The following is a 55852-nucleotide window of genomic DNA, read 5'->3' on the forward strand; positions in this document are numbered from 1 at the left end:
TGCCCCGCACGCCATCTTCTTGACCATCTGCTCCAAGTGCTCACGTTCTTCGGCGCTCAGGTGTACCCTGCTGGTACTGGCTTGTTTCATGGAATTATTATGCCGGAATATTGGTTACCAGACCACTAGGGTAGGTTAAGCGGCGGACAGTTGTCGAGCTGCACCGCCTGAGGGGGGGCCGGGAGCAGCACCCGGTACTCCCCCGCACTCCCGGCGGTCTCGGTGGAGGCGGTCACCGGCCCGGCGGCGGTGTATACCAGGATGCGATCGGCGGCCCCATCAATCTTGAGGCGCACCTCGTGCGTGCTGGCCCCTACCTCCAGGATGTGGGCGGGGCAGCTGGCTAGGGTGGCCGGCTGGGATGGACGCGAGGTGGTCTGTGTGGGCTTCTGGAGGACCGGGGCCGAGCTGGCTGGGGTAGCCGGGGGATGGAACCAGAGCCAGGCGAAGTAGCCGGCGATGATAGCCAGCAGGGCCAGGCGCAGGGGGTTGAGGTGACGGTCATCGAGCATTGTCTTCATGGTAGCGCTCCTAGGGCCGCACGCACGGCTGAATGACCCCAGGTCGCATTAAAGCTGATGGTTGCCGTTAGAACGCGAAAACCGGGGCTTTTACCCCGGTTTTCTTCGTCCTGGACTTGGTGGCTATGGGCGGATTTGAACCGCCGACACCACGATTATGAGTCGTGTGCTCTAACCAACTGAGCTACATAGCCAGGCTCGGCAGAGGGCTTTGAAGCCCTACCACCGCCGTAGTGTAAAAGAGTTTAGCTCAGGGTTCAAGCCCAATCCCCCCTCGAGGTGCTCCCCTAGGGCGGGCAGGAGTATAGTTGGGAACAAGTCTCAAGGCATCTGCCTCCAGGAGGAGGAATATGGCAGAAGCAGCGGTGTTCAAGGACAAACCCCTGGTGCCCCCCACCCCCCGCCTTGCCCAGCAAGCCCCACTGAGCCCCCTCGAGGCCAGCCGCCTGATCGAGTCCGCGCGGCAGGACCCGGTTGCATATTGGGAGGGGATTGCCGAGGAGCTGTGGTGGGCCTCGAGCTGGAACCGCACCCTCGAGGGCACCCTGGGCAACTTTCGTTACTTTGCAGGAGGGCTAAGCAACGTCTCGGTGAACTGTGTGGATCGGCACCTGGCCCAGCACGCCAACAAGGTGGCGGTCTTCTACGAGCGTGAAGATGGGTTCCGCGAGGTTTGGACCTATCGGCAGCTCAGCGCCGAGGTCAACCGCTTTGCAGCCGCAATGCGAGCTATGGGCATCGCCAAGGGCGACCGGGTAGCGGTCTATCTGTCCAACATCCCCGAGGCTTTCGCTGTGATCCAGGCCTGCTACCGGATTGGAGCGATTTACAGCGTGAGCTTTGCGGGGTTCTCGGCGGAAGCGGTGCGGGACCGGCTCGAGGACTCCCAACCCCGCTTGGTGGTGGTTGCAGACGGGAGCTTACGCCGAGGCAAGGTGGTACCGCTCAAGGAGACCCTGGATCAAGCCGTACACGGCATTTCCTCGGTGGAAAAGGTAGTGGTCGTGCCCCGCTTGGGCCGCGAGGTACCGATGACCCCGGGCCGCGATGTGCTCTACCCTGAGTTCATCAAGGGGTTTGGGCCAGAGTTCCCCGCGGAGCCCCTCGAGGCCAACGAGCCCGGCTTTATCATCTACACCTCCGGCACCACCTCCAAGCCCAAAGGCCTGGTTCACTCAGGAATTGGCTTTCTTACCGGGGCTTATGCCAACGTTAAGTGGGCCCTGAACCTCCAGCCTCAAGATGTGTACTGGTGTACCGCCGACGTAGGCTGGCTGACCTTCCCCATCTTCGCCTTGGTGGGCGGGCTGGCCCACGGCGCCACCCTAGTGGCCTACGAGGGGGCGCCGGATATCCCCGACCCTGGGCGGTTCTACGAGATCTTGGGGCGTTACCAGGTGAATAAGGTGTTCACCGCCCCCACCCTGCTGCGCATGCTAAGGCGGGCTGGAGACCGCTGGATTGCGCACACCGAAAACCTCGAGCTGATCTCGCTGGTGGGTGAACCGCTGGACCCCGATACCTTCTACTGGACCAAGGACAAGCTGGGAGGGGGGCATATCTTTGTCAACAACACCTACGGCCAGACCGAGACCGGCACCGCTTGGGCCTCGGCGCTGGTGGGCCTGAGCCCTACCAAACCCGGTTCCTGCGGACCGGCCCTACCGGGCTACGTGCCGGAGATCGTGGATGAACAGGGCCTCCCGGTAGGACCCGGGGAACTGGGATACCTCACGCTCAAAGAGCCCTTCCCTTCGCTGGCCCGGACCATCTGGGGCAACCCCCAGCGCTACCTCGAGACCTACTTCAGCCGCTTTCCTGGGCGCTACTTTTCCGCGGATGCCGCGGCCTTTGACCAGGATGGACAGCTCTGGGTAACCAGCCGGGTAGACGACGTGATCAATGTGGCCGGACACCGCATCGGGACCATGGAGCTAGAAGCCGCCCTGACCAACCATCCCACCGTCAGCGAGGCCGCAGTGGTGGGAATCCCCGATCCGGTCAAGGGTACGGTCCCGCTGGCCTTCGTGATCTTGCGCTCCGGTCAGGAGAAATCGAGCCAGCTCGAGGCTGAGCTAGCGGAGCAGATTGCCCGGGCCGTGGGCAGCTACGCCAAGCCCCAGCGGGTCATCATCAGCTCAACCCTTCCCCGCACCCGCAGCGGCAAGATCATGCGCCGCTTGCTGCGCGACCTGATGACCGAGGGACAGATCCAAGGCGATGTGAGCGCGCTGGAAAACCCCGAGGCCATCGAGCACCTTCGGGCTGAGCTCGAGCCCCGGTAGCCCCCGATTCGGGCCCATAACCCCCAACCCCGGCCCCTTCCGGCTACAATCGTTCTGGGCATGAAAACCACCGATTACCTCATCATCGGCGGGGGAATTGTAGGGCTCACCATCGCCCTCGAGCTAAAAAAACGCCATCCCCAGGCCAAAATCAGTGTTCTGGAAAAGGAAAAGGAGCTGGCTCAACATGGCTCAGGGCGCAACTCGGGGGTACTCCACGCCGGGTTTTACTACACCGCCGACAGCCTCAAGGCCCGCTTCACCCGCGACGGCAATGCCCGCTGGAAGGCCTTTGTGCGCGAGCGCGGGCTTCGGCTCAACGAATGCGGCAAGCTGGTCGTGGCCAAGAACGAAGCGGAGGTCAAGGGGCTCCAGGAGCTCAAGCGGCGCGGTGATCTCAATGGGGTGGAGACCCATCTGATCTCCGTGCAGGAGGCCAAGGGGATCGAACCGAGGGTCAAAACCACCGAACTCGCGCTGTGGTCGCCCCACACCGCCACCGTAGACCCCCAGGAGTGCATGGCGGCCATAGCCCAGGAGTGTAGGGAGCAGGGGATTGACCTCCTGTTGAATAGCCCCTATCAAGGCCGCCGGGGAAGGAGCATCCTCACCCCTCATGAGGTGATCGAAGCGGGGTTCGTGATCAATGCGGCTGGGCTCCATGCCGACCAGGTGGCCCACGATTTCGGGGTGGGCCAGCGCTACCGCATCCTGCCCTTCAAAGGGCTCTACCTCTACAGCTCTGAGCCAGTAGGCGCCCTGCGCACCAACATCTATCCCGTCCCGGATCTGCGCAACACCTTTCTGGGGGTACATTTCACGGTTACCGTAAATGGCCACGCCAAGATCGGTCCTACCGCGATCCCGGCCTTCTGGCGCGAGAACTACAGCGGCCTTGAGGGCTTCGATCTGGCTGAAACCCTCTCGATCCTGCGCGACGAGGCGGTCCTGTTCTTCCGCAACGACTTCGGGTTTCGCGGCTTGGCCCTCGAGGAGCTGCGCAAATACTCCCGGGCCTACTTGGTCCAACTGGCCTCGGCCCTGCTCGAGGGGGTGCATCCGGAGCAGTACACCACCTGGGGCCGCCCCGGCATCCGGGCCCAGCTCTACGACCACCAGGACAAGAAGCTGGTCATGGACTTTTTGCTCGAGGGCAATCAGGAAGGGCTGCACGTGCTCAACGCCATCTCCCCAGCCTGGACGGCCTCCATGCCCTTCGCCGAATACGTGGTGGACAAGGCCGAAGCCCTGCAAGCGGGTCAGGCGCTGGCCTAGCGCTGTACCTCTAGCTCGAGCTTCGCGTTGCCCCGTTTGGTCTGGCCCAGCACCCGCCGAACCCGCAGGGTGCCCAGCCCCTCGGCCATCAGGGTGTCCCCCTCCGTCAACTCATCCTTGACCGAGGCGGTTTTCCCGCGCAGCCGGACCTTTCCGGCCTTGACCCCCTGGGCAAAGTAGGTGCGCGAAACCCCAAACCCCTTAGCCCCCACCACATCCACCCGCAAGCTCGGCACCACCACGCTGCGGGTACGTTCACGGGACTTAGGCCGCTCTTCCGGCAGGGCCTCGCGCACCTCGAGCCCAGCTTCTTGCAAAAGCTTGAGCCCCTTTGGGGTGGTCACCAGGAGAAACCCCTCAGCCATTTCCTCAAGATCCCCCATCGCGCCGGGCTCTAAGAGCGTGCGCAGGCGATCCTCGAGGGCCTCGAGGTCACCCTCGAAGCGGATGAAGGCCACCTTGGTCGGGTCGGAGACGGCGGGGATGTTCTGGGGAAAGAGCATCGCAACCTGGCGCTCGGCCATCGGCAATCCGCCGAAGCTTTCAAAGTGCAGCCCCTCCTCCTTAGCCCTGCGGCGCAGCTCGTCCAGGGCTTCCGCATCCAAAAAGGGGGTTTGCACCACCCGTCCCCCTCGAGCCCGGTTCAGGTATTCCTGCATGGGAACTATCGTCGTATGCCATGGCCCCTACGTCAACCCGGAGGCCCTCACCCTGCATTCCATAGCTCCGCGTAGAGCCCCTGGCGGTCCATCAGCTCGGCATGGGTGCCCGACTCCACCACCCGCCCGCCCTCCAGCACCACAATCCGGTCAGCGTGGCGCACCGTGGAGAGGCGGTGGGCCACCACCACCAGGGTGCGCCCAGCCCGAACCGCCTCGAGCGCAGCGATCACCTGGGCCTCGCTGTTGCGGTCGAGGGCGCTGGTGACCTCATCGAGCAGGAGCACCCGGGCCTCGCGCAACAGGGCCGCGGCTATAGCCAAACGCTGCCGCTGCCCGGTAGAAAACCCCCCACCGTCTTCCCCTACCCAGGTGGAAAGGCCAATTTCCCCGCTCAGCCCCACCCGCGCTAAGGCCTCTTGCATCGCGGCCTCACCCGCACCTGGGGCCAGCGCCCGCAGGTTTTCGGCCACCGGTCCTTCAAACAGCAAAGGCTCCTGGGGCACCCAAGCCACCTGGGTGCGCAGCCAGTCGGGGTCATAGGCGGAGAGCGGTTCCCCGTCCAGCACAACCTCTCCCCCCTGGGGGGAGTAAAGCCCCAGGAGCAAGCGCAGCAAGGTGCTCTTGCCCGAGCCCGAAGGCCCCACCAGTGCGGTAAAGGAACCCGGATCCAGGCTCAGGCTCACCCCTTGCAGCACCTCCTGGCCCCCGTAGGCAAAGCGCACCCGGCGCAGCTCGAGCCGCCCCTCGAGGGGGTCTTTTTTGAGCTGGCCGGAGGGATGGGCGCTGGGCAAGGCCAGCAGCTCCGCAACCCGCTGGGCCGCCCCTTCGCCCTGGGCATAAAGCACCCCGGCCCGGCTCAGGGTTTGGATCGGGGTGATGGCCAGGGCCAACAGGGTCAAAAAGGCGGTGAGGTCCCCGGTGGACATCGCCCCCCGCTGCACCTGCCCCACCCCCAAAAACAGCAAAAGCCCCAGCAGGAGCGCGGTCGAAAGCTGGCCCAAAGGCAGATTGAGGGCCCCCGACAAGGCCCTCGCCCGCCCCAAGCGATACCCAGCCCGGTTGGCTTCAGCAAAACGCGCCGCCGCGAAGGCCTCCAGCCGTAAGGCGCGGATCAGCTCGAGCCGCCCAAACCCCTCGGACATCCGGGCTGCCAGGCGCTCGAGGGCCGCCTGCGTTCGGCTGCTATACCCGGTCACCACCCTACCTATCCAGCCCAGGAGCAGCACCAGAGGCGGCAGGGCCAGCAGCAGGTAGACGGTCAGCTCGGTGTAGCGCAGCAGCAACTGCCCCAGCAGCACCAGCAGGGTAACCCCCTGGAAAAGCAGGGTTCCCAGGCCGTAGAAGACAAAGCTCTCGAGCTCGCGCACATCCGAGAGTACCCGCCCCGCCAACCCCCCCGCCGAGCGGGTCAGCGCCGCCAGATCGGCCCTGAGCAAGCGGTGAAACACCCGCTCCCGCAGGGTTGCCGGAACCCGTACCGAGAGGTAGCCCATGAAAGCCTCATGGGCATACCCCCCCAGCAGCAGCAAGAGCAGCAACCCGCCCCCGTTGCGCAGGATCTCCCCCAACTGCCCATACTGCCCCGCCAGGACTCGGTCAAACAGGGGTTTGACCACCACCCCCGGCAGCCAGGCCTGGGCCAGGGCCGGCAGCAGTGAAAGTCCCAGGGCCAGCGCGATCTGGGGCCAGAAAGGGCGGAGGAGGGCCAAAAGGGTCATGAGGGCTAACCAGGAAAGCAGGCGCGGGAACCATCCGCCTGCGCTTTGCAGGGCCAAGGGTCAAGAGGAGGCATTTTCCAGCACATACCTCACCAGATTATCCGCCCCTGGCTGGGCCTCGAGCCCACTCAGCCTGGCCCTAATCGCGGCTTGTTGGTCTGCCTGAAGCAGCTCCAGCGCAGCCTGGGCCACCCGCTCTGGGCCAAAAACCCCGCGCAACTCGGGGAAAACCCTCTCCCCCAACCACTGGTTGGGCAGGGCCAGGTAGGGAATCCTGGGCTCGAGGCGGCGCACAAACCCCTGCTTGAGGTAGCGCCCCCCAGGCAGCAGGAACAGCCAGTGCCAGAAGCCCTCGAGCGGGATCAGCTCGGGCTTGTGCAGGGGCAGCAGCACCACCGAGGGCAGCTGGGCCAGGGCCAGCTCGAGGGTGTTGGTACCGGGAATGGTCAGGGCGACCCTGGCCCGGCGCATGGCCGCGTAGCGTTGGGGTTCGTCCAGCACAGCAACCTCCAGACCGTTCGCGCTGTACAGCCGAGCCCCCTCGAGCCGCCCCCCCACCCCGCCCAGCTCTCGAGCCCAACGGCCTGAGACCGCCTCCTCGAGCACCGCTGGGGGGAGCAGCCCGCTCTTGAGCCAGGCAAACCTCAGCTCAGGGCGCACCGCCGCCATCTGCTCCGCCACCGCCAGCATAAACCCCAGCAGATACCGTGCCGCGAAGGGCCGGCTGCTGGGGAGCAACAGCACCAGGTTCCCGGCCAAATCCGGGGCTCCTTCATCGGCTTCTCCAATTGCGTCCACCACCAGGTTGCCCACCACCTGCACCCGGCCCGGCTCGGCGCCCCGGGCCACCGCCTGAGCCCGGGTACGCTCGGAGTCCACCAAAAATCCCCGCAGGCCCGGATGCCAGGCCTTGGGATCAAAGCTATAGGAAAAAGCCGGATAACCGGTGGCCCGGCCCAAACCCACGGCATCCCGGGGGGCTCCCCCCAGCATCAGCACCACCCCGCGCCGGGCCGAAGGGCCTCGAGCCATCCGCGCAAGCAGCCCGGTCCGACCGGAAACCGCATCCAGGCCTAAGGATCGGGCCCGTCGGCCCTCGGTGCCCGCCGCAAACTGATCCCGAATCAAAAACAGCTCGATCCTGGCCCCAGGAAGGGCCCCGCGCAGCCGTGAAAGCACCGGCGGCACCCAGGTTGAAAGCTCTCCGGGGCCGTTGGTGAGCAGCAGGAGTTCTTCGGGTTTGGACACCTTGGGCTACCCCTCGAGCCGAGCCTCAGCGCGCACAAACCCTGAAAGCTGGCGCTTGGAGGGGGCCTGGAGGAATTCCCGCAGCAGACGCAGCTCCTCGGTCTCGGGCAGCTCTTCCAGGCTTCTGCCCTCCCGCAGGCGACGGAACGCGGCCTCGAGCACCCGGTAGCGCTCGCCGTTGATTCCTGCCCGGCGTAACCCCACGGTGTTGAGCCGGTAATGGCGGGCGGGATTGCCGTCGGCCAGGGTGAAAGGAAGCACATCGCGGCTCACCTTGCTGGCCCCGCCCACCATGGCCCAGGCCCCTACCCGCACAAACTGATGCAACCCGGCCTGCCCCCCGATGATGGCATGAGGCCCCACCTGGCAGTGGCCAGAAAGCCCGACCCCTTGGGTGAGAATCACTCCGTCCCCCACCTGGCAGTCATGCCCTACGTGAACGTAGCCCATCAGGTAAGCCCCCGCGCCAATTCGGGTGGGCTGATCCAGCCGGGTGGCCCGGTGGGCGGTGACCCCCTCGCGCAGCACTGTGCCTGGGCCTACCTCGAGCCAGGTCTCCCCGCGCAGAACGAAGGTAAGCTGGGCCTCAGCCCGCAGCTCACCTTCCACTCTGGCCTCAACCTTGACCTTGCCAATGCCCCGGCGATAGTTGAGGAGCTCCCCTTCCAGAATGAGCGTATCCCCCGGCAGCACCGGCTTCTTGAAGCGGGCGTCCTCGACCCCGACCAAAAACACCAGCCCTCCCGGCTTGGCCTCGGGTTGCTTGACCACTACTGCCACCGCGGCCTGCGCCATGGCTTCCAGGATCAACACTCCAGGCATGATCGGGTATCCAGGGAAATGCCCCTGGAAATGGGGCTCGTTAACGGTGACGTTCTTGAGGGCTCGGAAGCGCTTCTCATCGGCCTCGAGCACCCGATCTATAAGCAGGAAAGGGTAGCGGTGAGGCAGAAACTTGAGGATCTCGTAGACATCCACGGCTCTATCTTACTGGCCCCAACCGGTCTTGCAGATTACCGTTTCAACCTGGGAGCGGTTTAGACTAAGCAGCATGGAGATTGCCTTTATCGGATTGGGCCGCATGGGCGGCAATATGGCGCGGCGCTTGATGCGCTCGGGGTTCCGGGTGGTGGGCTATGACCACAACCCCACCGCAGCCCAGGCTTTAGCCGCGGAGGGATTGGTGGCCGCCGCCAGTCTGTCCGAACTGGTGGGGCAGCTCTCAGCCCCGCGCACCGTCTGGCTGATGCTTCCAGCCGGTGAGATCACCGAAGCCACGCTGAACACGCTCAGCACCCTTCTGGCCCCAGGGGATCTGCTCATTGATGGCGGGAACGCCTATTACAAGGACTCCCAGCGCCGGGCGGCAGCCCTGGCGGAGAAGGGAATCCAGTTTGCCGATGTGGGGGTTTCGGGTGGGGTATGGGGCTTAGAGAATGGCTACGGGCTGATGTATGGCAGCCCGGAAGCCGTGGAGGGGCGGCTCGAGCCCCTCATGAAAGCCCTAGCCCCGGCTCCAGACAAGGGCTGGCTGCGGGCCGGGCCCGTAGGAGCCGGGCATTTCACCAAGATGGTGCACAACGGCATCGAGTACGGCATGATGCAGGCCCTGGCCGAGGGCTTGAACCTGATTCACCATAAACGAGACCTGAACGTGGACCTGGCCGCGCTCACCGAGGCCTGGCGCTACGGTACGGTGATCCGCAGTTGGCTCTTGGACCTCACCGCGCAGTACCTGGCCAGTGACCAGAGCCTAGAGCGCATTGCCCCGGTGGTGGAGGACTCTGGCGAGGGCCGCTGGACGGTGTTGGAGGCGATCGAGCTGGGGGTGCCGATCCCGGTGATCACCCAGTCGCTGTACACCCGTTTTGAGAGCCAAGACCCTGAGGACTACGATGAGCGCCTCCTGGCCATCATGCGCAAGATGTTCGGCGGTCACGCGGTAACCAAGCTCTAAATCCCAGACTCCAGGCCGATTTCGCCTTCCCTCCTTCGGAGACTTCCATGATTGATCTGGTCATCTTTGGCGCCACCGGCGACCTGGCCGCGCGCAAGCTCTTCCCGGCCCTCTATGAGCTCGAGGCCGCCCGCTACCTCCCCAGTGAGGTACGCATCCTGGGCGTAGGGCGCAAGCCCTGGAGCAACGAGGAGTTCATCCAGCACCTACGTCAAAGCCTGCAGGAGTTCCAGGAGCCCCTGGACGGTGAGGTGGCCGAGCGGCTGCTGGGGCGGGCCGCGTACCACTCCATGGAGTACACCCCTGAGGGCTTTCGCTCCCTGGCCGAAGCCAGCGCGGACTCGAGCCTGTTTTACCTCTCCTTGCCCCCGGACGCCTTTCCCACCATTGGGGTTGGGCTAGGGCAGGCCGGTCTCTCCGAGCAAACGCGTGGGTTCCGCCGCCTGATCGTGGAAAAACCCTTCGGCGAGGACCTGCAGAGCGCGCTGAGCTTGCAGAAAACCCTCACCCAGTACTGGGATGAAAGCCAAATCCTGCGGATTGACCACTTCTTGGGTAAAGAGGCCGTGCAAAACATCTTGGTCTTCCGCTTTGCCAACAGCTGGCTCGAGCCCCTATGGAATGCCCGCTACATCGCTCAGGTGCAGATTACCGCCGCGGAGAGCATCGGCATCGAGGGGCGGGGGGCTTTCTATGACAAGGTGGGGGCGCTGCGGGACATGATGCAAAACCACATGATGCAGCTCCTGACCCTCTCGGCCCTGGAGCCCCCTCCCCGCTTTGAGGCCGATTTGCTGAGCAACGAAAAGGTCAAGGCCCTGCGCTCGGCCCGGCCTTTGAGCCCAGAGGATATCGTGCGCGGGCAGTACCAGGGCTACCGCGAGGAAGCCGGAAACCCCCAGAGCCACACCGAAACCTTTGCCGCGCTGCGGCTCTATCTGGATAACTGGCGTTGGAAAGGGGTGCCCTTTTACCTGCGCACGGGCAAGGCCCTGAGCCGCAAAAACACCACCATCGCCCTACAGTTTCGTGACCCCCCCACCCAGCTCTTCGCCGACAGCAGCATAGACCCAGGCTCGGGCTGGGTGGAGCTCGAGCTGCAGCCCAAGGAGGCCATGCACCTGGAGGTCCAGGTCAAAACCCCCGGCCTCCAGTTTGCCAGCCGCCCGGTCACCCTCACCACCCCTACCGGCAACGGCAACCGGCTCGAGCTCTCGGCGTATGCCACCCTGATGCTCGACGCCCTGAAGGGCGAGCGCAGCTTGTTCATCCGCTTCGATGAGGTGGAGTATGCCTGGCGCCTGCTCGAGCCGGTGCTGCACACCCCCTGCCCCACCGAGACCTATTCGGTGGGCTCAGAAGGCCCCGGCGGGCAGCACTATCTGATGGAACCCCACCACCGTTGGCGGCCCTTATGAACCCCACCCTCCAGACTTTCCCCACCCCTCAGGCGGCTTCTGAAGCCTTGGCCGCCCTTCTGGCGGAGCGGTTATCGGCGGGCGGGCGGGCCGTGCTCAGCGGAGGAAACACCCCCCTTGCGGCCTACAGGCTGTGGGGGCAGCGCGATATCCTCTGGAACCGCGTCCAGCTCATGGCCTCCGATGAGCGCTGCTTGCCTGCGGATCATCCCGAGCGCAACGACAACAGCATCCCCGCCGCGATCGGCCCCCGCCGGTACACCTACCACCGCTTCCCCGCCGAGCGGGGCCCAGAAGCCGCGGCCTCGGCCATGGAGCCGGTGGTGGCTGGGTTGCTGCCCTTCGACCTGGTGGTGCTGGGACTGGGGGAGGACGGGCATACCGCCAGCCTGTTCCCAGGCCAGCCGCTCGAGACCTCAGCCCTGGTCGTCCCGGTGCACAATGCCCCCAAACCGCCACCGGAGCGGGTCTCGCTCTCGGTCAGGGCCCTCTCTCAAACCCAACTGGTGGTCTACTTCGTGACCGGCGAGGGCAAGCGCGGGGCGCTGAAGCGGTTCTTGGGCGGTGAAAACCTTCCCCCCCAGCACATCCGCGCCCCCGAGGTCTGGGTGCTGTGTGATCGTGCCGCCTATCCCGCTCAATGAGCTTTGACCGGTTCAAGGCTTCAAACAATGTTGCGCTCCAGCACCGCCTGCCGCTGGAGGAAGCGCTCGTAGCGCAGGGGGCCAATCTCGAGGCTTCTGGCCCTGCCATCGGCGATTTCCTCAGCCATCAACACCCCCACCATCGCAGCCTGCTGGACCCCATGCCCGGAAAAGCCACAGGCATTGGCCCAGCCCTCAACCCCCGGCATCCACCCCAGAATGGGGTTGTGGTCAGGGGTTACCTCGTAGTAGCCCCACCACGAGGCCTTGCGGTCGAGGGCGGCCTGCTCCAACCAGGGAAAGCGGGCCAGGCCCACCTCGAGGGTAGGCTCGAGCCAGTCCCAGTCCATGCCCTCCACAAACCCCTCATCGGCGGGATTGCTTCGCCCAAAGATCAGGCGCGCTCCCTCCGAGCGGAACCAAAACCCACTGTCCAGGTCTATCGTCAACGGATAACGGTGGGGCCAGGGCAACGGCCCGGTGGCATAGACCATCCGCCGTGCCGGCTGCACCGGGATCTCCAGCCCAGCCCTCCGCCCCACCTCTCCGGCCCAAGCTCCTGCGGCGTTCAGCACGCAACCCGCCGAGAAGCCGCCCCGGCTGGTCTCGAGCCGCCAGCCTCCGCTGAGGGCCCTGGCCTGCAGAAGCTCGGTCTCGAGGTGCAGGTGGGCCCCCAGTTCCCGGGCCCGCCGCAGATATCCCAGGGTGATGCCGTGGGGGTCCACGACGCCATCGGCAGGCCCATAGGTGGCTCCGGCCAATCCGTCAGGGACAAACTCCACCACGCGCTGGGCCGCTTCTAGGGGCAAAACCTCGACCGGTACCCCCAGGTCGCGCTGCAGGGCCACGCTCTTCCGGTGAGCAGGCCATTCCGCCACCGGAACCAACAGCAGATACCCCAACTGGGTATAAGCGGCCTCGGGCATCTCCCGGTAGGCCTGAATGCTCTTCCAGGACAACAAGATATTGGTGGCCTGGCTGAACTGCACCCGTACCCCTGCTGCGCTGCGTCCGGTAGAGCCCCCTGCCGGGATGGGGGCGGCCTCGAGGATCCGCACCGACAGCCCCCGCTCGGCCAAGCGGTAGGCGCAGGAAGCCCCCACAATTCCAGCCCCAATCACAACCACATCAGCGGTAGGTTCCGACACGCTGCTAGCATACCTGGCCTGGGGGGAAATGTCGTTCCCCAGGCTCGAGGCAAACCCCAAGAAACCTTTAGGCTCACCTCAAGCGGGGTTCCAAAACCAAGGCTAGCCTAGGGACATGACCCTGCGCGCAGTGCTCCTCTTTTTGCTGCTCCTGACCTGCCCCTTAGGGCTCGCGCAAAAGGCCGGCAGCGATCCCATGGTAGAGGTGATCCTCGAGTTCGGGGGGCCGGCCCTGCCCAAAGGCCAGGCCCGCCAAGAGCTCATCCGTACCCTACAGAGCCATTTGGGCAAAATGAGGCTCAAGCTCAAGGTTCAGGCCAAAGAGGGCTTCTGGTCTAGCCAGAGCCTCCTGGTGCGGCTTCCCCAGTCTCAGGTAGGCGCATTGGTCAATCTGCCTGGGGTGGTGCGGGTTTATCCCAACCGGCCGGTCAAGCTGGTGCGTGGGGTGGCCAATGCCCTAGCAGTGCCCAGCGATCAGGGCAGCAACTGGGCTTTGGAGGCCATCGGGGCCCAAACCCTGTGGGCCGCTGGGCTGAAGGGGCAAGGCATCCGCATCGGCCATCTGGATACGGGGGTGGATGCCTCCCACCCCGCCCTTAGGGGCAAGGTGGCCGCTTTTGCCGCGATTGACGCCGATGGCACAGCCCATCCAGGCCAGCCCTACGACTCGGCCCAACACGGCACCTATACCGCCGGATTGCTGGTGGGGGACCAGGTGGGGGTGGCTCCCGAGGCCAAGGTCGTCTCGGCGCTGGTGCTTCCCGAGGGGAACGGAACCCTGGCCCAGGTGTTGGGCGGGCTGGACTGGGTATTGGAGCAAAACGTCAACATCGTTTCGATGTCGCTGGGGATGGAGGGCAACTGGAATGAGTTTGCCCCGGTGATCGAGCGGATGAAGCAGCTAGGGGTGCTGCCGGTGTTCGCCATCGGCAACAGCGGCTCCACTACCACCTCGCCGGGCAACCTCCCTGGGGTGCTGGGAATTGGGGCGGTAGATCAGACCAACCAACTCGCCCCCTTCAGCAGCCGAGGGGAGGTGCGCTGGGGCGACCCTTACAACCAGGTGGTGCAGAAGCCAGATCTGGTAGCCCCTGGGGTGAGCGTGGTGTCCACCATTCCTGGGGGGCGCTACCTGGCCATGAGCGGCACCTCGAGCAGCACCGCCTTGGTGGCAGGAAGCGCCGCGCTCTTGATGTCGGGCGGGGCCAGGGCCGATGCGGTGAAAAATGCCCTGTTGAGCACCGCGCTGCCCCTCCAGAGCGGAAGCGGCAAGGGCCTCATCCACCTGAGTCAGGCTTGGGCGGCTTTGGGGGGAACCCCGGTACAGCAAGCTCAGCCTCTCCCCAGCCCCAGCAACCTACAGGCCAAGGTTCAGGAGGGCAAGATCATCCTCAGTTGGGATCCGGTGCCTGGGGCTACCGGCTACCAGGTGCGGGAGCTGAGCTCGAGCGGGCCGCAGTGGGTTCAGGCTCCGCCCTTTGTGGATACCGACCTGAAGCGGGGGAGTCCCTACCGCTACGAGGTCAAAGCCCTCAAGGGCAACCAGAGCAGCCCCGGCAGCGAGGTGCTGGTGGTGAACTTCTCGGCCAAGGGGCAGCCCACCCCGCCCCCTCCAAGCCGCAAGTCGGCGCTCCTGGTGGTGGAGACCGACGGCTTGGACGGCGGCAAAGCGGCTCTGGAAGCCCTGGGCTGGAAGCCGGAGGTGCTGAAGATCAGGCCCTCTCAGCGGCCCGGCCTGGACACCCTCAAAAACTACCCCGTGGTGGTTTGGGTGCTGGGGAAAGACTGGGCCCAAAACTGGCCGGATCCCCTCCGGCTGATGCTGCGCGGCTGGGTGCAGTCCGGGGGCCGCCTGCTCTTGATCAGCCAGGAGGATAAGAAATCGCCCATCTCCGAGATCACCCGCTACGGCAGCGGGCAGGCGGTCTTCCTCAGCGGTGAGCTAACCCGACTTTCCCTAGAGGAACGAGCCGGCATCTACCAAAAGGTTCTCGGCGACCTATTGCCCTGAAGGCTCCCAGCGCAGCTTGGGCTTGCGGTTGGCCTGAAGCTCGTCCAAGCGGCGTACCGGGGTGGTGTAAGGGGCCCCCTCGAGCCACTCCTTACCTCGGCGCACCACCTCCCCCAAGGCCTGGGCAAAGGCCTCGAGGGTCTCCCGGGTCTCGGTCTCGGTGGGCTCCACCATCAGGGCCTCCTTGACGATGAGCGGGAAGTACACCGTGGGGGGGTGGAATCCTAGCTCCAAGAGACCTTTGGCGATGTCCACGGTTTTGAAGCCCTCAGGCGGCTGCGCCACAAACTCGTGCATGCAAAGCCGGTCATAGGGAATGCGGTACCCCTGCTCTTTGAGCAGCTCCTTGAGGTAGTTGGCGTTAAGTACAGCCAGGGCCGCGCTCCTTTGAATCCCCTCCCGGCCCAGCATCCGAATGTAGACATACGCCCGAACCAAAGCCCCAAAGTTGCCATAGAAGCTCTTGACCTGACCGATGCTCTGCGGGCGGTCATAGTCTAGGGCAAACCCCTCCCCTCGCCGAACCACCTGGGGGGAGGGCAGAAAGGGCTCGAGGTGGGCTTTAACCCCCACCGGGCCGCTGCCCGGCCCCCCTCCGCCATGGGGCACGGTAAAGGTCTTGTGCAGGTTGAGGTGCACCACGTCAAAGCCCATATCCCCAGGCCGGGCCACCCCCATGATGGCGTTGAGGTTGGCCCCGTCGTAGTACATCTGCGCCCCTACCGCGTGGGCCGCCTCGGCGATGGCGCGAATCTGATGTTCAAAGAGCCCCAGGGTGTTGGGGTTGGTGAGCATGATCGCGGCCACATGTGGGCCGAGCGCGCGTCGTAGGGCCTCCAGGTCCACCTCGCCGTCCGGGCCCGAGGGGATCTCCTGCACGGTATAGCCAGCCATGCTGGCGGTGGCTGGGTTGGAGCCGTGGGCCGAGTCCGGGACCAACACCACCCGGCGCTGGTCGTGCTCCCCGCGCGAGGCGTGGTAGGCCCGGATGGTCAGGATACCGGTGAGTTCGCCGTGGGCCCCAGCGGCGGGCTGAAGGGTGGTGGCTTCCATCCCGGTAATCTCGGAAAGATCTGCCTGCAGCTCGTACATCAGCTGTAAGGCACCCTGGGCGGTCTCCGGGGCCTGATAGGGGTGCAGATCGGCAAAAAGGGCCACCGCCGCCTCGTGCACCTTGGGATTGTATTTCATGGTGCACGATCCCAGCGGATAGAAGGTCACGTCAATTCCGATCTGGCGGCGCGAGAGGCCGGTGTAGTGGCGCACCAGGGTCAGCTCATCCACCTCAGGCAGCCGGGGGGGCTCCGGGCGCAGATTCTCGGCCCCCAGCAGGGCGGTTAGGTCGGCCTGGGGAACCGCGGGGGGCCGCACCCCCCGCCGCCCCGGAACGCTCTTCTCGAAAATTAGGGGGGACTCGAGCCGGGTTTCCTTTTTCTCGGCAATCATGCCAGCACCTCGCGTAGGGCGGCCTCGAGAGCGGCCAGATCTTCTTCGGTGTGAACCTCGGTAGCGGCGAAAAGGGCCAGGTTCTGGCCGTATTCCTCGGGAACCGGTACCGCAGCATGCAAGCCCCGCTCGGCCAGGCGCGAGCGCACCTCCACCGGAGGCTTGGGCAGCTCGAGGACGAACTCGCAAAAGTAGGGCTCAGGGGTGAGCTGCCGAACCCCCGGAATGGCCCGCAGGCGCTGGGCCAGGTCATGGGCGTTCAGGACCGAGCGGGTAGCCACCTCCCGAAAGCCCTGGGGCCCCAAGGCCCCCAAGTACACCGCGCCCATCAGGGCGGTGAGCTGGGCATTGGTGGTGATGTTGGACTTGGCCTTGCCCCGCCGAATGTACTGCTCACGGGCCTGCAGGGTCAGGATATACCCTCGTTTGCCGTCAGCATCGGTGGTCTCGGAGACCAGCCGCCCCGGAAGCTGGCGCACCAGGTTTTCCCGGACCGCCATAAAGCCAAACTGCGGCCCGCCAAAGGCCATGGCATTGCCCAAGGGCTGGCCCTCCCCTACGGCAATATCGGCCCCGTAGCTCCCAGGGGGCTTGAGCAGGGCCAGCGAGAGCGCATCCACCACTGCGACAAACAGCGCCCCCGCCGCATGAGCGGCCTCGGCCAAGGGGGCCAGGTTTTCAACCGTACCCAGGAAGTTGGGGTTCGCCCCCACCACCGCCCCCACCTCTGGGCCAATCATCGCCGGTGGGGTTTTACCCGATTGCAGCGGAAGGGTCTCGAGCTCCGCCCCAATCGCATCCAGGTAGGTCTTGAGGACCTTACGGTACTCCGGATGCACCCCCTGCGAGATGAGCACCTGGCTGCGCCCCGTCTCACGCAGGGCCAACAGCACCCCTTCGGCCACGGCGGTCGAGCCGTCGTACAACGAGGCATTGGAGACCGGCAGGCCGGTCAGCTCGGAGATCATGGTCTGGTATTCAAAGATGGCCTGGAGCAGGCCCTGGCTGGCCTCGGGCTGGTAGGGGGTATAGGCCGAGAGAAACTCCGCTCGAGTGGCCAGCGGCCCTACCGCAGCGGGAATGTAGTGCGCCCGCAGCCCACCCCCCAAGAAGCTCCCCGCGGCCGAGTGGTTTTTGGCCGCCAGTTCATGCAGCTTGCGCATCATCTCGGCTTCGGAAAGGGGGGCCGGTAGGTTGAGGGGGGGAAACAGCAGGTCTTGGGGCAGCTCGCGGAAAAGATCAGGCAGATCCTCTGCCCCAACCTTGGCCAGCATGGCCTCGAGGTCTTGGGGGGTGTGGGGGGTGTAGTCCATAGGTGCTCTCATAGTCTAGCCCTGAAGGGCCAGAGCGAACCGTAAGCAGGCCCTAAGGCCTAAGCCTCTGGCTGCGCAGGGTTACTGTGATTCGACCCATTGGCGGTATGCCGCCGCGCTCATCAACCCATCCAGCTCCCCGGTTTGGCTAGGGCGGATCTTGAACATCCACCCCTCGCCAAAGGGGGACTGGTTGAGCAGCTCGGGCTTGTCCGCCAGGGCCGCGTTGGTCTCCACAATTTCGCCGCTCACCGGGGCGTAGATGTCCGAAGCGGTCTTGACCGACTCCACCACCGCAATGGCCTCACCTGCGCTCACGGTTTTCCCCAGGCTGGGCAGCTCCACAAACACCACATCCCCGAGCTGCTCCTGGGCATAATCGGTGATCCCTACCACAACCTTATCGCCGTCCTGGCGAGCCCACTCATGCGACTGGCTATACTTGAGGGTTTCGGGATAGTCCATACCCCTCCAGTTTAGTGGACAAACGGGGTTTCTACGACCACCGCCGGTATGTTTTTACCCCGAATCTCGACCTCGAGGCCGGTCCCCGGCTCGGCCCACTCCGCGTTCACATAGGCCATCCCAATACCTACTTTGAGCACCGGGGAATGGGTCCCCGAAGTCACCTGACCCACCCTCGCCCCCTCCTTATGCACCCCGTAGCCTTCCCGGGGAATCCCCCCCTCCAAGCGCAACCCCACCAGCTTCTGCAGGCAGGGGCGGCCCATCATGGCCGCTTTGCCATAGAAGGTCTTGTAGGCCTTCACCACCCAGGCCAGCGGGGTACACAGCGGGCTGGTCTCGTCGGTAAGCTCATGGCCATACAGCGGGAACCCCGCCTCGAGCCGCAGGGTATCCCGGGCCCCCAGGCCACAGGGAACCACCCCCGCATCCAACAGCGCTTTCCACACCCCGCCCACCTCGTCGGGGGCCAAAAACACCTCATAGCCATCCTCGCCGGTATAGCCGGTTCGAGCCAACCGGGCCCACCTCCCCGCGAGTTTGGCCATGAAGGTGTCGTTCTTTTTTCGGCTGAGCAAATCCACCTCGCTGAGGGATTGCAGGATCTGTGCGGCTCGAGGCCCCTGCACCGCCAGCAGGGCAAAGGACTCTGAGGCGTTCTCGAGCCCCACCTCAAACCCAGCGGTAAGCCCATGCAGGTGAGCCCAGTCCTTCTCGATGTTGGCGGCATTGACCACCATCAGGTACTCAGCCTCACCGGTGCGGTACACATAGATGTCATCCACCAGCCCACCCTGGGCATTGGGCAGCATCGAGTACTGGGCCCGGCCCACCTTGAGCTTGGCCACATCGTTGAGGGTCACATGCTGCAGGAATTCCAACGCCTGGGGCCCCCGAATCCAGAACTCCCCCATGTGGCTGACATCGAATACCCCCGCCCCCTGCCGTACCGCCAGATGCTCGGCGGTAATCGAGGTGTACTGGATGGGCATCTCGAATCCAGCAAAGGGCACCATCTTCGCACCCAAGGCCAGGTGCTGTTCGTAAAGCGGTGTGGTTTTCATCTCAGCGTCCATATTACCGAAGGAAGGGGAGCTGCCACCCAGCCCTCCGCCCCCAGCAATAAAAACACATCCCAGAGGGATGCGTTTAGAGCAGCAAAAGCAGGTTTAGGTTGCCGCCACGACCCTCGAGAGCACCCCTCGGCTCACCGCCTTGAGGGTCTCAAACACCCCCATTCCATTGGTGGCGATCGCCTCATGCATCGCATAGCGCCCTTCGGGATCAATTACCGCCTGGATCATCTCGACCGGGAGGGCATCTTCGACATCCCGCTTGTTGGCCTGCAGCACCAGGGGAATCTCCTCCGCCTTGATGCCATACTCACTCAGGTTCTCCCGCAGGTTGCGCATGCTCTCAGCGTTGGCCCGCAGGCGGTTGGGGGCGCTATCGGCCACAAACACCACCCCGTCCACCCCGCGCAGGATCAGCTTGCGGCTGGCGTTGTAAAACACCTGCCCCGGCACGGTGTAGAGGTGAAAGCGGGTCTTGAAACCTTTGACCTCCCCCAGGTCTACCGGCAGGAAATCGAAGAATAGTGTGCGCTCATCCTCCGTCGCCAAAGAGACCATCTCCCCTTTTCGGTCTTGGGGCACCTGCTGGAAAACCCATTTGAGGTTGGTGGTCTTGCCGGACATCCCTGGGCCGTAGTAGACGATCTTGAAGTTGATTTCCCGTGCGGCGAAGTTGATCGTGCTCATCGTATTCCCTAGTTCAGTTCCCGAACAGCTCATCCAAAAGGGCGCTGGCCCCGTCGCGGTACTCGGTATCTATGCCCATCTTGGCCGGGCTTATGGCCGCGTCTTTGGTGAGGCCCTCCAGAGCGGACACCGCCCGTTTGCCGTAGAGCTTAATCCGCCCCACCGGAACCGAGCTGTCAAAAATCACCACCAACAAGGCCAGCTCCCCCACTTCCTCGGCGTACATCCCATGGGTGGAACCCTGGTGCAGCAGCTCATTGAAGCGGGGCTCGCCCAGCATTTTGGCCAGGGCCTGAGTCGCCGCGGCATTACCCGCCACCAGCGTGGCCAGGGAGTCCAACGAGGGCGGTCTCGGGGCCCATAGGGCTTCTTTGTGAGCCAGCACAAAACCTTTGCGGTCCAGCAAAAGCGCGTAGCGCGCCCCGCTCTCCCGCAGCAACTCGTCCAGGACGGCCATAGACTTCTCATAAGCCGCCCCATACAGCGCAATCGCTGGCTCAACCATAGTAGGCTAAGTCTAGCATGCAACCCTTACCCCCCCTTGTGACAAATTACGCTCGCGAAACCCTAGCCCGCTTGGTCGCCCTGCCCAGCGTCAGCGCCGAAGGCCGGGCCCTGGCCGAGACCGCCGATGCGGTGCGGGAGTTGCTCGAGGAGCTCGGCCTGCGGGTAGAGATCCACGCCACCCCTGGGGCCCCGGTGGTCTACGCCGAAGGCGGAGAGGGTGAAAAAACCCTGCTGTTCTACAACCATTACGACGTGCAGCCTGCGGATCCCCTGGAGCTATGGCACTCCGACCCCTTCACCCTAACCGAGCGCGAGGGCAGGCTATATGGGCGCGGAGCCAACGACGACAAGGGCGAGCTGGTCTCGAGGCTGGCCGCCCTAAAGTGGCTTCAAGAGGAGCACGGGCGCATCCCCTTGCGGGTGAAGTTTTGCCTCGAGGGGGAGGAGGAGATTGGAAGCCCCAACCTGGAGCATTACATTGAGGCGCATCAAGACCGGCTCAAAGCCGATGCGGTGATCTGGGAAGCCGGGGGGGTAGACGCGGCAGGCCGCCCCCAAATCTACTGCGGGCTGAAGGGGATCGTGGGCCTCGAGCTGTGGATCAAAACCGCGGCCTACGACCTGCACTCCTCCTATGGTGCGGTGGTGCAAAACCCCCTCTACCGCCTGTCCAAAGCCCTGGCCAGCCTGCGCGACGACGAGGGCAAGGTTTTGGTCAAGGGCTTCTATCAGCGAGTCCGGCCCTTGAGCCCACTCGAGGAGGAAACCCTGGCCCGCATCCCCGATGAGTCGCCCCAGCTAGCCCAGACCTTCGGAGTAGGGGGATTCTTGGCCGGGGTCAGCGGTCGGGCCTTTTACCAGAAGCTCCTGGCCGAGCCCTGCATCAACCTCAACGGGGTTCACGGGGGCTACGGCGGCCCCGGCTCCAAAACCGTGCTTCCCGCCGAGGCCTTTGCCAAGCTGGATGTCCGCCTGGTTCCTGATCAAGAGCCGCAAGAGATCATAGAGCTGATGCGGCAACACCTCGAGACCCACGGCTTCAACGATATCGAGCTGGTGGTCTCGGAGTTCGGCGAGCTCCCGGCACGCAGCGACTTGGCCGCCCCCTGGGTTCAGCAAGCCATCGCGGCCTGCCGCGAGGTCTACGGCCAAGAACCGGTGGTCTGGCCCAACTTCGCCGGATCAGGGCCGATGTACCCCTTTACCCACCTGCTCAAAGCGCCCGTGGTGGGGCTGGGGGTGGGGTATCCGGGCAGTAAAGTGCATAGCCCCGACGAGCATATCCGCCTTCAAGACTTCGAAGCGGGGATCGCTGTGGTCAAGCAGGCCATGGAGAAACTGGCCGGGTTGTGAGGTAGCCCATCCCGACTGTGCCCTCAGGCTCACCGCTCGAGCCGATCCCAGGCTAGGCTGAACCCATGCGTTGGGTATTTCTGGCCGTGCTTTGCAGCACAGCCTTTGCGCAAGCAGCACTCACCATTGACCAACTCTCCCAGCGTGCGTACGGTGCGGGCAATCTGAGCGTGGTGCAGACCATGGAGCGCACTCAAGACTTCACTCGCTACCTGGTGCGCTGGCCCTCCGACGGCGTCGTCCAGTATGGCTTTATGAACGTGCCTGTCGGGAAAGGGCCTTTCCCGGTAGTGCTGGTTCTACACGGCCATGTCAACCCGGCCACCTACCGCATCCTGACCTATACCACCCGCTACGCGGATGCCATTGCCCGTATGGGGTACGTGGTGCTCCACCCCAACTATTCCGGCCATCCCCCCTCTGGGGGCCGTCCCGAAGGGCTCTTTCGCGTCCAGTATGCCATTGATGTGCTGAACCTGGTGGCTCTGGTGCGCAAGCAGGCCGGGCAGGGGGTGCTGGCCCAGGCCGATGGAACCCGCATCGGGTTGTGGGGGCACAGCATGGGTGGAGGGATTGCTCAGCGGGTCGCGGTGGTGGATCCCAAGATCCGGGCGGTGGTGCTTTTGGGCTCGATGTCTGGGGACGAGCGGAAGAACGCCCGGCAAATCTACTATGTCTTTTCCGCCCGCACTCGAGGCCTGCGTGAATTGAGGGCCCCTCAAGCGGAGATTGACGCGGTCTCCCCGATCAACTATCTGAGCCGCACCCACGCTGCTTTTTCCATCCACCACGGCACCGCCGATGAACAAGTCCCCTATGCCTGGAGCGTGGAGCTCTGCCAGAAGCTCAAGGCCCTGGGAAAATCGGTGGAGTGCTTCAGCTATGCCGGTGGGCGGCACAACCTGCACGGGGCCTTGGATGCGGAATTCCTGTCCCGGGTGCGCGATTTTTTCCGCCGAACCCTTTGATGAGCCCTCCGCACCGAGCACCAATGGGGAGCCTCGAGGGGCTTTATGTGCACGTACCGTTTTGTCCCACCCTCTGCCCCTACTGCGACTTTCAGGTGGTGCGGCGGTTTGGGGGGATCGTCGAGGCCTATCTGAAGCGCCTCGGCGAGGAGGCCAGGGAACTCCACGCTAGCCACCCAGAGCCGCTTCAAACGCTGTACTTGGGTGGGGGAACCCCCAGCTTTTTGCGCAGCGCCGAATTGGCTCGTCTCCGCGAAGCCTTGCCGTGGGGGTTGGAGGGGGCTGAGGTCACCCTGGAGGCCAACCCCGGCACCCTGAACCGGGAGCGGCTCGAGCTGCTCCGAGCCTTGGGGGTCAATCGCCTTTCAATTGGAGTGCAGAGCTTTCAAGACCCGGTGCTCAAAACCCTGGGCCGGGCCCACGGGCGCAAAGGCGCCCTGAAGGCGGTGGAGATGAGCCTGGAGACCGGTTTCCGCACCTCGCTAGACTTGATTCTGGGCCTGCCCGGACAGGAGCTCGAGGCCGACCTGCGCGAAGCCCGCGCCCTGGGCGTGGGGCATATTTCGGCCTACACCCTGCAAATAGAGCCCGGCACGCCCTTCGAGCTGGCCAATCTGCACACCGATGAGGAGCAGGAAGCCCTGGCTTTTGAAAGGGCCGAGGAAATTCTAGGGGAGGCGGGGTTGGTCCGCTACGAGGTCTCGAATTTCGCCCGACCAGGGCAGGAAAGCCGGCATAATCGCCTCTACTGGCAGACCCGGTTTTGGGGGGCCCTGGGCCCAGGAGCCGCCGGGCACTACCGGGCCGGTCAGGGGGTGTACTCGAGGCGAACCACCAACCCCCCGCTCCCGCGCTGGCTGGGTGGGGAAGCGCCTCTGGTAGAGGAAATCGGTCCGCTCGAGCACGCCCGAGAAGCCCTGATGCTGGGCCTGCGGCTGCGGGAAGGGGTGGATGTCCAGGCGATCGAGCGCCGGACCGGGCTCGAGCTGTGGGAAGCCTTGTCCCCTCGCATGGAGAAGCTAGTGGCCCAGGGAGCGCTCCGGGCAGAGGGCCAACGACTCTCTGTGCCCAATCTGAACCTTGTCCACGGAGCGGTGCTCGAGCTGTGGGAAGGGCTCGAGGCCTCCCCCCTATAGGGCTTCCAGCTCCGCTCGCCGATCGGCCTCGGGCCAATGGGACTCCAGCAGATTCAAGCCGCGCAGAATGGGAGCCGCGTTGGCTACCAAGGCCACCACCCCCAGCGTGACCAGCCCTCCGGCCCACACCGCCCGACGCACCCCTAAAAGGCTGGCAGCCATGCCGCTTTCAAAGGCCCCGATCTCGTTGGAGGCCCCAATAAAGATCGAGCTCACGGCGGCGATGCGCCCACGCATCGCATCCGGAGAGCGCAACCGCAGGATCAAGCGGCGCACCACCATGCTCACCCCATCAAACCCCCCGGAGAGGGCCAGCATGGCCAGGGAAAGGATAAAGCTCTGCGAGAATCCAAAAACGATAATGCTCACCCCAAACCCGGCCACACTCGCCAGCAGCCAACGGCCCGCGTGCCGAAGCGGCGGATATCGGGCAGCAATCAGCATGGCCACCAGTGCACCCACGCTGGGAGCAGCCGCCATCAAACCCAAGCCCTGCGGTCCAACCTTGAGCAAGTCATTGGCAAAAGCAGGCAGCAAGGCAATGGCTCCCCCAAAAAGCACTGCGAACAAGTCCAAGGCCATCGAGGCCCACAACACCTGTTGACCAAACACATAGCGATACCCAGCCCTGATGCTCTGCCAAACCGATTCCCCCTGGGCTTGAGGCAGCGGAGGAGCTTTAGGTCGGATCATTCCCACGCTCACGGTTGCAATTGCGTAGAAAACCGCCGCAATCCCAAAGGCTCCTCTAGCCCCAAGCGTGCCGTAGAGCAGGCCCCCCAAGGCCGGGCCAAGAATTGCACAAGCTTGCCCGGCGCTCGAGAAGTACGTGGAGGCTCGGGCCAGCTGGACCCGCGGCACCACCATGGCTTCCAAAGCCCCTGAGGCCGGGTCCGCGAAGCCTCGAGCCAAGCCGGTGACAAACACCACCACATACACCGCAACCAGGGCCAGCCCCGTGCTCGAGGAGAGCCCAGCCAACCCCAGCGCGCCCAGCAAAGCGATCCCCCGCGTCGCCAGCAAAATCCCCCGCCGATCAAAGCGATCCGCAAGATGGCCGCCCAGGAGGGCGAAGGAAAGAGCCGGAATCGCCTCGACCAACCCCAGGATGCCTAGGGAGAGCGGGTTATGGGTACGTTCATATACCCGGTAGCCAATCACCACCGCCAGCATGGCCCCTGCCAGGGTACTCGCCGCACTGGACAGGAGCATCAGGCGAAACTCGGGGTTGCTCAGCACTGAAGCTGCATTGTCCCGAAGGGAAGAATCGCTGCTCAAGGTCTCTCTCGCAGGAGGTTCAGTCTATCAGGTAGAGCAGGTCGTTAACGGCCTGAGCGTACTGGGTAGGGGCCAAACCCCGCTTAGGGATGCGAAACCCCGGTGGGTACTGAGTTTTCTCAATGCCCCAACCCAGATCCCGCAGGGCTTTGGCGTCGTAGTCAAGGTTAGGGCGATCAAACGCGATCTGCAGAGCCAGCATATCCTCGGTGATGGAGATCACCCCCTTGGACTCCGCTACCAGGCGGAGTTTGCTGAGGGCCAGGAAGTTTTCCACCTCCTCGGGTGCGGGGCCGTAGCGCTCCTTGAGTTCCCTGGCGATGCGAGAAAGCTGGGCCAGGTTGCGGGTCTCGGCCAGGCGGCCATAATAGCGGCTGCGGGCGGCTGCGCTGGGGATGTACTCGGGGGTAAGGCGGGCCGAAAGCTGGAGGTCGAGGGTAACGTGGCGCTCGAGCTCCACCTTTTCTCCCTTGAGCTTCTGGATGGCCTCGGCCAGCAGCTCGGTGTAAACTTCTAAACTCACCGCCCGAATAAAGCCGTGCTGCTCTGGGCCCAGCAGATTCCCTACCCCACGGATCTCCATATCCTTCTCCGCCAACAAATGCCCCGAGCCCAGGTCGGAGAGGTCGGCAATGGCGCTCAGGCGGCGCTCGGCCCCTTCGGTCAGGCGCAGGGGGTGAAAGAGGAAAGCGTAGGCCTCCTGGTCTCGTCGTCCTACCCGGCCCCTAAGCTGATAAAGCGCAGCCAGACCCAGCTTGTCGGCCCGCTCCACAATAATGGTGTTGGCCTCGGGGATGTCCAGCCCCGACTCGATGATGGTGGTGGCCAGCAGCACATCAAACGCCCCCTCACTGAAGGCCAGCATGGTCTCCTCTACGTCGGCCTCGGCCATCTGCCCATGCACCACCCCGATGCGGGCTTCGGGGACCAGGGCCTCTAAATACCTACGCCGGGCCAGGATGGTGGATACCCGGTCATGAACATAGAAGGTCCGACCCCCACGCTCGAGCTCATCCATGATCGCCGCCCGTACCAGGGCCGGGTCGTAGGGTGAGAGTACGGTCTGGATGGGGCGACGCCCCTGTGGGGGGGTCTGGATGCTGCTGAGATCACGCAGCCCTACCAGCGCGCTGTAGAGGGTGCGAGGGATCGGGGTGGCCGAGAGGAATAGGGTATCTACGGACTCGGTCAGCTCGCGGATGCGTTCCTTCTGGGCCACGCCAAAGCGGTGCTCCTCGTCCACCACCAAAAGCCCCAGGTCTTTGAACTTAACATCCGGTGAAAGCAGCCGGTGGGTGCCGATCACCAGGTCTACCGCTCCAGACTCCAGGCCCTTCAGGGCTGCGGTAGCCTCGCGGTCAGAGGTGAAGCGCGAAAGCCCCACCACCCGCACCGGCAGCCCCTCGAGCCGGGCCCGAAAGGTCTGGGTGTGCTGCTCGGCCAACAGGGTCGTGGGCACCAACACCGCCACCTGCGCCCCGTGGCCCAACACCCGGGCCGCGGCACGAATCGCCACCTCGGTCTTGCCGAAGCCCACATCCCCCGAGATCAAGCGCTCCATGGGGCGGGGAGCCTCGAGGTCCCGCAGGGTCTCATCCAAGGCTTTTTGCTGGTCGGCGGTGAGCTCATGAGGAAAGTTGCGCTCGATCAGCGGATCCCACTCCGGCAGCGGCGCAAAGGCCCGCCCCGGTGCCGCCTCCCGCTTGGCATGCAGCACCAGCATCCGCTGGGCCAGTTCCTCGGCGTCTTTCTGGGCTTTTTCCCGGGTGCGCCGCCACTCGCCCTTGCCCAGGCTCGAGAGGGCCGGGGGGTCGTCGGTGGTCCCTGGGTGTCGCTTCAGCAAGGGCAGTTGCTCCACCGGGAGGTACATCCGGCCCTCGCCGGCGTAGCGCAGCAGCAGGTAGTCGCGTTTGGCCCCCAGCACCTCCCGGGTTTCCAGGCCCAGGTACTGCCCAATCCCGTGCTCGGGGTGAATCAGAAAATCCCCCACCCCCAAAGCCCCAGGGTCTTCGGTGGTCCCCACGATCCGCCGGGTTCGCACCGCCTCAGCGGCCCCAAAGGCATAAAGGTGGGCCTCGGTAAGATAGACGGTGCGGTTGGCCGGATCCAGAAAGCCCCCTTCAAAGGGGGCAGGAACCAGGTTGAGGGTTCCAGGCTCCAGGCTCAAAATCCCAGTGGAGCGGGTGGGAAGCCCCTCGAGCTTGGAGAGCAGGTAGCTTCGACTTTTGCTGTGGCGGTAGAAAAACGCCGCGGCATACCCCGCCTCGAGCCACCCCCGCACCTCTTCTACGAACTGGGAGACCCGGGCCCGGTAAGGCGGTAGGGAACGGTAACCCAAATCCAGAGGGGGCAGCTCCGGCCCGCCCAGACCAAACGCAACCTGCTCACGCCCTTCCAGGAGCGGCCACAGCTCGGGCGGGGCTAGAGCCGGGGTATCGAGGAAGACCGGGCCTGGGAAATGCAGCACCTTGAAGGAGTCCCAGACCTCTGCTTTGCCTTCTTTGGCCGCCAGAACATGCCGATGAACCGGTTTTGCATCCACCCACAGCCGGTCTAGCTCATCGCCAAAAAACTCCAGCCGCACCCCCTCGATCTCCAGCACCTCCCCTTGCACCCGCACCTCCTCTTCCCGCAGGTATCCCATCCGCAGCAACCGCTCCAGCAGCTCCTCGCGCAGGTAATGCCGCCCCACCTCGAGCACCAGCCGCCAGGCCTCGGGGTCCGCCGGGAAGGGGCTCAGAGCCTGGGGGTAGCTCATCACCACGGTCTGGGCCTCCCCTACCGCCTGGGGGCCGGGGTTCAGATAGGCCGACACCCCAAAGGCGGCCAGGTCGGCGTATAGGCTCAGCCGCTCCTCAGGAACCAGCAAGAGTTTCGGACCGGGGTATTCCGCGAAGACTTTGGCCCGGGCTACCTGAGGCAGTCCGGGTAGGTAGTGGGCCAGGGGAAGGGTGGGGTCGTGAACCATGCAACCTGTTCAGTTTACGCATTTCACCTACTGGTAAAGGGGGCCAGGTTCACAGGCCGAAGGCCGGCTGTAGAAGAGGGTATGATGTCGGGCAGCGGTATGGCCGAGGTTTTGATCATCTCCGCAGGCAACGCCGAGGACCTTATCGGGGCCACTTTAGCCCAACATCTGAATGCCGAGGTGCTGGCCCTTCCGCTGGTTGGCCAGGGCAGGCGCTATGAAGGGGTTGCGAAGGCCATCCTGGGGCCCAGAAACCCCATGCCTTCGGGGGGGTTTCCCTTCAACAGTCTGGATAACCTCATGGCCGATCTGCGGGCGGGGTTTATCCGGGATAGTCTCGAGCAGTGGCGCGTGTCCAGTCAAATCGGTAAGCGGGTCCAGGCCATTGCCGTAGTCGGCGACGCCTATGCTCTGGGGGTGGGGGTGCTGGCCCACCGCAGCAGTCGAGCGGCCCTATTCCACCTCCAACCCCAGATTTCCCGCTATTACTGGGGAGAGCGCAGCACCTGGGAGCGCCTCAAGCAGTTCAACCAGTTCGGTGCGGAAGACTATCTATGGTACGAGCGGTGGATGCACCGCTATGTCCAGGCGGTTTTTGTACGCGATAAACCCAGCGAGGCCCGGGCCCACCAGTTGGGGATGTCCAAGGCCCGCTTCGTAGGCAGCATGGCCATGGATACGCTGGGCCCACCCGAGCGCGACCTAAGCCCCTGGTTGGACGGTCGCCCGGTACTGGCCCTGCTCCCAGGGACCCGTGGGGATGTTCTGTTTAGTCTGCCGCTGATGCTCGAGGCGGCGTCACGGTTGCCAGAGACCCAAGCCTTAGTGGCCTGGGCCGGGGATTTCCAGAACCTCCCCCTGCCCGAGGGTTGGGGCCTCCAGGTGCAGGACGCACAAACCGCCGTAGCAGGGTCAGGGCAGCACCGGGTCTGGCTGTTGCGGGGCGCGTTCTCGGCCATTTTGCACGTGGGGCAGGTAGCCATCGGCACCGCCGGAACCGCCAATGAACAGGCCGCGGGGATGGGCCTGCCCGTGGTGAGCTTCCCGACTCGAGGGCCACAATACCTGCTGCCCAATGCCCTCCGCCAAGCCCGGCTGCTGGGACGGGCCCTCGCGCTGGTCGAGGCCCACCCTGACGTGGTTGCGGAAGCGGTACGGGCGCGGCTGCTCGAGGGCCCTTTGCGGGCCGCCGCTCAACAGGATGGCTACGAGCGCAATGGGCCGCGCGGGGCCCTACCCCAGATCGCCCGCACCCTTCACCGCGCGCTTGGGATATAGGGCTTCCAGCCTCAAAACTTTCTCCCGCGGGGCCTCTTGGCTTCGCTACAATAACCGACGATGGTCCCTTCACATGGCGCAGGCTCCAGGCCAGCAATTGCCTTCATCACCGATGCGGTCCGGGTTGCTGGGAGCGAGGTCTGGCTCTTGGAAACCCTGCCGCGGTTGCGGGCAGCCGGGCTCGAGCCGAGCGTCTACTTCCCTCCGCACCCTGGCCTGGATGCCTTCACTGCCCGTTTTTCCGAGGCGGGAATCAGGGTCGAGCGCTACGCCGATTGGGAGGAGCTGGCCCACCAAACCGCAGCACTGGATCTGCGAATCGTTCAGGCCGGAAACCCCCAGACCTACACCGCACTGCTCCCCCGGCTGACCAGACCCCGACTGGTGTTGTCGCACGATCAGATGCGGTTTTTCTACCCCCTGGGCCTCGAGGCCCTCTACCGGGCTCTCTTCGCCCTGAGCAAAGCCCGGGCCTGGCGAGCAGCCGATGGGGTCTTGACGGTCTCGAGCTGGGCGGCTGAATTCCTGCATAGCCTGGGGTTATCCCAGGCCGTAGGGCTTTTTAACGGGGTAGATCCCCAGCGGTTTCGCCCCGCCACCCCCGCCGAGCGGGTACAGCTCCGGGCAACCTTCGGGTTTAACCGCTTCACCGTGCTCTACCCAGCCCGGCTCTCGCCGGAAAAGAACCATTGGGCCCTGCTGGGAACAGCCCGGCGAACTCCAGAATACCGCTATGTGCTGGTAGGTGAGGGGGAGTTGACAGGGCTACTCCGGCGCCTCGCCCCAGGCAATGTGGAGTTTTGGGGCCGCCGCACCGACCTCCCCCAGCTCTACCGAGCCGCTGACACCCTGCTCCAACCCACCCTGGCCGAAAACCAGTCGCTGGCAACGTTGGAGGCCATGGCATCGGGGTTACCGGTGGTGACCAGTCTAATCCCGGCGCAGCTCGAGCTCATCACCCCTGAGGTCACGGGGCTGGCGCTAAGACCTGTCCCTGCCCTGCTGGCCCAGGCCCTGCGGCGCCTCGAGCAAACCCCCACCCTGGGCCAGCGGCTGGGTCAGGCCGCCCGTGAGCATGTCCTAAAGCACCATACCCTAGAAGCCTCAGCCCAGCGCCTAGCCCAGGCCTTGTGGCACTACCTCTAGCCCAGACCCCTTTAGGTCTGGAAAGGCCTAAACCCGACTGTGCTAACATAGTCCCGTGCGTTTATATCGGGTCGGGCTGTTTTCCGACGCTTATCTCCCCAGCCCTAATGGGGTGGCCACCAGCGTGTACCTGCTGATGCGCGAGCTACGCCGCATGGGACACGAGGCCTGGGTGCTGGCCCCTGAAATTCCCGAATACGACCGGCAGGAAGAGTGGGTGGTGCGGGTTCCCAGTGTTCCTTACCCCTTTTTTGAGGGACAACGGCTGGCCATGCCCAGCAACCGTTACCTTCCCACCGAGTTCGAGATTTTCCACACCCATGATCCACTGTTCATCGGCATCTGGGGGGCTCGGCTGGCCTACCGCCAACAATCCCCCCATGTCTCCACCTTTCACACCCACCTCGAGAAGTACGCTCATTACATCCCCGGCGTAGCTACGCTGGAAAAGTACACCGGGCTCATGACCCGAGTGTGCCAGGCTTTTTACAACCGGGCCGATCTGGTAATTGCCCCTACCCAGAGCTTTGCCAAGCTGGTAGAAAACTTCTACGAGGTCGAGCGCGAGATCCGGGTAATCCCTACCGGCATTGACACCGAGATTCTAGAGTCTGCCCCTGAGCCGCCCTCGCCCTGGCCGAGCGGCAAGCGCCGCCTGCTGCACGTGGGCCGGCTGGGCGAGGAAAAAAGCGTGGATGTGGTGATTCGGGCCCTAGCGGAAATTCGCCAAGAGAGCGATGCCCACCTGGCCCTGGTGGGGATTGGGCCGCAGCAAGAGGAGCTGGCCCAACTCAGCGCCGAGCTTGGCCTGAGCGAGCACGTAACCTTCGTGGGGCGGGTGCCCTATGACCGCATCGGGGGTTACTACCGCATGGCCGAGCTGTTCTTATTCGCCAGCACCACGGAAACCCAGGGCCTGGTGGTCTGGGAAGCGGAGGCCATGGGGGTGCCGGTGGTGGCGGTGCGGGCGGAGGGGGTAATGGACGGGGTAGACCCTGGGGCCAGCGGCTACTTGGTGGAGGTGGGCGACCACCGGGCCATGGCGGCCAAGGCCCTCGAGGTGCTGCGGGATGAGGGGTTGCGCCAACGCCTGAGCCTGGGGGCTCGGTCGTTCGCCGACCGTCGCAGCGCCAAGCGGGTAGCCGAGGCCATCGTGGAGGTCTACGACCAGGCCACCCAGCTTGTCGAGGTCGAGCCTCGGCGGCTCAAGATTCCTTTCCCCCGCCTCCCGCGAAATAGCCTTCAGGGTTCCCGCTGAGGTTTTTGAGCTGCTGAGCGAAGAAGCGCCCCCAGCCTGCTTGGACCCGTCTCGAGCTGGTGCGGACCAGGGCGTCCCGCACATAGCGTACCCGGCCTTTGGGCTTCAGCTTTAGCCCCAAGAGCACATCCTCCCGGGCCTCTACCGCGGGATAACCGCCCACCTCAAGGGCCACAGCCCGGTCAAAGGCCATATTGGCCGCGGCCAGGTTGGGCTGGCCCAGCAGGGCCATCAGCTTGAGGAACACCCCATACCCCACCTCGGTAAGCTCTTCTTGCCACCAGGGCAGACCGAACATCCGTAGGGGGCCGTATAGGGCCACGCTGCCGGCCATCTGGGCCTCCAGGGCCTCGAGCCAGCCCGCAACCGGCCGGCTGTCGGCATCGGTGGTGGCCACCCAGTCCCCGGTAGCAGCCTCCAGACCGGCCTGGCGGGCCAACGCCACCCCTGGGGTGGGGCAGATCACCACCCTAGCCCCGAGCGCGGCGGCGATGGTCCCCGTGCGGTCCATAGAGCCGTTGTCCACCACCACCACTTCATCGGGAGGGCGGGTCTGAGCCGCCAAAGCCCGCAAGCAGGACTGGAGGTAGGCTTCCTCGTTGCGGGCTGGAATTACCACCGAGATACGCACGGGTATACTCTAAAACGTGCGGATGCGAAATGTGCAGCGGATCTCCCCCTGGCGGTTGCGGGGGATCTCTCCGCTGCTCCGGATCATCCTGGCCTGGGGGCTCCTGGAAGGGGTACGCAGTGGGTTTTATGGGGGCTACCTCCCCATCCGCGCCGGTGACCTCGGCCTCACCCTCACCGTGACCGGAACCGCCTTCAGTCTGCACTTGCTGGCCGATACTTTTGGTCGCCCGATCGGGGGGTATCTGGTGCAGCGGCTCGGGCTAGGTCTGACCGCTGCGGGTGGGGCGGCGGTGGGCCTGCTGGCCCTCCTGATCGTACCGGTGACCCAGTCCCCGCTGCTGCTGTTTGCCCTGAGCATCCTCTGGGGGATCTCGCTCTCGGCCGTGGTTCCAGGGATGTACACCCTCAGCAGCCGCCAAGCCGTGAAGGGCCGGGAAAGCCGGGCCATTACCCTGACCCAGATGCTCACCTCGCCCTGGTCGGGGATCGGCTTTTTTGGGATTGGGTTTCTCTCCAAACTCGCCCCCACCCTGGCTCAGGATCTCCTGATCGGAGGCCAGGCGCTGGCCCTAGCGGTAGCCGCCACGCTGATCTTCCGACCCGAACGGGTACCCCCGGCCCCAAAGCAGGAGTACTATCCCTGGACCCGCCTTTTGCTCTTCATACCGGCGGCTTTTGGCCAGACCTTTGCCCCCATGCTCTTCAGCCAGCTGATCTTCCCTTATGCCCGGGCAACCGGGATTGCAGGTGGGTGGATGGTGGCCTTGGTGGCCCTTGGTGGGGTGTTGTCGTATGTTCTGGTGCCTTGGACAGCCCGTTATGCTGACAAGCACAGCCCGCGCTGGCTCTTGATCGGTGGATTAGCCCTGATGGGTCTGGCAGTTATCGGATTAGCCAGCCAGCCCGCGCTACCGCTGCTGTTGCTGATCGCGGTGGGGGCTGGGGTGGGGCTGGCCACCTTTGGGCCAGGCTGGAATGGGCTGGTGGTCAGGTTGCTCCCCGAAAACAACCGGGCCGCGGCCTGGGGCACGCTGTTGGCAGTGGAAGGATTGGGAACCGCGCTGGGCCCAGCCGCAGGACAGACCCTGGCCCAAACCGTGGGGATTACCGCCCCGTTCTTCCTTTCCGGAGCCATCTTGCTGGCCCTGAGCCTGTTCTATCTCATCGCCTTATGGAGGCCCTTCTGGAAATCGCACTCCTGATCGCCTTTATCTTGCTGCTCTACGCGCTCAGCGATCTGCTCTTCCGCTGGATGGGGTTGGGAGCCCTGGCTTGGGGCAGCCGAGCCGAGACCAAGATCGCCCTCACCTTCGATGATGGCCCCTCGGAGCAGACCGAGGCCCTGCTCGAGCTCCTCCGTCGGCATGGGGCCAAAGCCACCTTTTTCCTCACCGGTCAGCAGGCCGAGCGCTATCCCCAGCAGGTAGAACAACTGCGGCAGGAGGGGCACCAGCTCGAGGCCCACGGGTATTGGCATCGCCCCGCCTGGTGGATGGCCCCTTGGACTGAGTGGGTCCACATCGCCCGCAGTTCTGGGCGGCTATACCGCCCCCCCTGGGGTCTCCATTCCCCCTTCACTCGAGCCTTCGCAGCCTTACAGGGCAAGCAAATCGCCCTGTGGGACACCGAATCCCGGGATTGGCTCGAGGAGAGCCCGGCAGAGATCACCGCCCGTCTGATCTTCTACACCAAGCCCGGATCGGTGCTGCTCTTCCACGATGGCCCCGAGCGCACTCTGCAGGTGCTGGAGCACCTTCTCCCGCGCCTCAACGAGCTGGGCTACCAAGCCGTCAGCCTGAACCAACTGGACCTCCGGCCCCTGGGGCCGCGCGGGGGAATTCTGCGGGCCCTGCAGGGGTTTGAGGAACGCTACAACCATCAGCATGGCGCTTTCCGGGCCGGGTATCGGCCTTTTGATCTCTTCCGGCTGGAGAAAAAACCCTTTCCAGGGCCCTCGGTGGAGGGCATTCCCCCCGGCGTGCCCTGCTATGAGGTGCACCTCGAGTCGGCCCGCGTGAGCGCCTTGAGCCCCATGCAGGTCTTCCGGGCTTTCCGCGAAAGCCTGAAGGAGGTAGCCAAACAGGTCCAGACCGACCCAGAGATCCAGTTGATCTACGGCCACAGCTATCTGGCCCACGCGGCCCGGGTAGTAGGGTTTCGCAGCGCCCCCCTGCCCGCTCGAGAGGCCCTGCTGGCCACCCTGGCCAGCCACTGGTTTTTATGGCTCTACCGGGGCGAGTTGCCCAAGCGCGGGCGCAACCAGGCTGCGCTTTCCTATATGACCCGCGAGGCCTTGCTGCGCCAGTATGGTCAGGCTCTGGAGGAAGGGACTCGAGCCTGAAGCCAAAACCGTTTCCGGGCCTGGGGGAGGCTCTGGCGCAAATCCACCTTCTTCACCGCAAACCCGGCCTCCTCCAGGCCGCGCCTCAGCGCTCCAGCCACCGAGTAGGTGGCCAGGCGGGCGCCCGGCTGGGCGGCCCCAAACAGCCGCTGCAACACCCCAGGACTCCAGGGCTCGGGGTTCACCCCCGGATCGAAGGGGTCAAGGTAGATCGCGCTGGCCCAGAGGTCGGGGAAAACCGCGGTGCTTACATCCTCGAGGCGAAGCTCGAGCCGCCCCCACGGGCCTTCCAGCACCCAAGGAGAGGACCGGGCCGCAAACCCCTCCAACACCCCCTGCCAAACCGCCTCAGCCGGAGGCGTGAGCGGTAGGGGAACGGTCTCGAGCACCCGCCGTTCCACCGGGAGGTACTCGTAGGCCAGGTATTCCAGCCGCACCCCCCGGGTCATGGCATCCTGAAGCGTGACCCTGAAGTTCACCCCCAGTCCGAAACCGACCTCGAGCACCTTTGGGCAGGGATGCCGGTGGGTCTCGGTGAGCTTGAGGTACAGCTCGGTGGCCTGGGTTAGTGCACCGTGCCTTGAGCTGTAGGGAACACCGAACCGGGGATGCAGCAGGGTGGTTGAGCCATCGTCGGTCAAAATGGGCTTGAATTCGGGCTCGAGCCGCACCGCTACCCCCTCAGCGCGGGGCAGCCTCGATCGGCTCCGCCGCCTGGCGCATGAGTTGCCACAAGGCTTCGACATGGTGCCGCTCGGTGGGCTCCGCCCCGATCGAGACCCGGGCCATCCAGCGGCCCCGCAGCATTGCCGGGGTGATGAAGGCCTGGCCCGAACGGTTGACCCGGTTCACCCAGTCCAAGGTGTGCTGATCCAGGGCCTCCCCACTCAGGCCCGGGGGTTCAAAGCGCACGCACACCGTCTGCAAGGGAACCGGGGCCAGTACCTTCCAGCCGGGGGTCGCCCGCACCTGGGCCTCGAGCCACCGGGCGTTCTCGAGGTCGCGGCGCAGCCGAGCCTGCAACCCTTCCACCCCCTGATCCTTGAGCGCAAACCAGATCTTGAGGGCGCGAAAACGCCGCCCCAACGGAATCCCCCAGTCTTTGTAGTTGCGGGCCTCAACCCCGCTGGCCAGGTACGAAGGGTTGGTGGACATGGCCCGGATGAGATGCTGTGGCTCCCGCACGAAATAGGCCGAGAGGTCCATGGCCATCCCCAGCCATTTATGTGGATTCACCGAGATCGAATCGGCCCACTCCACCCCCTCCCAAAGAGAGCGGCATTCCGGCAGCAGCATGGCTGAGCCGGCCATGGCCGCATCCACATGCAGCCAGAGACCCTGCTCGCGGCACAGTTCGGCAAGGTCGCGCACCGGGTCTATGGCCGTGGTGGCGGTAGTCCCCACCGCAGCCACCACCGCACAGGGCTTACGCCCCTGGGCCCGATCCCGCTCAATGGCCCCCGCAAGCGCATCCAGCCGCATGGCAAAACGGTCATCGGTCTCGATCAGCCGCAGGTTATCCTGACCAAACCCCGCCAACAGCGCGGCCTTGGGAACCGAGCTGTGGGCCTGGTCGGAGACATAGACCGTGAGGGGCTGCTCCTCGGCTTGCAAACCGCCCCGGTTCTGGGCATACCCGCTGGCCCGCTCCCGCGCGGTCAGCAGGGCCACCAGGGCTGCAGTAGAGGCGGTGTCTTGAATCACCCCTTGAAACCCCTCCGGCAACCCCAGCATCTGGCGCAGCCAGTCCATCATGGCCTCTTCCACCTCGCTCAAGGCCGGGGAAGCCTGCCAGGTAATCCCGGTCTGGCCCAGGCCCGTAGCCACAAGATCGGCCAGCACGGAAGAAAGCGGGGCATTGGAGGGAAACCAGGCGAAGAAATTAGGGCTTTGCCAATGGGTCAGGCCGGGCAGCAGGGCCTCGAGCTCCTCCTGAATCCCCTCGAATCCCTGAGGGCGCTGAGGCGGGGCCGGGTCGAAGAGGGCTTTGATCTCCCCCGGCTGTACCTGGGCCATTACCGGGAGCTGCTCGAGCCGGGCCCGGTACTCGGCAATCCAGTCAATCAAGGCATAGCCAACGCGCTTAAACTCCTCCGGTGACATAAGAAGAGTCTAACAGCCGAGGGGCCCCGTGCGGCCTTTGACTTTCGCCCCTTAACCTTCGAGAATAGCCCTGATGGAGATTACCCCCGAGCTGATCCACCGCCTCAGCCAGCTCTCCCGACTGGCCCTCACCCCAGAAGAAGAAGCCCGGCTGGAGGGCGAACTCCGGGCCATGGTGGGTTTTTTCGAGCAACTGGGCGAGCTCGAGACCGAGGGGCTTCCCGAGATGCCCCGACCGGTCGAACTCCATAACATCCTCCGCCCAGACGAGGTCCGCCCCTCCCTGGAACCAGAAGAGGCCCTTTCGGTGGCCATTGAGCAGGAAGAGGGGATGTTCCGAGTCCCCAGGGTCATCGAGTAAACCCCTGGCCAAAACCCCGTTCCAGCCGCGTAGACTTTAACCATGCTTGACCTCAAATTCATCCGTGAAAACCCTGAAGCCGTGCGTAAGGCCATTGAGCAAAAGGGCAGCAGCCTCAACCTGGACGAACTGCTGACCCTCGACCGGCAGGTGCTGGAGCTCAAGCGCCAAACTGAAGCCCTACAAGCCGAGCGCAACGCCAACGCCAAAGCCGCCGCCAAGGCCACGCCGGAGGAACGCCCGGCCCTCATCGAGCGGGGCAAGGCCATTGGCCATCAGCTCTCCGAACTCGAGCCCCAGCTTCGCGAGCTCGAGGGCAAGCTCAAGCAGCTGCTCTACCTCACCCCCACCCTTCCCTGGGAGGGTGCGCCGGTGGGTCCAGACGACAGCTTCAACCTCGAGACCCGTACCCACGGCCGGCCGCGCACCTTCTTGTTCGAGCCCCTGGACCATGTAGCCTTGATCGAAAAAAACGACTGGGGAGACCTCGAGCGGGCCGCCAAGGTCTCCGGTTCGCGCTCGTACATCCTCAAGGGCGACCTGATGCTCTACGAGCAAGCCCTGCTGCGCTTTGCCGTGGATCGCCTGATCGCCGCCGGCTTTACCCCCATGAGCGTTCCCGCCCTGACCAAGGAAGAGGTGCTCTATGGCCACGGGCAGTTCCCCACCGCCCGCGACCAGGTGTACTCGGTGAATGGAGGCGAGGCCTTCCTGGCTGGAACCGCTGAGGTTCTGCTCAACGGGCTCTACTCCGGTGAAATTCTGAACCAGGCCGAGCTGCCCAAGCTCCTCGCTGCCCTCTCCCCCTGCTTTCGCAGCGAGGCCGGGTCGGCGGGGAAGGACGTGCGGGGGTTGATGCGGGTCCATCAGTTCAACAAAGTCGAGCAGTACGTGCTCTGTCGGGCGGACTTAGAGGAGTCCAACCGCCTGTTCGAGACCATGCTCTCCCTCTCCGAGGGAATTTTGCAGGCCCTCGAGCTGCCTTACCGGGTCCTGGAGGTCTCCACCGGGGATATGGGCCTGGGCAAGTACCGCCAGGTAGACCTCGAAACCTGGGTCCCCAGCGAGGGAAGGTACCGTGAAACCCACTCCTGCTCGGCCCTGCTCGACTGGCAGGCCCGGCGGGCCAACCTGCGCTACCGCGACGCCGAGGGCAGGGTGCGTTACGCCTACACCCTCAACAACACCGCGCTGGCCACCCCGCGCATCCTGGTGATGCTCTTGGAAAACCACCAGAACGAAGACGGAACGGTGAACGTGCCCGAGGCGGTGAGGCCGTATTTCGGGAAGGCGAAACTCGAGGCGGCAAGGTAAAACCCGGCCATTCTGATGGCGGCCTGAAGCGAGCCCAAAAATGCCACGGTAGATTTGCTCGAGCCCTATCGTCCCCTCGAGGCACGGCAGAGGTGATGTTGATGCAGATGCGGTTGTACTTGCCCGTCACCCCGGCCATCGGGTAAATCTGCCCGTGAACAAACTCGTGGCGCAGCTCTCGACGGGCTTGACCATGCCCCCAATCTAGCAGGATGCTACAGGGCGTGGATTACGACCCCATCGCCCAGTTCTATGCCCTCAACTACGCCCATTACACCGACGACCTCGAGTTCTACGCCCGCCTAGCTGAAGATTACGGCGGCCCGGTGCTGGAGCTGGGGGCCGGGACCGGGCGGGTCAGCCGAGCCATCGCCCGGCGAGGCATTGAGGTGGTGGCGCTCGAGCCCTCCCCTGCGATGCGTCGCCTGGGGGTGGAGTACACCCAGGACCTGCCGGTGCGGTGGGTCTCCGGGGATATGCGCCGGCTGGAGGCCCTACGGCCCCGGCAAGCGTATCCCCTGATCATCGCCCCGTTCAACGCTTTCATGCACCTGTACACCCTCGAGGAGCAAGACGCCACCCTGTCTGGGATCGCCCAAAGCCTGGCCCAAGGCGGCCGTTTGGCTTTTGATCTCTACAACCCCGCCCATATCGGGCCGCAGGGGGTTTTGCAACACGAAGGGGACTACCCAGGCGGGATCAGCGTGTTCATTCATCAGACCCACGAAGCCGCCGTGCAATCGCTCACTACCCACTACCTGGTGGATCAACGCTCCTCCCGGGGGACGCTCAAGCGCCAGACCTTTACCCTCACCCAGCGCTACTTCACCCGCTATGAGCTCGAGCGCTGGCTACGTGCCTTCGGTTTCCACTTCCGCCTGTTTGGGGGATTCCACCGCGAGCCCTTCAGCGCAGAGGCTCCGGTCATGGCGGTTCTGGCTTGGCTCGGCTAAGGCTCTATCGCCGATTCAACCGGTATTACCGGTTGTCCAAAGTCAGGAGAGCCTCGAGGGTCTTGTTCTTAACCCGGCCGGTGATGTATACGCTGTACACACTTCCAGCCTTGAGCGAGGTGAGCGGAACCCGCAGCAACACGGTCTTATTTCCGGTCGGGCGCACGATCAAACCATACTCCCCGCTGGGGATAGAGACATAACGGGTGGCTTGTCCAAAGCGCATATAATCCGCCACCAGGGTGGTGGTCTTAGCCTTGGCATCAACGGCATAAAGGCTCAGCTGCGGGGCATCCGGCGAGGCCAAAACCGCCCGAATCCGCACCCCACTGGGGGCTTTTAGCCCTTCTCCACTGTCCAAGAAAAGTCGGGTAACGACCTTCTGGGGAGTCCCCAGCGCGGCCAGGGTGTACTTGTATCCATTGCGGAGATCAACCGTAGCAAGGCCTAGCCGAGGGGTGGTTTTACCGGTAGGGGTAACCCAGACCCGGAGGTTTCCTTTAGGCGCGGGCACATACTGGGTGAAGTTTTTGTACCCCTCCATGGCAAAGGATTTATGCCCATCCACCCAAACATCCACCGATCCCACCCCCTCGACCAGGTGAATGAAGCGGATCTCAGGGCTCCCCTGGGCCAAGCCCAAAGCGGCCAACGCTGCGACTAGGGATACCAGCAATCGTTTCATATTGCCCCTCCACCGTATTCCCTTCCCGACCTCTCAGCCCGAAAGGGAGGGGTTCTGGTGGGAGCCCCACCCGAATCCCCTCCCCACTGTACCCGTTCTTTAAGAAGCTCTGGTTAGCCTCATCACGCCGGGCGGACCGGTCTTTTAGGCGCGAGCGGCCGGCTGTACCTTCGGGCGTCGGGGTTTGCGCACCGGCTGTGCCGGTTTATGGGTCATGTGCTGAGCCCCACCCACCAAGGCCCAATCCAGCGCCTGGTCCAGGTTCTCCGCGAAGTGGAAGCGTAGGTTATGGCGCAGGTAGGCTGGGATGTCGGAGAGATCGGGCTCGTTTTGCTTGGGCAAAATCACCTCGCGGATCCCCGCCCGGCGCGCCCCCAGCACCTTCTCCTTGACCCCACCGATCGGCAGTACGCGCCCAGTCAGGGTGATCTCCCCGGTCATGGAAACATCGTTGCGCACAGGAACCTCAGCCAGGGCGGAGACCAGCGAGGCCGTGAGGGCAATCCCTGCTGAAGGGCCTTCTTTAGGTACCGCGCCCGCCGGCACATGGATGTGCACGTCAGAGTTGTCGAACTTCTCGAGCGGGATGCCCAGGCGAGCCGCGTTCTTCTTGGCGTAGGAAAGGGCAGCCCGGGCCGACTCCTTCATCACCTCACCGAGCTGTCCGGTAAGGATGAGCTGCCCCTTCCCCGGCATCACCGAGGTCTCGATGAACATAATGTCCCCACCCACCGGGGTGTAAAACATTCCGGTCGCCACCCCGATCTGGGGCTCCCTGGCCTCGCTCTCCGGCATATGCCGGGCCGGGCCCAGATACTTTTCCAAGTCGCCATCGGTGATGCGTACCCGCTTCTTGCCCTCCTCGAGGATCACCCGGGCGGCCTTGCGCAGCAGTGTACCGATTTCCCGCTCCAGGTTGCGCACCCCAGCCTCGCGGGTGTAGTGGGTGATCAGCCGGTTCAGGGCGGCCTCGGTGACCACAACCTGGTTCTCCTTGAGGCCGTTCTCGCTGAGTTGGCGCGGCAGGAGGTAACGCTTGGCGATCTCGAGCTTCTCCTGCTCGATGTAGCTGGTGAACTCGATCAGCTCCATGCGGTCCATCAGGGGCCCCGGAATGTTCTCGGGGAAGTTGGCGGTGCAGATGAACAGCACCTCGCTCATATCGAAGGGCACCCCCAGGTAGTGGTCGGTGAACTCCTTGTTCTGGGCCGGGTCGAGCAGCTCGAGCAGCGCCGCGGCTGGATCCCCCTGGTATCCCGCACCCAGCTTGTCCACCTCATCCAGCAAGAACACCGGGTTCTTGCTGCCGGCCTGTCGCAGGCCCTGGATGACCCGTCCGGGCAAAGCCCCGATGTAGGTGCGGCGATGCCCACGGATGTCCGACTCGTCCCGGGCCCCCCCCAGGCTGATGCGGTGGTATTTGCGCCCCAGGCTCTTGGCGATGGCCTTGGCAATCGAGGTCTTGCCCACCCCCGGAGGCCCCACAAACAGCAGGATGGGCCCCTTGGCCACCTCCTCCGCCGCCACCTCGCCCTTCTTGGCCCGCTCGAGCTTCAGCTTGCGTACCGCCAGGTATTCTAGCACCCGGTCTTTGACCTTCTCCAAGCCGTAGTGATCCTCGTCGAGGATCGCCTTGGCCTGCTTGAGGTCAATCTGATCTTCGGTGCGGATGTTCCAGGGCAGGCTCACGATCCAGTCCAGGTAGGTGCGCACCACACTGGCCTCAGCCGAGTCGGGGTGCATCCGGGCGAAGCGATTCAGTTCGCGCTCCACCTCAGGCCGCACGTTCTCCGGGAGTTGAAGGGCCGCAATCTTCTCGCGGAACTCCTCTACCTCCATCTCCCCTTCCTCGCCCCCCAGCTCGCGCTGAATGGCCTTCATCTGCTCGCGCAGATAAAACTCGCGCTGGTTCTTGTCCACCTCGTCTTTGACCTGCTGCTGGATGCGGCGCTGGGTCTCGAGCAAATCCAGTTCGGCATCGAGCAGGATTGCCACCCGCTTGAGCCGCTCAATGGCCGAGGCGGTCTCGAGCACCCGCTGCTTGTCCTCGAGCTTGAAATCGAGGTGAAAGGTGATGTAATCCGCGAGCTGCGAGGGGTCCTCGAGGTTGAGGATGAACTGCGCCACCTCAGGGGTCAGATACTTCCCCTCTTTCAGCAGGCGCTCGAAGCGCTCCTTGACCTCGCGAAAGAGGGCCTTGAGCTCGGTAGCTCGGCCCTCCTCCTCCTCGATTCGGGTAACCTTGGCCGAGAGGTAACCGTCCTCCTGGGTAAAGGTCTCCACCCGGGCCCGGGCGAAAGCCTGCACCAGCATCTGCACCGAACCATCGGCGTTCTTGCGCATCCGCAGGATGTTGCAGGCCGTACCTACCTCATAGAGGTCCGAACCGGAGGGCTCTTCCACATCCTTGTCGCGCTGGCTAACGATTAGAATGACCCGCTCCTGGGCCAAAGCTGCGTCTATGGCTCGGATTGAAACCGGTCGCCCGGCATCAATCGGCATCACCATGCTGGGATAAATCACCGAGCCACGCACCGGACACACCGGAAGGGTTTCGGGGAGATGGGTATTGACGGGGGTATCAATCTTGGAGTCGCTCATATGCATTCTCCGTATTGCTGAAGTCTAGAGCCTGGGCCAACGGAAAGAGTAAGGATGCAACCACTCCGGCATAGCATGAACTATGAGCGTGGTTATGTCAAGTTTACTATTTAAAGCGCTAGCAATCGGCACCTTATCCACATTCCTGCTCCATACCAGCCTCGAGGTCCGGCCCCATCTCCCAGTATCTACGATCGGCCCGACCTTTATTGTTACGCAGGTTTACCCCACGGGAGTGTAGCCCCCATGGGAAGCCCCGTTGGGTTTTACCCGCGGCTTCAGGTTCCCAAAAAAACCCGGACCTCATCCCCCCTGGGGGGTGTCCCGTTGCTGCAGTGCAGGGCCGCGGCAGCCGCGGCGAACTCGAGCCCCTCCAGCTCCCCTTTCCCCTGGGCCAGGGCCAGGGCCAAAGCCCCATGAAACACGTCTCCCGCACCGGTGGTGTCTTGGACATGCACTCGATAAGCCGGAAGGTGTCCCCCCGGATAGACCACCCCCTCAGGGCCGAGGGTTACCGCTGCCCACACCCGTTCTTTGCTCAGCCGCTCCAGCAGGGCCTGAACCCCCCCCACGCTCTGTGCGAACTCCTGCGAAGCCACCACATGGGTGCTCACCTGCACCAGCGACCAGTCGCCAGGCCGGTCTCGGTCGAGGTCGAGCAAGACCGGGAGCGACCGCCGGTGGGCAAACTGCCCCAGGCGCAGCCCCCCATCGGGCCAGCGCCCATCCAGCAGCAAGGCATCCGCACCTTCTAAAATCCGCTCCGCATTCAGCACCAAGGCTTCGGGCAGCTCGGGGCGGTAGGGAAAAATATGCCGCTCGCCGTCTGGGGCCACCAGGACCGCCGAGACCGGGGTTGCCGCGCCCATCTGGAAATGGGTTTTGACCCGCTCGGCCCGAAGAAGCGCCTCGAGCCGCTCCCCAGCCGCATCATCCCCTCGGCGGCTCACCAGGTGGGCCTCTCCGCCCAGCCGAGCAATCGCCACCGCACCCACCGCCGCTGGCCCCCCTACCGCCTCTCGGTAGGCCCGTACCCCGGTGCGGCTGTGGGTAGGGGGAAACTGCTCCACGTAGTAGCGCTGGTCCAGGCAGGCCCAGCCGCAGGAAACTACCTTGGCCATACCAGCCCCCACTCCTCAGGGCTCGGGGGGAGAACCTTCAAGCCCAGCCAGGCGCACAGCTCCATCAAGGCGGGTTGATGGCTGCCCATCCCCAAAACCATGTGGTGGGGAATGCGGTGGTTGAGCCAACTGGCCAAAAACTGCTCGGGGTTGAGATCCTGATCAGCCCAGGAGGCGCGGGTCATCCAGCCGGAATTGCCATCATAGCCCTTCTCGCCGCTCAGCGCCCCCCCGTAAACCACGGCCCTTCGATCGGGCAGAAGGCGGATTCCGCTGACCGCACCCGGCCTGAGGCTCATATCCCGCACGGCGGGAACCCCCCGATTGAAGTGGGGGACCAGCCGGGTAGGACCATCTGTCCAGGCTTTAGGGGCTTCCCCCCCATGCCAGAGCATCAGCCCTCGAGAGGAAAGATGGGAAAGATCAAGCAGGATGGAAGGCTGCCCGCTGACCGCGTTCAGCGCCAGCATCGAGGCCAGGCCCAAGAGGTCGCCTTCCGCCGCCCAGACCTGCCCCTGGTCGGCGAGCCGGGCCATCGCGGAGTAGGCCATTACCCCGGTTTTCTCCGGGATTTCCGGCCACTCCCGCAAGGCCACCCCGTCGTAGCCCTGGGCCAGTTGGGAAAGGGCCAGCTCGAGCCGCAGGGTAGGCCGCAGTTCCTCCTTGGAGTACGCGGTGGGCTCACCAAGGGCTTCCAGGCGCTCCTCCACCGCCAAATCGGGAATTCGCTCCAGGGCAAGCCAGAGCTCGTCCAGGGAAGCCCTCTCCACCATCAGCCCAGTTTCTATCGGGGTTTCGAAGGCAAAAAATCCAGGGGCAGTACCCCCCAGCCACAGCACCCGCCCAGAGCGGAGCACCCGAGCCCCCCGCAGCGCCCCCAGGCTGAGCTCGAGGCGGGCCTGAAACCACGGGTCTTCAACGTGGCCGTAAAACCACTTGACCGGGCCAATCCGCGAGGCTGGACTCCCCTGCGCCCCCACTAGGGAAACCCCCAGGTTGAGCCCGCAAAGGGCATTTTGCGGCAGCGGCCCCCGATCCCAAACCTCAGGAAGCGCCCACAACCCCACCGGTATGGGCAGTTCCAGCAGAGGAACAAACACCTCGCCGGTGGAGAAGGTGACGTGCTGGATGAGGAGCAGGTCGAGGTTCGCGGCCTGGGCCGCTCGAGCCGCGGCTTGGGCCTGGGCTTCGTCAGCAACCGGCTCTGCCGTATATGCGAGCTCGAAACCAAGTTTGAGTCCAAGGGCCCTAAGGGCCTCCAGAGACCGAGTTTCCAGCCCTAACTTGGACCCCCGGAACAGGGGCCGCACAATGGGAACAACGCCTAGACGCAGCATATTTTGGGTTAGCCTTTGACCCCGCCTTGGGTTAAGCCGCCCACCACCCGCTCCTGGAACAAAGCGATGATCAGCGCCACCGGAACCAAGGCCACCACCAGGGCTGCCGAGATCAGGGGCCAGGGGAAAGAATACTCGCCTTGGTAAAGCTGAATCCCTACCGGTAAGGTGCGCATGGCTTTGGCCGGGAGCAGTGTGGAGGCCAGCAAAAACTCGTCCCAGCTGTTCACAAAAGCCAGGATTGCCGCGGTGAATACTCCCGGTGCGGCCAGCGGCATCACCACCCGCCACAGCGCCCCCACCCGGGTCGAGCCGTCAATCATCGCGGCGGACTCGAGGTCGCGGGGAATCCCGGCAAAAAAGCTCACCAGCGTGAGCGTCGCCACCGGCAGGGAGAGGGCCGCGTGGGGCAGGATCAGGGCCAGGTAGTTGTTGCGCAAGCCCAGCTCGGTGAAGGTTTGATACAGCGGGACCATCAGCGAGGCCACCGGGAACATCGAAATCCCCACCATCAGCGAGAGGATCAGCCCCCGCCGGGGCACCTGCAGCCGGGCCAGGGCATAGGCCGCCAGGCTGGCCACACCCACGCATAGCAGGGTAGAGCAAACTCCGACCACCACGCTGTTGAAGAAATAGCGTCCTAACGGCTGCTCACGAAAGGCTTGCAGGTAATTTTGAAAGGTGGGGTGCTGGGGCCAGTAGGTGATGGGCAGGCGAGTGAGCTCCCCCTCGAGCTTCAACGAGGTGAAGAAAATCCACAGGGCCGGGAAAAACCCGTTCACCACTACAATCGCCGCCGCAATCCAGAGCCAGACTCGAGGGGAACGCAGAAAGTTCATACCCACCCCCAGGGCTCGAGGGGCCATACCCACCTACCGCTCCGAGGTTCCCGCGCACTCCGCGTTTTACCCATAGCCTTAGCCATCATCCCCTCGCACATAGCGCAGGTACACCACCGTGATGGCCAGGCTGACCAGGAACAGCAGCACCGCCAACGCCGAGCCATAGCCGAAGTTGAGGTTTTCGATGCTCTCCGTACGCACATACATGGCCAGGGTCTCGGTGGCGGTTCCAGGCCCCCCTTTGGTCATGGCGTAGGGGATGTCAAAGGTTTGAAAGGCCGTGATGGTGCGGAAGATCAAGGCCACCAAAATGGCGGGCGTGAGCAAGGGCAGGGTGATGCGCCAAAACCCCTGCCAGCGACTGGCCCCGTCTACCTCGGCTGCTTCGTACAGCTCGCTGGGGATCACCTGCAACCCCGCCAGCAAAATCAAGGCCACAAACGAGCTGGTTTTCCAGACGATGGTCCAGCAAATCGCCCAGAAGGCCAAGGTGGGTTGAATCAACCAGTATTCCCGGTTCAGCCCCAGCCGCATTAGCACGTCGTTGACGATGCCGTACTGGCTGTCGAAAAACCACTGGAAGATCAGCCCCACGAAAATCAGGGGCAGCGCCCAGGGCAGCAGCAGCCCTAGGCGCACCGGCCATTTGATGCGGAAGGGTAGGTTGGCGATCAGGGCCAGCAACAACCCCACCACCAAAGCCCCTGGAACCGTCACCACCACGATTTTCACCGTGTTCCAAAAAGCGTTCCAAAAGCGATCATCCGCCAGCGCCTGGGCGTAGTTGGCCAATCCAATGAAGGTGGCCTGGGGGCCTTCGCTCAGGCGCTGCTTGAAAAAGCTGGTGTAGATCAGCCGCCCCACCGGGTATAGCGCGATCAATCCCAGAAGCAACCCCGCAGGCAACAACAGCCAAAAGGCCAACGCCCCCTCCGAGAGATCTCCGAAGCTGCGGCGGTACCGGCGCTCAGATCGAATCATGGCACAGTCTGGGTATGCGGCACATGCGGCCTCATTTGCCGCTGTAAATCGCCTGCAAGCCGGCGATCACCTCTTTGGCCGCCGCATCCGGGGTTTTGGTGCGGGCCAACACCGCGTTCAAGGCCTTGCGCATCACATCCGCGATCTCGGGGTAACGCGGGCTCACCGGGCGCGAGCGGGCGCTGAGCACCACCGGCAAGGCATCGGCAAACCAAGGATTGGCCTTGAGCACATCGGGGTCTTTGTACAGCGCAGGGTAGACCGGCAGGTTGGAAGCATCGACCGCCAGGATCTTGGAAGCTTCGGGGCTGGTCAGGTACTTGACCACCTTGTAGGCCAGGGCTTTGTTCCTGGAAAAGTCGGAGATGGTCCACTGCCATCCTCCCAGGCAGCTGGCCGCGCGTCCGCCTTCAAACTTGGGGAGCGGCACCACCCCGATCTTCCCTTTGACCTGGCTATCGGGGTCGGTTTGGAACCTGTTCCAGGCATAGGCAAACAGCGTGCCGAAAATCCACCGCCCCTGCTGCATCTCATTGCGGATGGTATCCTGGGCCTTTTCGGCCATATTGGGTGGGGAAACCTTGTACTTGTCCATCAGGTCGAGCCAGAACTGGAGGGAGGCTCTGGCCTGGTCTTCGGTCAGGGTCAGCTTGCCGTTTTTGTCGGCCACGTCATTGCCACTGGCCCAGATCGGCAAGAGGAAGCTGCACACCGTGCCCTCAGAGATGTTGCCCATGAAGCCAATGCCGTTCAGATTGGGGTTTTTCTCACCCGCAAGGATGGTCTGGGCGGCCTTGATGGTCTCATCCCAGGTGGTGGGGGGTTTGAGGCCATACTTCTCGAGCAGATCCTTGCGGTAGTACAAAAACTCCGCATCGGCGAACGAGGGTAGAGCGTAGAGCTTGCCATCAATCTCGTCCGCCTGGGCGTAGGCCGGGAGCAACTGCTTGAGCAGGTTGGCCTTGGAAACCCCCGGTAGATACTTGTCCAGGGGGTCGGCCCACTTGGCCGCGGCATACTGCGCAGGCCGCACGATGTCAATCAAAATGGCGTCGATCGAGGGGTCGCGGGAGGCCAGCACCGTGGTCAGGTATTGTTGCTGCTGATCCGAAGTGGCCCCGCCGACCTCGACCTCGACCTTCACCCCAGGGTTGGCCTTCTCAAAGTTGTCGAGGATTTTGCGCCAAATCTCCGGGCGCTGCTGTCCACCCACAAAAACCCGAATCTTAGTCTGCGCCATCGCAAACGAGAGGGCGAACACTCCCAACCAAAGCCATACCAGCTTCTTCATGCAGTTCCTCCTTTTAGATCTATCCCCAGTTTAACCAGTTCTTCCAACAAAAGTTCGTTGATCAAAACCCCCTCCTGTATCGCCTTCGCCCGAAGGGCCGCCCGGCGCGCACCGGGAATGCGGGCTCCGGCCGCTTCCAAAGCGGCGACCAGCTGGGCGGCTTTGGCCTTGTACCCACCGCCAAACCCCACGGGGTCGAAAGCGACGAGCAGAAGCCCCGGCTTGGCCGCTTGCTCTGCCGGAGCCCAGGGCAAAGGCAGCTCCGACGAGAGCACCTCTCCCGCCAGCGCTCCGGCCAAAAGCTCGACCAGAACCGCCAGAGCGAAGCCTTTCCCCCCACCAATAGGGAGAAGGGAACCCTCGAGCGCCGCCTTGGCGTCCGTGGTGGGGTTTCCTTGCTTGTCCAGGGCCCAGCCCTCCGGGATCGGCGCGTTGCGCTTGGCGGCGTTGATAATCTTGCCTCGAGCCACCACCGAGACCGAGGTGTCTACAATGATGGGCTCGGGCTCCGCCGGGGCTCCGAGAGCGATGGGATTGGTGCCTAAGACCGGACCCGGCGCGATCGCGGGGGGGGTGTTGGCGAAAGCCAATCCCACAAGCCCTTGAGCGGCCAGACGGCCCACATAAGCCGATAACACCCCACTGTGCCCGGCCCCGCGCACCGCGAGGGTCGCGCAGCCCTGCTCCTTGGCCAAAGGGGCCAGCTCTTGTACCGCCCGTAACCCGGCCACCGGGCCAGGGGCCCCATCGGCATAGAGAAGGGCCAGGCTCGGCCGGATACGCTCCAAGCGCAGCTCCGGTCGGGCTTTCAATCCCCCCGCCTGGATCTGCCCGGTGTACTGAGCGATCCGCGAGAGCCCATGCCCCGCGTTGCCTTCGAGCTCGGCCTCGAGGATCACCTCGGTGATCTGGGCGGCGTGCTGAGGCGACAGGCCCAGCCCCTCGAAATGGCCCCTAACCCGCTGCTGCAGTTCGGCGAAGGGCACCCTCATAGTCTCCCCAGCTGTTGCAGCACACCCTCAGCCACGCGCAGCCCCACCGCCTCCTGGGCTTCTGCCGTAAGCCCAGCCACATGGGGCGTAATCCACAAACCCTCCACCCCCCGCAGCCGGTGCCCCTCCGGCAGGGGTTCGGGATCAGTCACGTCCAGCACAGCCCCAGCCAACCGACCGGAGCCCAGCGCAACCGCCAAATCCTCCCCGTGCACCAGCTCACCTCGAGCGGTATTGATGAGGTAGGCCCCCTTGGGCATCAGAGCTAAGGTCTCGGCCCGAATCAGGTGCTTGGTCTGGGGCGTGAGCGGGGCATGGAGCGAGAGGAACCGGGCCTGCCGCAATACCTCCTCGGTGGAGATCAGGCCAATCTCCAGGTCTTCAACGGCGCTTTCCCACTCGAGCCGCAGCGGGTCCGAAGCCACCACCCGTATGCCGAATGCCCGGGCCCGCCGTGCCACCCGCAACCCCACCTCCCCCAAGCCAATCAGGCCCAAGGTCTTGCCCATCAACTCAAACCCCCCAAACGCGCTCCGGTTCCATCCCCCCTCCGCCACATGCCGGGCGGCTCCCGAAAGGTTGCGTGCCAGGTGGAGCATCGCGGCCATGACGTACTCCGCTACCGCGTTGGCATTGATACCCCGGGCAAAGTAAAGCTGTACCCCTCGGGCCTTGAGTTCCGGCTGGTGGATATTGTCCAGCCCAACCCCCAAGCGTCCGACCACCCTGAGCTTAGGGGCGGCCTCCAACAGCTCCGCATCCACCTGGGTCTGGTTGCGCACAATTAGGGCGGTGGCCTCGGCCAGTTGGGCCTTCAAGCGCGCACGGTCCTTCCACAAGTTGGGGTCGTAGAGCACCTCCAAGCCCCCTAGGCGCAGGCGCTCGAGGCCGGAAGGGGTCATGAACTCACATACCACGATCATGCGGCCTCTCCCTGCTGGGGTGGGCACTTCACATCGCCATAGGAACAAAACACACAGCAATCCCCCGCTTTAGGACGCAGCCAGGTATGGCAGCTCGGACATTCATACAACCGCACACAGGCCTCCGTCGGCATGGTTTCGGTCTGCTTGAAACCACAGGCTGGACAGGTGAGGGTGCTCTTCAGGGTCATCACGCACTCGGGTACAGCTTGGTGATCACGAACTCCTCGTGCCGCAACAACTCAGCCGCGGTCATCCGTCCATTCACGGTGCGCTCAAAGGCGTCCAGGATGCGCTCAGCGGCCTGATCCAGGGTGATCTCCCCCACCAGCAAGTCCGGCAGTGGTACATCAATGTGCTCGCTCATGGTGGAGCAGGTGATGGGGTTGGGGGAAACCTTGATGACCGGGATCAACGGATGGCCCACCACATTGCCCTGCCCGGTGGTAAAGAAGTGCAGCACACTCCCCCCCGCCGCACAGAGCGTCACCTGCTCGGCCCCGGCCGAAGAGGAGTTCATGAACACCAAGCCCTGGCCCGGCTTGACCTCCTCAGCGTAGTCCAAGACGGCATTCACCGGCCTCGAGCCGGTCTTTTGGATGTTGCCCAGGGCCTTTTCCTCGATGGTGGAAAGCCCACCCCGGATGTTCCCCTCGGTGGGCTGCGACCCCAGCAGATCCACCCCCTGCCCCTGGATCATCCGGATGTAGTCGTCGTAGATCTGCTGGAACTTCTTTCTGAGCGCGGGCGTAGCGCAGCGACCGGCAATCAGGTGCTCACCCCCGGTCAGCTCCGAGGTCTCGCCAAAGATGACCGAGGCGCCCAGGTCCACCAAGCGATCCACCGCCCGACCTTGGGCCGGGTTGCCTGCCAGCCCCAGGGTGGGGTCAGACTCGCCACACTTGATCGAGAGCACCAGGTCCGAGACCTCGATGGGCTCGCGCCGCAGCTCCGAGGCCTCCTGAGCCAAGCGGTAGGCCGCTCGAGCCGCCCGATTGACCGTGTTTAAATCACCGTGCCGCTCGATGGAAAAAGTCTCCACGGGTTTCCCGGTTTGAGCGATCCCCTCAGCCACCCGCTCAGTCCATTTGGGCTCGATGCCGATGACCACCACCCCATACACATTGGGGTTGGCTCCGGTACCCGAGAGGGTGCGGAAGGTCAGCTCTAGGTCCGGCCCAAACTGAAGCCGACCGTAGGGGTGAGGCAGGGCCCTCGAGCCATTGATCAGCCGGGCCACCCCCTCAGCCGCCGAGTTGGAGAGGTCGTCCACCGGCAGTACCAGCACATGGTTGCGCACCCCCACCCTTCCATTGGCCCGGCGATACCCGGTAAGCTGCATGGACGCGGGCTTCTTGCGCGGCATCACTTCCCACCCTTCTTGGCCTTGGCGGGCCGGCCGTAATCCCAGCGCAGGGTGCGAAGGTTGTGTACGTGCACATACCCCCCTTTCTTGACCGAGCGGGTCATCCGCCCCACCCGCTCGCCATACTCGATCACCACATGACCTTCCGGCATATCCTTCAGCGCCACCTTATGCCCCAAGGGGATATCCTCGAGCACCTGAACCTTGTGGGGCCGCTCCCCGTCCAGCGTCTGGATCTCCAGGGTCTCTCCCGTCTTTAGATCCGCTACCGCAACCGCAACATCATCCGTGGTTTTATGCGCCAGCGCTCGATGCGCCACTTGAACCTCCTTTGCTTGTGGTTGAGATTTTATATCTAAAATCTATCTGCCGTCAATTGTGTTAAACTTGGACATAAGATTTCAACCCAAGTTTATGGCCCTGACCCGCACCACCCTCAACCGCGAAGCCTATAAGGCCCTGCGCAACGCCATCTTGAACCGCAAGCTACCGCCGGGGAAAAAGCTGATCGTACGGGCCCTGGGGGAGGAGCTGGGTCTCTCCCCCACCCCCATCAAAGAAGCCCTGAGCGCCTTGGAGCGGGAGGGGTTGGTGGTGGCGGTCCCACACCGGGGGTATTTCGTCCTGGAGCCCACCCCCGCCGACATCCACGAGATTTACAGCCTGCGGGAGGTGCTCGAGGGCCTTGCCGCCCGCCTGGCGGTTGAGGGCGGGGACCAGGCCCTGGTCCCTCGGCTCGAGAAGCTCCTGGCCCAGCAGCGCAAAGCGGCAGAGCGTGGGGATCTGGGGTTTTATGGAGACCTCGACCTGGAGTTTCATAAAGCCTTCTGGGAGGCCTCGAGGAATCGGCGCCTGCTGGCTACTGCCGAGACCATCGATGGGCAGATCCGGATATTGATCAACAGCTCCGCAGTCATTCCAGGGCGGCTGCCAGAATCTCGGGCTGAGCACGAGGCCATCCTGCAAGCGGTCGCGGGACAGGACCCCGAGGCCGCCGAGGCCGCAATGCGGCAGCACGTGCGCAACGCGAGAAGGGCCCTGGAAGCTTACCTGCTCAAAGGCAAGGCCGTTCTGGACGGGCACAGAGCCGGTTAGTCCCCTGTGCGCTGGCAGGTGTTGAATTGAAGGGGGGCCTCGAGGTAGGCTTCTTGAGCCTTTTGGGGCCATAGCTCAGCGGGAGAGCAGCGCCTTTGCAAGGCGAAGGTCGGGGGTTCAAATCCCTCTGGCTCCACCAAAAGCCTCAAATTGTTGTGCAAGGCAAGCCCCAGCTTCCACTTTTGCAGCGGGGTACTGATCACACCGGACGGGGTTTAATGCTCGGTTTGGGCGCTATCGGTGATCGCCTCAAAGGTCTCGAGGCGGTTGGGCCCTCGGAAAGCCTCGCGGGGCAGGGTGCTGCTCTTGGCGTGGCCTTCCTTGAACCCGGGGCTGTTCACCCAGTCCTGGAAGTGGGCCTCGCTCTCCCAAAAGGTCATCACCACATAGGGCTCCTCCGCCGGATTGGCCGGGCGCAGCACCAGGTTGCGGACAAACCCCGGCCTGCGGTCTACCAGCCGCGCCCGCTGGCGAAAGGTCTCCTCAAAGCGCTGGACATACTCCGGAGCGACCGGAATGCGGTTCATGGTCACAAACATTCCAACCCCCTCAACGCCAAGGCTAGAACCCTAGGGGGCTAAGGTCAATATTTTCAGGGGCCATCCCGGTTCGCGGGGCACACAAACGGTGGGCTTTAGGGGAATGGAAGCTGATCAGGGTCTCGAGCCTTCCATATAACCAAAATAAACCGCGAAGGAATTAGGCTATAATCGGACGATTGAATATGGAAGACAAAAAACGTGGTTTAGACGACCTGCTTACCGATCTGGGGATCGGCGAGGGCGAATCCGCCCCCGAGGTCGTGCTCAAGGAAGAAGCCAAAGCCCCGGTGGTAGCCCCTGCCGTACAGGATCCCAAAAACGCCCTAGAACACTTCATGGTGGGGCTCTTGATGCGCCTGGACCCCGCCTATTCCGTGGAGGTTCGCCAAGAGGGTGAGGTCTTCCACGCGGAGATCTTGGGCGGGGATCTGGGCCGGGCCATTGGACGGGAGGGGAAAACCCTGCAAAGCCTCGAGTTCATCGCGAACGTGGCCATGGCTAAGCAGTTTGGCTCGGCCTATCGGGTGGTCCTCGATGCTGCAGGGTATCGCCGCCGCAACGAGGACCGCATTCACCGCATGGCCATGGACGCGGTGTTGCAGGTGGAGGTCAGGGGCCAGGAGGTTGAGCTCCCGGCCATGCGCCCGAGCGAGCGGCGCATGATCCATGTGCTGCTCAAGCAGCATCAGAAGGTCACCACCTACTCGGTGGGGGAAGGGGAGGAACGGCACGTGGTGGTCGCCCCGAGGGGGGCCGATACCCCCGCGCAAGCCCAAGAGGTGGACAGCGAGGGGTAACCATCTACCCCCCGACCCTAACCATGACCCGCCTCGAGCTCCTCCGCCAGCTGCAACAGCGCCTCAGCGCAGCCGGCAAGCCAGGCCTCGAGGCCCGTTTCATCCTGGCTCACATCCTGCAGGTAGACCCCAACACCCTGGCCAGCAGCCTGTTTCAGCCGGTCTCTCCCGACGTGGCCGAAGCCGCCCAGGCCATGGTGGGGGTGCGGTTGGAGGGATACCCGCTGCAGTTGCTCCTGGGAGAGACCGAGTTCTTCGGGCTGCGCCTACGGGTACAAAAGGGCGTCTTGATCCCCCGCCCAGAGACCGAGGGCTTAGTTGAGCGCGCGCTCGAGCGGCTGCGGGGGCGCACCGAGCGGGTCCGGGTGGTGGACGTGGGAACCGGCAGCGGGGCCATTGCCCTGGCCCTCAAACACATGCGCCCCGGATGGGAGGTCTGGGGCACCGATATCAACCCTCAGGCCATCGCCCTAGCCCAGCAAAATGCCCTGGACCATGGCCTGGAGGTGCGGTTCCTGCAGGCGGCCTACACCGCTGGGCTAAGTGCTTTGGACTTGGTGATTTCCAACCCCCCCTATCTGCCCGAGGAGTATAAGAGCGAAGCCCCGCCCGAGCTCGAGTACGAAGACGAGGCCGCGCTTTACTCCGGTTATGACGGCCTAGATATGGCTCGAGAGCTGCTGCTCCAAGCCTGGGGTGCGCTTCTGCCGGGAGGCTGGCTGGCCCTGGAGCTAGCCCCCTTCAACGTCTATGAGCTCCGGGAGGAAGCCTTTTACCGTGGCTGGGAGCAGGCCCAGGTCTACCGGGACCTAACCCAGCAACCCCGCTATCTGCTGGCCCGAAAACCCGGCGGGGAGCCGGACGAGGTTCTGGTGGAGCAATAACCCCCCAAAGGGGCAGCGGTATAGACTGCGAAGGTATGGACCGAGACCTGTACCTCGAGGCGGCCTTGGATGCGGCGTACCTGGCCAAGGGAATCCACCAGTATTACCGGGAAAAAGGCTTTACCCAGAGCAGCAAATCCACCCCCACCGACCTCGTCACCCAGGCAGACCGAGAATCGGAAACGGCTATTCGGGCCCTCCTCACCTCGAGGTTCCCCGGTCATGGGGTACTGGGCGAGGAGGAAGGACAGCAGGGCGAAGGGGAGTTTCGCTGGATCGTGGATCCGCTGGATGGCACGGTGAACTATGCCCACGGCTTTCCGTTTTATGCGGTGAGCATCGCCCTCGAGGTGCGGGGGCAGCTTGAGCTGGGGGTGATCCTCGACACCGCTCGCGGCGAGCTCTTTACCGCGCTCCGCGGCGCTGGGGCCCGAATGAATGGGCGGCCCATCCGGGTTTCCAGGCAAACCCAGTTGCTGGGAAGCCTGTTGGCCACGGGGTTCCCATACGATGTTCAGCGGGATAGCGAGAACCTCACCTACTTCCAGCGGGCCTTGGCCAAGGGCCTCACGGTGCGCCGTCCGGGAGCGGCCGCGCTCGACCTGGCCTACGTAGCGGCGGGGCGGCTCGAGGGGTTCTGGGAGGTCAAGCTCAATCCCTGGGATGTGGCCGCAGGCTGGCTCCTCATCGAAGAAGCGGGGGGGCAGGTCACCGGCCTTCATGGGGAGCCCTATGCCCTGGGAAACCGCTACCTGGTGGCCTCTAATCAGGCCATCCATGCCGAGCTGATCGCCACCCTGCACGGCCATTAGCGCCCTGGCCCTGGCTAGACGAGGGGCTGGGGCTCGGTAGAATAGCCGCGTGAAGGTTTTGGTGGTAGGTTCCGGAGGCCGCGAACACGCTTTGGTCTGGAAGGCTGCCCAGTCT

At 64.2% G+C, this 55852-nt stretch carries 52 protein-coding genes, 2 tRNA genes and 1 pseudogene (1 of these 55 cut by a window edge); 23 read left to right on the forward strand and 32 right to left on the reverse strand.

Annotated features, from left to right (window positions below):
- Positions 1–125 precede the first annotated feature (125 nt).
- Complete coding sequence (locus tag Mgrana_RS07990; protein ID WP_186813116.1) at positions 126–521, reverse strand: hypothetical protein; 396 nt, start codon at positions 519–521, stop codon at positions 126–128.
- A 117-nt stretch (positions 522–638) separates the two neighbouring features.
- Positions 639–715 (reverse strand) — tRNA-Met (locus Mgrana_RS07995).
- A 156-nt stretch (positions 716–871) separates the two neighbouring features.
- Between Mgrana_RS07995 and Mgrana_RS08000 the strand changes: the two genes are divergently transcribed.
- Both Mgrana_RS08000 and lhgO read left to right on the forward strand, forming a co-directional pair.
- Positions 872–2806, forward strand: coding sequence for an acetate--CoA ligase (locus Mgrana_RS08000; protein ID WP_119357087.1), 1935 nt, complete (start codon positions 872–874; stop codon positions 2804–2806).
- 60 nt (positions 2807–2866) lie between these two features.
- Positions 2867–4081: an L-2-hydroxyglutarate oxidase gene (gene lhgO / locus Mgrana_RS08005; RefSeq protein WP_119357088.1), complete on the forward strand. Its 1215-nt coding sequence runs from the start codon at positions 2867–2869 to the stop codon at positions 4079–4081.
- Here the strand turns inward: lhgO and Mgrana_RS08010 are convergent.
- The 5 genes and pseudogenes from Mgrana_RS08010 to fabZ form a co-directional block, all read right to left on the reverse strand.
- On the reverse strand, positions 4078–4740 hold the full coding sequence (locus Mgrana_RS08010) for an RNA-binding protein (protein WP_119357089.1): 663 nt from the start codon (positions 4738–4740) through the stop codon (positions 4078–4080). The genes lhgO and Mgrana_RS08010 overlap by 4 nt on opposite strands.
- A 47-nt stretch (positions 4741–4787) precedes the next feature.
- On the reverse strand, positions 4788–6461 hold the full coding sequence (locus Mgrana_RS08015) for an ABC transporter ATP-binding protein (RefSeq protein WP_119357090.1): 1674 nt from the start codon (positions 6459–6461) through the stop codon (positions 4788–4790).
- Between the two features lie 60 nt (positions 6462–6521).
- Positions 6522–7709: a glycosyltransferase family protein gene (locus Mgrana_RS08020; protein ID WP_119357091.1), complete on the reverse strand. Its 1188-nt coding sequence runs from the start codon at positions 7707–7709 to the stop codon at positions 6522–6524.
- 6 nt (positions 7710–7715) lie between these two features.
- On the reverse strand, positions 7716–8237 hold the full coding sequence (locus Mgrana_RS08025) for an acyl-ACP--UDP-N-acetylglucosamine O-acyltransferase family protein (RefSeq protein ID WP_276309158.1): 522 nt from the start codon (positions 8235–8237) through the stop codon (positions 7716–7718).
- A 30-nt stretch (positions 8238–8267) separates the two neighbouring features.
- Positions 8268–8687: pseudogene (gene fabZ, locus Mgrana_RS17075) on the reverse strand (3-hydroxyacyl-ACP dehydratase FabZ); the annotation flags it as partial.
- Positions 8688–8715: 28 nt separating this feature from the next.
- Here fabZ and gnd point away from each other — a divergent pair.
- Genes gnd through Mgrana_RS08040 form a run of 3 tightly spaced genes read left to right on the forward strand, consistent with a single transcriptional unit; the run spans position 8716 to position 11728 of the window.
- Complete coding sequence (gene gnd / locus Mgrana_RS08030; RefSeq protein WP_276309157.1) at positions 8716–9666, forward strand: phosphogluconate dehydrogenase (NAD(+)-dependent, decarboxylating); 951 nt, start codon at positions 8716–8718, stop codon at positions 9664–9666.
- 47 nt (positions 9667–9713) lie between these two features.
- Positions 9714–11084 (forward strand): glucose-6-phosphate dehydrogenase, encoded by a 1371-nt coding sequence (gene zwf, locus Mgrana_RS08035; protein ID WP_119357094.1) that lies wholly within the window; start codon positions 9714–9716, stop codon positions 11082–11084.
- Positions 11081–11728: a 6-phosphogluconolactonase gene (locus tag Mgrana_RS08040; RefSeq protein WP_119357095.1), complete on the forward strand. Its 648-nt coding sequence runs from the start codon at positions 11081–11083 to the stop codon at positions 11726–11728. Before zwf ends, Mgrana_RS08040 begins: the two co-directional genes overlap by 4 nt.
- Before the next feature lie 20 nt (positions 11729–11748).
- Here Mgrana_RS08040 and Mgrana_RS08045 read toward each other — a convergent pair whose 3' ends face one another.
- A complete protein-coding gene (locus Mgrana_RS08045) occupies positions 11749–12876 on the reverse strand; it encodes an NAD(P)/FAD-dependent oxidoreductase (protein WP_170146430.1) in 1128 nt (375 codons plus the stop codon).
- A 115-nt stretch (positions 12877–12991) separates the two neighbouring features.
- On the opposite strand from Mgrana_RS08045, the gene Mgrana_RS08050 reads away from it, so the two are divergent.
- On the forward strand, positions 12992–14887 hold the full coding sequence (locus tag Mgrana_RS08050; RefSeq protein WP_119357096.1) for a S8 family peptidase: 1896 nt from the start codon (positions 12992–12994) through the stop codon (positions 14885–14887).
- Here the strand turns inward: Mgrana_RS08050 and gcvPB are convergent.
- The 6 genes from gcvPB to mglB form a co-directional block, all read right to left on the reverse strand.
- Entirely contained in the window at positions 14876–16333 is a 1458-nt protein-coding gene (gene gcvPB, locus Mgrana_RS08055) for an aminomethyl-transferring glycine dehydrogenase subunit GcvPB (RefSeq protein WP_119357097.1), read from the reverse strand. The two genes, Mgrana_RS08050 and gcvPB, sit on opposite strands and share 12 nt — an antisense overlap.
- Positions 16330–17646 (reverse strand): aminomethyl-transferring glycine dehydrogenase subunit GcvPA, encoded by a 1317-nt coding sequence (gene gcvPA / locus Mgrana_RS08060; protein WP_119357098.1) that lies wholly within the window; start codon positions 17644–17646, stop codon positions 16330–16332. The genes gcvPB and gcvPA overlap by 4 nt, the downstream gene beginning before the upstream one ends.
- Positions 17647–17727: 81 nt before the next feature.
- Positions 17728–18111 (reverse strand): glycine cleavage system protein GcvH, encoded by a 384-nt coding sequence (gcvH, locus tag Mgrana_RS08065; protein ID WP_119357099.1) that lies wholly within the window; start codon positions 18109–18111, stop codon positions 17728–17730.
- Between the two features lie 11 nt (positions 18112–18122).
- Positions 18123–19175 carry a glycine cleavage system aminomethyltransferase GcvT gene (gene gcvT, locus Mgrana_RS08070; RefSeq protein WP_119357140.1) on the reverse strand — a complete coding sequence of 351 codons (1053 nt, stop codon included), beginning with the start codon at positions 19173–19175 and terminating at the stop codon, positions 18123–18125.
- 105 nt (positions 19176–19280) lie between these two features.
- Entirely contained in the window at positions 19281–19871 is a 591-nt protein-coding gene (mglA, locus tag Mgrana_RS08075; RefSeq protein WP_119357100.1) for a GTPase MglA, read from the reverse strand.
- Between the two features lie 13 nt (positions 19872–19884).
- A complete protein-coding gene (mglB, locus tag Mgrana_RS08080; RefSeq protein ID WP_119357101.1) occupies positions 19885–20376 on the reverse strand; it encodes a GTPase-activating protein MglB in 492 nt (163 codons plus the stop codon).
- A 17-nt stretch (positions 20377–20393) separates the two neighbouring features.
- On the opposite strand from mglB, the gene Mgrana_RS08085 reads away from it, so the two are divergent.
- The 3 genes from Mgrana_RS08085 (at position 20394) to hemW (ending at position 23835) form a co-directional block, all read left to right on the forward strand.
- Positions 20394–21731 (forward strand): M20/M25/M40 family metallo-hydrolase, encoded by a 1338-nt coding sequence (locus tag Mgrana_RS08085; RefSeq protein ID WP_119357102.1) that lies wholly within the window; start codon positions 20394–20396, stop codon positions 21729–21731.
- Positions 21732–21796: 65 nt separating this feature from the next.
- Entirely contained in the window at positions 21797–22699 is a 903-nt protein-coding gene (locus Mgrana_RS08090; RefSeq protein WP_119357103.1) for an alpha/beta hydrolase family protein, read from the forward strand.
- 23 nt (positions 22700–22722) lie between these two features.
- The gene (hemW, locus tag Mgrana_RS08095; protein ID WP_119357104.1) at positions 22723–23835 is read left to right on the forward strand and encodes a radical SAM family heme chaperone HemW; all 1113 of its coding nucleotides are present in this window, start codon (positions 22723–22725) and stop codon (positions 23833–23835) included.
- Here hemW and Mgrana_RS08100 read toward each other — a convergent pair.
- Together Mgrana_RS08100 and mfd are read right to left on the reverse strand one after the other, a co-directional pair.
- On the reverse strand, positions 23830–25074 hold the full coding sequence (locus Mgrana_RS08100; RefSeq protein WP_206075065.1) for an MFS transporter: 1245 nt from the start codon (positions 25072–25074) through the stop codon (positions 23830–23832). The genes hemW and Mgrana_RS08100 overlap by 6 nt on opposite strands.
- A 58-nt stretch (positions 25075–25132) precedes the next feature.
- On the reverse strand, positions 25133–28081 hold the full coding sequence (gene mfd, locus Mgrana_RS08105; RefSeq protein ID WP_119357105.1) for a transcription-repair coupling factor: 2949 nt from the start codon (positions 28079–28081) through the stop codon (positions 25133–25135).
- A gap of 99 nt (positions 28082–28180) precedes the next feature.
- On the opposite strand from mfd, the gene Mgrana_RS08110 reads away from it, so the two are divergent.
- The 3 genes from Mgrana_RS08110 to Mgrana_RS08120 are packed head-to-tail and all read left to right on the forward strand — an operon-like array spanning position 28181 to position 31763.
- Positions 28181–29359 (forward strand): lipid-A-disaccharide synthase-related protein, encoded by a 1179-nt coding sequence (locus Mgrana_RS08110; RefSeq protein ID WP_119357106.1) that lies wholly within the window; start codon positions 28181–28183, stop codon positions 29357–29359.
- Between the two features lie 60 nt (positions 29360–29419).
- Complete coding sequence (locus tag Mgrana_RS08115; RefSeq protein ID WP_119357107.1) at positions 29420–30505, forward strand: glycosyltransferase family 4 protein; 1086 nt, start codon at positions 29420–29422, stop codon at positions 30503–30505.
- 55 nt (positions 30506–30560) lie between these two features.
- The gene (locus Mgrana_RS08120; protein ID WP_119357108.1) at positions 30561–31763 is read left to right on the forward strand and encodes a glycosyltransferase family 4 protein; all 1203 of its coding nucleotides are present in this window, start codon (positions 30561–30563) and stop codon (positions 31761–31763) included.
- On the opposite strand, the gene Mgrana_RS08125 is transcribed toward Mgrana_RS08120, so the two are convergent.
- Positions 31711–32394 (reverse strand): glycosyltransferase family 2 protein, encoded by a 684-nt coding sequence (locus Mgrana_RS08125; protein WP_119357109.1) that lies wholly within the window; start codon positions 32392–32394, stop codon positions 31711–31713. The two genes, Mgrana_RS08120 and Mgrana_RS08125, sit on opposite strands and share 53 nt — an antisense overlap.
- 22 nt (positions 32395–32416) lie before the next feature.
- On the opposite strand from Mgrana_RS08125, the gene Mgrana_RS08130 reads away from it, so the two are divergent.
- Both Mgrana_RS08130 and Mgrana_RS08135 read left to right on the forward strand, forming a co-directional pair.
- Positions 32417–33598, forward strand: a complete 1182-nt coding sequence (locus Mgrana_RS08130; protein ID WP_119357110.1) for an MFS transporter — start codon at positions 32417–32419, stop codon at positions 33596–33598.
- Positions 33568–34737: a polysaccharide deacetylase family protein gene (locus Mgrana_RS08135; protein WP_186813117.1), complete on the forward strand. Its 1170-nt coding sequence runs from the start codon at positions 33568–33570 to the stop codon at positions 34735–34737. The genes Mgrana_RS08130 and Mgrana_RS08135 overlap by 31 nt, the downstream gene beginning before the upstream one ends.
- Here the strand turns inward: Mgrana_RS08135 and mnmC2 are convergent.
- Both mnmC2 and Mgrana_RS08145 read right to left on the reverse strand, forming a co-directional pair.
- The gene (gene mnmC2 / locus Mgrana_RS08140; protein WP_170146431.1) at positions 34707–35408 is read right to left on the reverse strand and encodes a tRNA (5-methylaminomethyl-2-thiouridine)(34)-methyltransferase MnmC2; all 702 of its coding nucleotides are present in this window, start codon (positions 35406–35408) and stop codon (positions 34707–34709) included. The two genes, Mgrana_RS08135 and mnmC2, sit on opposite strands and share 31 nt — an antisense overlap.
- A gap of 10 nt (positions 35409–35418) precedes the next feature.
- The gene (locus Mgrana_RS08145) at positions 35419–36840 is read right to left on the reverse strand and encodes a pyridoxal phosphate-dependent decarboxylase family protein (RefSeq protein WP_119357112.1); all 1422 of its coding nucleotides are present in this window, start codon (positions 36838–36840) and stop codon (positions 35419–35421) included.
- Between the two features lie 73 nt (positions 36841–36913).
- On the opposite strand from Mgrana_RS08145, the gene gatC reads away from it, so the two are divergent.
- From gatC to Mgrana_RS08160, 3 genes are all read left to right on the forward strand, one after another.
- On the forward strand, positions 36914–37201 hold the full coding sequence (gatC, locus tag Mgrana_RS08150) for an Asp-tRNA(Asn)/Glu-tRNA(Gln) amidotransferase subunit GatC (RefSeq protein ID WP_119357113.1): 288 nt from the start codon (positions 36914–36916) through the stop codon (positions 37199–37201).
- Positions 37202–37243: 42 nt separating this feature from the next.
- On the forward strand, positions 37244–38515 hold the full coding sequence (gene serS / locus Mgrana_RS08155; protein WP_119357114.1) for a serine--tRNA ligase: 1272 nt from the start codon (positions 37244–37246) through the stop codon (positions 38513–38515).
- Positions 38516–38727: 212 nt separating this feature from the next.
- Complete coding sequence (locus Mgrana_RS08160) at positions 38728–39468, forward strand: class I SAM-dependent methyltransferase (RefSeq protein ID WP_206075066.1); 741 nt, start codon at positions 38728–38730, stop codon at positions 39466–39468.
- A gap of 25 nt (positions 39469–39493) precedes the next feature.
- Here the strand turns inward: Mgrana_RS08160 and Mgrana_RS08165 are convergent, their stop codons facing one another.
- From Mgrana_RS08165 to Mgrana_RS08220, 12 genes are all read right to left on the reverse strand, one after another.
- Entirely contained in the window at positions 39494–40153 is a 660-nt protein-coding gene (locus Mgrana_RS08165; protein WP_119357115.1) for a DUF4397 domain-containing protein, read from the reverse strand.
- 144 nt (positions 40154–40297) lie between these two features.
- A complete protein-coding gene (gene lon / locus Mgrana_RS08170) occupies positions 40298–42754 on the reverse strand; it encodes an endopeptidase La (protein ID WP_119357116.1) in 2457 nt (818 codons plus the stop codon).
- A gap of 278 nt (positions 42755–43032) precedes the next feature.
- Entirely contained in the window at positions 43033–43875 is an 843-nt protein-coding gene (locus Mgrana_RS08175) for a PfkB family carbohydrate kinase (RefSeq protein ID WP_119357117.1), read from the reverse strand.
- The gene (locus Mgrana_RS08180) at positions 43863–45212 is read right to left on the reverse strand and encodes a fucose isomerase (protein ID WP_119357118.1); all 1350 of its coding nucleotides are present in this window, start codon (positions 45210–45212) and stop codon (positions 43863–43865) included. Before Mgrana_RS08180 ends, Mgrana_RS08175 begins: the two co-directional genes overlap by 13 nt.
- An 8-nt stretch (positions 45213–45220) precedes the next feature.
- Positions 45221–46051 carry a carbohydrate ABC transporter permease gene (locus tag Mgrana_RS08185; RefSeq protein ID WP_119357144.1) on the reverse strand — a complete coding sequence of 277 codons (831 nt, stop codon included), beginning with the start codon at positions 46049–46051 and terminating at the stop codon, positions 45221–45223.
- Between the two features lie 78 nt (positions 46052–46129).
- Positions 46130–47035, reverse strand: a complete 906-nt coding sequence (locus Mgrana_RS08190) for a carbohydrate ABC transporter permease (RefSeq protein ID WP_119357119.1) — start codon at positions 47033–47035, stop codon at positions 46130–46132.
- Between the two features lie 31 nt (positions 47036–47066).
- Positions 47067–48326 (reverse strand): ABC transporter substrate-binding protein, encoded by a 1260-nt coding sequence (locus tag Mgrana_RS08195; RefSeq protein WP_119357120.1) that lies wholly within the window; start codon positions 48324–48326, stop codon positions 47067–47069.
- A complete protein-coding gene (locus Mgrana_RS08200; RefSeq protein ID WP_119357121.1) occupies positions 48323–49318 on the reverse strand; it encodes an Ldh family oxidoreductase in 996 nt (331 codons plus the stop codon). Before Mgrana_RS08200 ends, Mgrana_RS08195 begins: the two co-directional genes overlap by 4 nt.
- Positions 49315–50241, reverse strand: coding sequence for a hydroxyacid dehydrogenase (locus Mgrana_RS08205; RefSeq protein WP_119357122.1), 927 nt, complete (start codon positions 50239–50241; stop codon positions 49315–49317). Before Mgrana_RS08205 ends, Mgrana_RS08200 begins: the two co-directional genes overlap by 4 nt.
- Positions 50238–50432: a GDCCVxC domain-containing (seleno)protein gene (locus tag Mgrana_RS17245; RefSeq protein WP_119357123.1), complete on the reverse strand. Its 195-nt coding sequence runs from the start codon at positions 50430–50432 to the stop codon at positions 50238–50240. The genes Mgrana_RS08205 and Mgrana_RS17245 overlap by 4 nt, the downstream gene beginning before the upstream one ends.
- Positions 50432–51607: a UxaA family hydrolase gene (locus tag Mgrana_RS08215; RefSeq protein WP_119357124.1), complete on the reverse strand. Its 1176-nt coding sequence runs from the start codon at positions 51605–51607 to the stop codon at positions 50432–50434. The genes Mgrana_RS17245 and Mgrana_RS08215 overlap by 1 nt, the downstream gene beginning before the upstream one ends.
- Positions 51607–51927 carry a UxaA family hydrolase gene (locus Mgrana_RS08220; protein ID WP_119357125.1) on the reverse strand — a complete coding sequence of 107 codons (321 nt, stop codon included), beginning with the start codon at positions 51925–51927 and terminating at the stop codon, positions 51607–51609. The genes Mgrana_RS08215 and Mgrana_RS08220 overlap by 1 nt, the downstream gene beginning before the upstream one ends.
- 94 nt (positions 51928–52021) lie before the next feature.
- Between Mgrana_RS08220 and Mgrana_RS08225 the strand changes: the two genes are divergently transcribed.
- Both Mgrana_RS08225 and Mgrana_RS08230 read left to right on the forward strand, forming a co-directional pair.
- Positions 52022–52702, forward strand: coding sequence for a GntR family transcriptional regulator (locus tag Mgrana_RS08225; RefSeq protein ID WP_119357126.1), 681 nt, complete (start codon positions 52022–52024; stop codon positions 52700–52702).
- Positions 52703–52766: 64 nt separating this feature from the next.
- Positions 52767–52841 (forward strand) — tRNA-Ala (locus Mgrana_RS08230).
- A gap of 76 nt (positions 52842–52917) precedes the next feature.
- On the opposite strand, the gene Mgrana_RS08235 is transcribed toward Mgrana_RS08230, so the two are convergent.
- Entirely contained in the window at positions 52918–53241 is a 324-nt protein-coding gene (locus tag Mgrana_RS08235) for an antibiotic biosynthesis monooxygenase family protein (RefSeq protein WP_119357127.1), read from the reverse strand.
- A gap of 185 nt (positions 53242–53426) precedes the next feature.
- Between Mgrana_RS08235 and Mgrana_RS08240 the strand changes: the two genes are divergently transcribed.
- The 4 genes in view from Mgrana_RS08240 to purD are tightly spaced (at most 49 nt apart) and all read left to right on the forward strand, a layout consistent with a single transcriptional unit that may run on beyond the window.
- Entirely contained in the window at positions 53427–54041 is a 615-nt protein-coding gene (locus Mgrana_RS08240) for a Jag family protein (protein WP_119357128.1), read from the forward strand.
- A gap of 23 nt (positions 54042–54064) precedes the next feature.
- Positions 54065–54925 carry a peptide chain release factor N(5)-glutamine methyltransferase gene (gene prmC, locus Mgrana_RS08245; protein ID WP_119357129.1) on the forward strand — a complete coding sequence of 287 codons (861 nt, stop codon included), beginning with the start codon at positions 54065–54067 and terminating at the stop codon, positions 54923–54925.
- Between the two features lie 35 nt (positions 54926–54960).
- Positions 54961–55737: an inositol monophosphatase family protein gene (locus Mgrana_RS08250; RefSeq protein ID WP_119357130.1), complete on the forward strand. Its 777-nt coding sequence runs from the start codon at positions 54961–54963 to the stop codon at positions 55735–55737.
- Positions 55738–55786: 49 nt separating this feature from the next.
- A protein-coding gene (purD, locus tag Mgrana_RS08255; protein WP_119357131.1) for a phosphoribosylamine--glycine ligase crosses the window boundary here: on the forward strand, positions 55787–55852 show its 5' portion. Its footprint extends 1176 nt past the window's final position; 66 of the gene's 1242 nt are visible here — the first part of the coding sequence; it begins with the start codon at positions 55787–55789; its stop codon lies beyond the right edge, outside the window.

The sequence above is a fragment of the Meiothermus granaticius NBRC 107808 genome, from assembly GCF_003574355.1.
GTDB lineage: Bacteria > Deinococcota > Deinococci > Deinococcales > Thermaceae > Meiothermus > Meiothermus granaticius.

Excerpts from the sequence above, each read along its gene's own strand:
- Mgrana_RS07990 (WP_186813116.1), bottom strand. The coding sequence starts at position 521 with ATGAAGACAATGCTCGATGACCGTCACCTCAACCCCCTGCGCCTGGCC.
- Mgrana_RS08000 (WP_119357087.1), top strand. The coding sequence starts at position 872 with ATGGCAGAAGCAGCGGTGTTCAAGGACAAACCCCTGGTGCCCCCCACC.
- lhgO (WP_119357088.1), top strand. The coding sequence starts at position 2,867 with ATGAAAACCACCGATTACCTCATCATCGGCGGGGGAATTGTAGGGCTC.
- Mgrana_RS08010 (WP_119357089.1), bottom strand. The coding sequence starts at position 4,740 with ATGCAGGAATACCTGAACCGGGCTCGAGGGGGACGGGTGGTGCAAACC.
- Mgrana_RS08015 (WP_119357090.1), bottom strand. The coding sequence starts at position 6,461 with ATGACCCTTTTGGCCCTCCTCCGCCCTTTCTGGCCCCAGATCGCGCTG.
- zwf (WP_119357094.1), top strand. The coding sequence starts at position 9,714 with ATGATTGATCTGGTCATCTTTGGCGCCACCGGCGACCTGGCCGCGCGC.
- Mgrana_RS08040 (WP_119357095.1), top strand. The coding sequence starts at position 11,081 with ATGAACCCCACCCTCCAGACTTTCCCCACCCCTCAGGCGGCTTCTGAA.
- Mgrana_RS08050 (WP_119357096.1), top strand. The coding sequence starts at position 12,992 with ATGACCCTGCGCGCAGTGCTCCTCTTTTTGCTGCTCCTGACCTGCCCC.
- gcvPB (WP_119357097.1), bottom strand. The coding sequence starts at position 16,333 with ATGATTGCCGAGAAAAAGGAAACCCGGCTCGAGTCCCCCCTAATTTTC.
- gcvPA (WP_119357098.1), bottom strand. The coding sequence starts at position 17,646 with ATGGACTACACCCCCCACACCCCCCAAGACCTCGAGGCCATGCTGGCC.
- gcvH (WP_119357099.1), bottom strand. The coding sequence starts at position 18,111 with ATGGACTATCCCGAAACCCTCAAGTATAGCCAGTCGCATGAGTGGGCT.
- gcvT (WP_119357140.1), bottom strand. The coding sequence starts at position 19,175 with ATGAAAACCACACCGCTTTACGAACAGCACCTGGCCTTGGGTGCGAAG.
- mglA (WP_119357100.1), bottom strand. The coding sequence starts at position 19,871 with ATGAGCACGATCAACTTCGCCGCACGGGAAATCAACTTCAAGATCGTC.
- mglB (WP_119357101.1), bottom strand. The coding sequence starts at position 20,376 with ATGGTTGAGCCAGCGATTGCGCTGTATGGGGCGGCTTATGAGAAGTCT.
- Mgrana_RS08085 (WP_119357102.1), top strand. The coding sequence starts at position 20,394 with ATGCAACCCTTACCCCCCCTTGTGACAAATTACGCTCGCGAAACCCTA.
- Mgrana_RS08090 (WP_119357103.1), top strand. The coding sequence starts at position 21,797 with ATGCGTTGGGTATTTCTGGCCGTGCTTTGCAGCACAGCCTTTGCGCAA.
- hemW (WP_119357104.1), top strand. The coding sequence starts at position 22,723 with ATGGGGAGCCTCGAGGGGCTTTATGTGCACGTACCGTTTTGTCCCACC.
- mfd (WP_119357105.1), bottom strand. The coding sequence starts at position 28,081 with ATGGTTCACGACCCCACCCTTCCCCTGGCCCACTACCTACCCGGACTG.
- Mgrana_RS08110 (WP_119357106.1), top strand. The coding sequence starts at position 28,181 with ATGGCCGAGGTTTTGATCATCTCCGCAGGCAACGCCGAGGACCTTATC.
- Mgrana_RS08115 (WP_119357107.1), top strand. The coding sequence starts at position 29,420 with ATGGTCCCTTCACATGGCGCAGGCTCCAGGCCAGCAATTGCCTTCATC.
- Mgrana_RS08130 (WP_119357110.1), top strand. The coding sequence starts at position 32,417 with ATGCGAAATGTGCAGCGGATCTCCCCCTGGCGGTTGCGGGGGATCTCT.
- Mgrana_RS08135 (WP_186813117.1), top strand. The coding sequence starts at position 33,568 with ATGGAGGCCCTTCTGGAAATCGCACTCCTGATCGCCTTTATCTTGCTG.
- Mgrana_RS08145 (WP_119357112.1), bottom strand. The coding sequence starts at position 36,840 with ATGTCACCGGAGGAGTTTAAGCGCGTTGGCTATGCCTTGATTGACTGG.
- gatC (WP_119357113.1), top strand. The coding sequence starts at position 36,914 with ATGGAGATTACCCCCGAGCTGATCCACCGCCTCAGCCAGCTCTCCCGA.
- serS (WP_119357114.1), top strand. The coding sequence starts at position 37,244 with ATGCTTGACCTCAAATTCATCCGTGAAAACCCTGAAGCCGTGCGTAAG.
- Mgrana_RS08160 (WP_206075066.1), top strand. The coding sequence starts at position 38,728 with ATGCTACAGGGCGTGGATTACGACCCCATCGCCCAGTTCTATGCCCTC.
- Mgrana_RS08165 (WP_119357115.1), bottom strand. The coding sequence starts at position 40,153 with ATGAAACGATTGCTGGTATCCCTAGTCGCAGCGTTGGCCGCTTTGGGC.
- lon (WP_119357116.1), bottom strand. The coding sequence starts at position 42,754 with ATGAGCGACTCCAAGATTGATACCCCCGTCAATACCCATCTCCCCGAA.
- Mgrana_RS08175 (WP_119357117.1), bottom strand. The coding sequence starts at position 43,875 with ATGGCCAAGGTAGTTTCCTGCGGCTGGGCCTGCCTGGACCAGCGCTAC.
- Mgrana_RS08180 (WP_119357118.1), bottom strand. The coding sequence starts at position 45,212 with ATGCTGCGTCTAGGCGTTGTTCCCATTGTGCGGCCCCTGTTCCGGGGG.
- Mgrana_RS08185 (WP_119357144.1), bottom strand. The coding sequence starts at position 46,051 with ATGAACTTTCTGCGTTCCCCTCGAGTCTGGCTCTGGATTGCGGCGGCG.
- Mgrana_RS08190 (WP_119357119.1), bottom strand. The coding sequence starts at position 47,035 with ATGATTCGATCTGAGCGCCGGTACCGCCGCAGCTTCGGAGATCTCTCG.
- Mgrana_RS08195 (WP_119357120.1), bottom strand. The coding sequence starts at position 48,326 with ATGAAGAAGCTGGTATGGCTTTGGTTGGGAGTGTTCGCCCTCTCGTTT.
- Mgrana_RS08200 (WP_119357121.1), bottom strand. The coding sequence starts at position 49,318 with ATGAGGGTGCCCTTCGCCGAACTGCAGCAGCGGGTTAGGGGCCATTTC.
- Mgrana_RS08205 (WP_119357122.1), bottom strand. The coding sequence starts at position 50,241 with ATGATCGTGGTATGTGAGTTCATGACCCCTTCCGGCCTCGAGCGCCTG.
- Mgrana_RS17245 (WP_119357123.1), bottom strand. The coding sequence starts at position 50,432 with ATGACCCTGAAGAGCACCCTCACCTGTCCAGCCTGTGGTTTCAAGCAG.
- Mgrana_RS08215 (WP_119357124.1), bottom strand. The coding sequence starts at position 51,607 with ATGCCGCGCAAGAAGCCCGCGTCCATGCAGCTTACCGGGTATCGCCGG.
- Mgrana_RS08225 (WP_119357126.1), top strand. The coding sequence starts at position 52,022 with ATGGCCCTGACCCGCACCACCCTCAACCGCGAAGCCTATAAGGCCCTG.
- Mgrana_RS08235 (WP_119357127.1), bottom strand. The coding sequence starts at position 53,241 with ATGTTTGTGACCATGAACCGCATTCCGGTCGCTCCGGAGTATGTCCAG.
- Mgrana_RS08240 (WP_119357128.1), top strand. The coding sequence starts at position 53,427 with ATGGAAGACAAAAAACGTGGTTTAGACGACCTGCTTACCGATCTGGGG.
- prmC (WP_119357129.1), top strand. The coding sequence starts at position 54,065 with ATGACCCGCCTCGAGCTCCTCCGCCAGCTGCAACAGCGCCTCAGCGCA.
- Mgrana_RS08250 (WP_119357130.1), top strand. The coding sequence starts at position 54,961 with ATGGACCGAGACCTGTACCTCGAGGCGGCCTTGGATGCGGCGTACCTG.